The sequence below is a fragment of the Paenibacillus sp. FSL L8-0663 genome, assembly GCF_038008125.1.
In the GTDB taxonomy this organism is placed as follows: Bacteria; Bacillota; Bacilli; order Paenibacillales; family Paenibacillaceae; genus Paenibacillus; species Paenibacillus polymyxa_D.
This window is the reverse complement of sequence record NZ_JBBOYM010000001.1, coordinates 4,048,984-4,106,654: the sequence shown is the minus strand read 5'-3', so window position 1 is coordinate 4,106,654 and position 57,671 is coordinate 4,048,984. Positions and strand designations below refer to the sequence as shown.

At 43.6% G+C, this 57,671-nt stretch carries 53 protein-coding genes and 3 pseudogenes (2 of these 56 only partly in view); 33 read left to right on the top strand and 23 right to left on the bottom strand.

Features of this window, described 5'->3' with window-relative positions:
- Both MKY75_RS18060 and lpdD read left to right on the top strand, forming a co-directional pair.
- Window positions 1-278 carry the 3' end of a S8 family serine peptidase gene (locus MKY75_RS18060; protein WP_340886163.1) on the top strand. The gene continues 5,236 nt to the left of window position 1, outside the view, so the window shows 278 of its 5,514 coding nt (coding positions 5,237-5,514); its start codon lies beyond the left edge, outside the window; the stop codon is at window positions 276-278.
- A gap of 179 nt (window positions 279-457) precedes the next feature.
- Window positions 458-805, top strand: coding sequence for a prenylated flavin chaperone LpdD (lpdD, locus tag MKY75_RS18055; protein WP_029515644.1), 348 nt, complete (start codon window positions 458-460; stop codon window positions 803-805).
- A gap of 11 nt (window positions 806-816) precedes the next feature.
- Here the strand turns inward: lpdD and MKY75_RS18050 are convergent, their stop codons facing one another.
- Window positions 817-1,404, bottom strand: a complete 588-nt coding sequence (locus MKY75_RS18050; RefSeq protein ID WP_029515643.1) for a hypothetical protein — start codon at window positions 1,402-1,404, stop codon at window positions 817-819.
- A gap of 223 nt (window positions 1,405-1,627) precedes the next feature.
- On the opposite strand from MKY75_RS18050, the gene MKY75_RS18045 reads away from it, so the two are divergent.
- Together MKY75_RS18045 and MKY75_RS18040 are read left to right on the top strand one after the other, a co-directional pair.
- Window positions 1,628-1,999 carry a DUF4190 domain-containing protein gene (locus tag MKY75_RS18045; RefSeq protein ID WP_025720792.1) on the top strand — a complete coding sequence of 124 codons (372 nt, stop codon included), beginning with the start codon at window positions 1,628-1,630 and terminating at the stop codon, window positions 1,997-1,999.
- 93 nt (window positions 2,000-2,092) lie between these two features.
- Window positions 2,093-2,332, top strand: a complete 240-nt coding sequence (locus MKY75_RS18040) for a hypothetical protein (RefSeq protein ID WP_340886161.1) — start codon at window positions 2,093-2,095, stop codon at window positions 2,330-2,332.
- 153 nt (window positions 2,333-2,485) lie between these two features.
- Here the strand turns inward: MKY75_RS18040 and MKY75_RS18035 are convergent, their stop codons facing one another.
- Both MKY75_RS18035 and fabV read right to left on the bottom strand, forming a co-directional pair.
- On the bottom strand, window positions 2,486-2,638 hold the full coding sequence (locus tag MKY75_RS18035) for a DUF1540 domain-containing protein (RefSeq protein ID WP_013311427.1): 153 nt from the start codon (window positions 2,636-2,638) through the stop codon (window positions 2,486-2,488).
- A 296-nt stretch (window positions 2,639-2,934) separates the two neighbouring features.
- Window positions 2,935-4,122, bottom strand: a complete 1,188-nt coding sequence (fabV, locus tag MKY75_RS18030) for an enoyl-ACP reductase FabV (RefSeq protein WP_029515641.1) — start codon at window positions 4,120-4,122, stop codon at window positions 2,935-2,937.
- A 189-nt stretch (window positions 4,123-4,311) separates the two neighbouring features.
- Here fabV and MKY75_RS18025 point away from each other — a divergent pair, with 189 nt between their 5' ends.
- The 5 genes from MKY75_RS18025 to MKY75_RS18005 all read left to right on the top strand — a co-directional run bounded on the left by MKY75_RS18025 (window position 4,312) and on the right by MKY75_RS18005 (window position 15,274).
- Window positions 4,312-11,076 (top strand): WIAG-tail domain, encoded by a 6,765-nt coding sequence (locus tag MKY75_RS18025; RefSeq protein ID WP_340886157.1) that lies wholly within the window; start codon window positions 4,312-4,314, stop codon window positions 11,074-11,076.
- A 157-nt stretch (window positions 11,077-11,233) separates the two neighbouring features.
- Window positions 11,234-11,731, top strand: a complete 498-nt coding sequence (locus tag MKY75_RS18020; RefSeq protein ID WP_029515638.1) for a hypothetical protein — start codon at window positions 11,234-11,236, stop codon at window positions 11,729-11,731.
- 168 nt (window positions 11,732-11,899) lie between these two features.
- Window positions 11,900-12,610: a response regulator transcription factor gene (locus MKY75_RS18015; RefSeq protein WP_209949782.1), complete on the top strand. Its 711-nt coding sequence runs from the start codon at window positions 11,900-11,902 to the stop codon at window positions 12,608-12,610.
- A 2-nt stretch (window positions 12,611-12,612) separates the two neighbouring features.
- Complete coding sequence (locus tag MKY75_RS18010) at window positions 12,613-13,992, top strand: HAMP domain-containing sensor histidine kinase (RefSeq protein ID WP_340886154.1); 1,380 nt, start codon at window positions 12,613-12,615, stop codon at window positions 13,990-13,992.
- Between the two features lie 214 nt (window positions 13,993-14,206).
- Window positions 14,207-15,274, top strand: coding sequence for an ABC transporter ATP-binding protein (locus tag MKY75_RS18005; RefSeq protein ID WP_029515635.1), 1,068 nt, complete (start codon window positions 14,207-14,209; stop codon window positions 15,272-15,274).
- A 148-nt stretch (window positions 15,275-15,422) separates the two neighbouring features.
- Here the strand turns inward: MKY75_RS18005 and MKY75_RS18000 are convergent, their stop codons facing one another.
- Window positions 15,423-16,706 (bottom strand): pectate lyase family protein, encoded by a 1,284-nt coding sequence (locus MKY75_RS18000; RefSeq protein WP_029515634.1) that lies wholly within the window; start codon window positions 16,704-16,706, stop codon window positions 15,423-15,425.
- Between the two features lie 380 nt (window positions 16,707-17,086).
- On the opposite strand from MKY75_RS18000, the gene MKY75_RS17995 reads away from it, so the two are divergent.
- Complete coding sequence (locus MKY75_RS17995; protein ID WP_340886152.1) at window positions 17,087-17,824, top strand: cyclase family protein; 738 nt, start codon at window positions 17,087-17,089, stop codon at window positions 17,822-17,824.
- Between the two features lie 161 nt (window positions 17,825-17,985).
- Here MKY75_RS17995 and MKY75_RS17990 read toward each other — a convergent pair whose 3' ends face one another.
- Window positions 17,986-18,399: a DUF4183 domain-containing protein gene (locus MKY75_RS17990; protein ID WP_013311418.1), complete on the bottom strand. Its 414-nt coding sequence runs from the start codon at window positions 18,397-18,399 to the stop codon at window positions 17,986-17,988.
- Window positions 18,400-18,845: 446 nt separating this feature from the next.
- Between MKY75_RS17990 and MKY75_RS17985 the strand changes: the two genes are divergently transcribed.
- On the top strand, window positions 18,846-19,487 hold the full coding sequence (locus MKY75_RS17985) for a DUF4183 domain-containing protein (RefSeq protein ID WP_080658569.1): 642 nt from the start codon (window positions 18,846-18,848) through the stop codon (window positions 19,485-19,487).
- Here the strand turns inward: MKY75_RS17985 and MKY75_RS17980 are convergent.
- A complete protein-coding gene (locus tag MKY75_RS17980; protein WP_238437886.1) occupies window positions 19,465-19,644 on the bottom strand; it encodes an oxidoreductase in 180 nt (59 codons plus the stop codon). The two genes, MKY75_RS17985 and MKY75_RS17980, sit on opposite strands and share 23 nt — an antisense overlap.
- A 282-nt stretch (window positions 19,645-19,926) precedes the next feature.
- Between MKY75_RS17980 and MKY75_RS17975 the strand changes: the two genes are divergently transcribed.
- The gene (locus MKY75_RS17975) at window positions 19,927-20,511 is read left to right on the top strand and encodes a TetR/AcrR family transcriptional regulator (RefSeq protein WP_209949784.1); all 585 of its coding nucleotides are present in this window, start codon (window positions 19,927-19,929) and stop codon (window positions 20,509-20,511) included.
- Between the two features lie 74 nt (window positions 20,512-20,585).
- Window positions 20,586-21,167, top strand: coding sequence for an NAD(P)H-dependent oxidoreductase (locus MKY75_RS17970; protein ID WP_029515630.1), 582 nt, complete (start codon window positions 20,586-20,588; stop codon window positions 21,165-21,167).
- A 145-nt stretch (window positions 21,168-21,312) separates the two neighbouring features.
- On the opposite strand, the gene MKY75_RS17965 is transcribed toward MKY75_RS17970, so the two are convergent.
- Together MKY75_RS17965 and MKY75_RS17960 are read right to left on the bottom strand one after the other, a co-directional pair.
- Window positions 21,313-21,642: a hypothetical protein gene (locus MKY75_RS17965; protein WP_029515629.1), complete on the bottom strand. Its 330-nt coding sequence runs from the start codon at window positions 21,640-21,642 to the stop codon at window positions 21,313-21,315.
- Between the two features lie 214 nt (window positions 21,643-21,856).
- Window positions 21,857-23,050: a glycoside hydrolase family 5 protein gene (locus tag MKY75_RS17960; RefSeq protein ID WP_340886150.1), complete on the bottom strand. Its 1,194-nt coding sequence runs from the start codon at window positions 23,048-23,050 to the stop codon at window positions 21,857-21,859.
- Between the two features lie 378 nt (window positions 23,051-23,428).
- Here MKY75_RS17960 and MKY75_RS17955 point away from each other — a divergent pair, with 378 nt between their 5' ends.
- From MKY75_RS17955 to MKY75_RS17905, 11 genes are all read left to right on the top strand, one after another.
- The gene (locus tag MKY75_RS17955; RefSeq protein ID WP_039272991.1) at window positions 23,429-24,451 is read left to right on the top strand and encodes a substrate-binding domain-containing protein; all 1,023 of its coding nucleotides are present in this window, start codon (window positions 23,429-23,431) and stop codon (window positions 24,449-24,451) included.
- Window positions 24,452-24,536: 85 nt separating this feature from the next.
- A complete protein-coding gene (locus MKY75_RS17950; RefSeq protein ID WP_340886148.1) occupies window positions 24,537-24,734 on the top strand; it encodes a hypothetical protein in 198 nt (65 codons plus the stop codon).
- Window positions 24,735-24,785: 51 nt separating this feature from the next.
- Entirely contained in the window at window positions 24,786-26,024 is a 1,239-nt protein-coding gene (locus MKY75_RS17945) for a PTS ascorbate transporter subunit IIC (RefSeq protein WP_230585126.1), read from the top strand.
- Between the two features lie 75 nt (window positions 26,025-26,099).
- A complete protein-coding gene (locus tag MKY75_RS17940) occupies window positions 26,100-26,441 on the top strand; it encodes a cupin domain-containing protein (protein ID WP_165149587.1) in 342 nt (113 codons plus the stop codon).
- Between the two features lie 118 nt (window positions 26,442-26,559).
- Window positions 26,560-27,003 carry a HEAT repeat domain-containing protein gene (locus MKY75_RS17935; RefSeq protein ID WP_029515623.1) on the top strand — a complete coding sequence of 148 codons (444 nt, stop codon included), beginning with the start codon at window positions 26,560-26,562 and terminating at the stop codon, window positions 27,001-27,003.
- A gap of 168 nt (window positions 27,004-27,171) precedes the next feature.
- Complete coding sequence (locus MKY75_RS17930) at window positions 27,172-28,164, top strand: Gfo/Idh/MocA family protein (RefSeq protein ID WP_069012522.1); 993 nt, start codon at window positions 27,172-27,174, stop codon at window positions 28,162-28,164.
- Between the two features lie 297 nt (window positions 28,165-28,461).
- Complete coding sequence (locus tag MKY75_RS17925) at window positions 28,462-30,222, top strand: cache domain-containing sensor histidine kinase (protein WP_340886147.1); 1,761 nt, start codon at window positions 28,462-28,464, stop codon at window positions 30,220-30,222.
- A gap of 2 nt (window positions 30,223-30,224) precedes the next feature.
- Complete coding sequence (locus MKY75_RS17920) at window positions 30,225-31,025, top strand: response regulator transcription factor (RefSeq protein ID WP_029515620.1); 801 nt, start codon at window positions 30,225-30,227, stop codon at window positions 31,023-31,025.
- Window positions 31,026-31,160: 135 nt separating this feature from the next.
- A complete protein-coding gene (locus MKY75_RS17915; RefSeq protein WP_029515619.1) occupies window positions 31,161-32,504 on the top strand; it encodes an extracellular solute-binding protein in 1,344 nt (447 codons plus the stop codon).
- Window positions 32,505-32,530: 26 nt separating this feature from the next.
- Window positions 32,531-33,412, top strand: coding sequence for a carbohydrate ABC transporter permease (locus tag MKY75_RS17910; protein ID WP_029515618.1), 882 nt, complete (start codon window positions 32,531-32,533; stop codon window positions 33,410-33,412).
- A 55-nt stretch (window positions 33,413-33,467) separates the two neighbouring features.
- Window positions 33,468-34,349, top strand: a complete 882-nt coding sequence (locus MKY75_RS17905; RefSeq protein ID WP_069012544.1) for a carbohydrate ABC transporter permease — start codon at window positions 33,468-33,470, stop codon at window positions 34,347-34,349.
- Between the two features lie 459 nt (window positions 34,350-34,808).
- On the opposite strand, the gene MKY75_RS17900 is transcribed toward MKY75_RS17905, so the two are convergent.
- From MKY75_RS17900 to MKY75_RS17890, 3 genes are all read right to left on the bottom strand, one after another.
- The gene (locus MKY75_RS17900; protein ID WP_340886145.1) at window positions 34,809-35,111 is read right to left on the bottom strand and encodes a hypothetical protein; all 303 of its coding nucleotides are present in this window, start codon (window positions 35,109-35,111) and stop codon (window positions 34,809-34,811) included.
- 482 nt (window positions 35,112-35,593) lie between these two features.
- The gene (cdiI, locus tag MKY75_RS17895; RefSeq protein ID WP_340886143.1) at window positions 35,594-35,977 is read right to left on the bottom strand and encodes a ribonuclease toxin immunity protein CdiI; all 384 of its coding nucleotides are present in this window, start codon (window positions 35,975-35,977) and stop codon (window positions 35,594-35,596) included.
- A 12-nt stretch (window positions 35,978-35,989) separates the two neighbouring features.
- Window positions 35,990-39,265 carry a contractile injection system protein, VgrG/Pvc8 family gene (locus MKY75_RS17890; protein WP_340886140.1) on the bottom strand — a complete coding sequence of 1,092 codons (3,276 nt, stop codon included), beginning with the start codon at window positions 39,263-39,265 and terminating at the stop codon, window positions 35,990-35,992.
- 376 nt (window positions 39,266-39,641) lie between these two features.
- On the opposite strand from MKY75_RS17890, the gene MKY75_RS17885 reads away from it, so the two are divergent.
- The 4 genes from MKY75_RS17885 (at window position 39,642) to MKY75_RS17870 (ending at window position 43,352) form a co-directional block, all read left to right on the top strand.
- Entirely contained in the window at window positions 39,642-40,604 is a 963-nt protein-coding gene (locus MKY75_RS17885; RefSeq protein WP_340886138.1) for a helix-turn-helix transcriptional regulator, read from the top strand.
- A gap of 109 nt (window positions 40,605-40,713) precedes the next feature.
- Window positions 40,714-41,340: a type 1 glutamine amidotransferase family protein gene (locus MKY75_RS17880; protein WP_318627503.1), complete on the top strand. Its 627-nt coding sequence runs from the start codon at window positions 40,714-40,716 to the stop codon at window positions 41,338-41,340.
- A gap of 51 nt (window positions 41,341-41,391) precedes the next feature.
- Window positions 41,392-41,916 (top strand): VOC family protein, encoded by a 525-nt coding sequence (locus MKY75_RS17875; protein WP_340886135.1) that lies wholly within the window; start codon window positions 41,392-41,394, stop codon window positions 41,914-41,916.
- Window positions 41,917-42,227: 311 nt separating this feature from the next.
- The gene (locus tag MKY75_RS17870) at window positions 42,228-43,352 is read left to right on the top strand and encodes a serine hydrolase (RefSeq protein WP_340886134.1); all 1,125 of its coding nucleotides are present in this window, start codon (window positions 42,228-42,230) and stop codon (window positions 43,350-43,352) included.
- 354 nt (window positions 43,353-43,706) lie between these two features.
- Here the strand turns inward: MKY75_RS17870 and MKY75_RS17865 are convergent, their stop codons facing one another.
- The 7 genes and pseudogenes from MKY75_RS17865 to MKY75_RS17840 form a co-directional block, all read right to left on the bottom strand.
- Complete coding sequence (locus tag MKY75_RS17865; protein ID WP_029515604.1) at window positions 43,707-44,066, bottom strand: putative zinc-binding protein; 360 nt, start codon at window positions 44,064-44,066, stop codon at window positions 43,707-43,709.
- Window positions 44,067-44,256: 190 nt separating this feature from the next.
- Window positions 44,257-44,589 carry an Imm8 family immunity protein gene (locus tag MKY75_RS17860; protein ID WP_165149554.1) on the bottom strand — a complete coding sequence of 111 codons (333 nt, stop codon included), beginning with the start codon at window positions 44,587-44,589 and terminating at the stop codon, window positions 44,257-44,259.
- 216 nt (window positions 44,590-44,805) lie between these two features.
- Window positions 44,806-45,597 (bottom strand): hypothetical protein, encoded by a 792-nt coding sequence (locus tag MKY75_RS17855; RefSeq protein ID WP_165149552.1) that lies wholly within the window; start codon window positions 45,595-45,597, stop codon window positions 44,806-44,808.
- A 633-nt stretch (window positions 45,598-46,230) separates the two neighbouring features.
- On the bottom strand, window positions 46,231-46,413 hold the full coding sequence (locus tag MKY75_RS17850) for a hypothetical protein (protein WP_238437884.1): 183 nt from the start codon (window positions 46,411-46,413) through the stop codon (window positions 46,231-46,233).
- A gap of 4 nt (window positions 46,414-46,417) precedes the next feature.
- Window positions 46,418-46,618, bottom strand: coding sequence for a nucleic acid/nucleotide deaminase domain-containing protein (locus tag MKY75_RS25625; RefSeq protein ID WP_412178793.1), 201 nt, complete (start codon window positions 46,616-46,618; stop codon window positions 46,418-46,420).
- 71 nt (window positions 46,619-46,689) lie between these two features.
- Window positions 46,690-47,160, bottom strand: a complete 471-nt coding sequence (locus MKY75_RS17845) for a hypothetical protein (RefSeq protein WP_165149548.1) — start codon at window positions 47,158-47,160, stop codon at window positions 46,690-46,692.
- Window positions 47,161-47,169: 9 nt separating this feature from the next.
- A pseudogene (locus MKY75_RS17840) lies at window positions 47,170-50,129 on the bottom strand (contractile injection system protein, VgrG/Pvc8 family).
- A 419-nt stretch (window positions 50,130-50,548) separates the two neighbouring features.
- Between MKY75_RS17840 and MKY75_RS17835 the strand changes: the two are divergent.
- Both MKY75_RS17835 and MKY75_RS17830 read left to right on the top strand, forming a co-directional pair.
- Window positions 50,549-51,115 carry a GNAT family N-acetyltransferase gene (locus MKY75_RS17835; RefSeq protein WP_340886133.1) on the top strand — a complete coding sequence of 189 codons (567 nt, stop codon included), beginning with the start codon at window positions 50,549-50,551 and terminating at the stop codon, window positions 51,113-51,115.
- A 460-nt stretch (window positions 51,116-51,575) separates the two neighbouring features.
- A complete protein-coding gene (locus MKY75_RS17830) occupies window positions 51,576-51,743 on the top strand; it encodes a hypothetical protein (protein ID WP_017426816.1) in 168 nt (55 codons plus the stop codon).
- A 171-nt stretch (window positions 51,744-51,914) separates the two neighbouring features.
- Here MKY75_RS17830 and MKY75_RS17825 read toward each other — a convergent pair.
- Window positions 51,915-52,166: pseudogene (locus MKY75_RS17825) on the bottom strand (phenolic acid decarboxylase); the annotation flags it as partial.
- Window positions 52,167-52,366: 200 nt separating this feature from the next.
- On the opposite strand from MKY75_RS17825, the gene MKY75_RS17820 reads away from it, so the two are divergent.
- Window positions 52,367-54,607: a right-handed parallel beta-helix repeat-containing protein gene (locus tag MKY75_RS17820; RefSeq protein ID WP_340886132.1), complete on the top strand. Its 2,241-nt coding sequence runs from the start codon at window positions 52,367-52,369 to the stop codon at window positions 54,605-54,607.
- A 256-nt stretch (window positions 54,608-54,863) separates the two neighbouring features.
- Here the strand turns inward: MKY75_RS17820 and MKY75_RS17815 are convergent, their stop codons facing one another.
- Window positions 54,864-55,001 carry a hypothetical protein gene (locus tag MKY75_RS17815; RefSeq protein WP_238437882.1) on the bottom strand — a complete coding sequence of 46 codons (138 nt, stop codon included), beginning with the start codon at window positions 54,999-55,001 and terminating at the stop codon, window positions 54,864-54,866.
- Between the two features lie 246 nt (window positions 55,002-55,247).
- Between MKY75_RS17815 and MKY75_RS17810 the strand changes: the two are divergent.
- A pseudogene (locus MKY75_RS17810) lies at window positions 55,248-55,340 on the top strand (recombinase family protein); the annotation flags it as partial.
- Between the two features lie 33 nt (window positions 55,341-55,373).
- Entirely contained in the window at window positions 55,374-56,045 is a 672-nt protein-coding gene (locus MKY75_RS17805) for a recombinase zinc beta ribbon domain-containing protein (RefSeq protein WP_238437881.1), read from the top strand.
- A 27-nt stretch (window positions 56,046-56,072) separates the two neighbouring features.
- Here the strand turns inward: MKY75_RS17805 and MKY75_RS17800 are convergent, their stop codons facing one another.
- The 3 genes from MKY75_RS17800 to MKY75_RS17790 form a co-directional block, all read right to left on the bottom strand.
- Window positions 56,073-56,360, bottom strand: coding sequence for a hypothetical protein (locus MKY75_RS17800; protein ID WP_185156360.1), 288 nt, complete (start codon window positions 56,358-56,360; stop codon window positions 56,073-56,075).
- Window positions 56,361-56,789: 429 nt separating this feature from the next.
- A complete protein-coding gene (locus MKY75_RS17795) occupies window positions 56,790-57,308 on the bottom strand; it encodes a hypothetical protein (protein WP_165149542.1) in 519 nt (172 codons plus the stop codon).
- A 3-nt stretch (window positions 57,309-57,311) separates the two neighbouring features.
- A protein-coding gene (locus tag MKY75_RS17790) for a polymorphic toxin type 43 domain-containing protein (RefSeq protein WP_165181854.1) crosses the window boundary here: on the bottom strand, window positions 57,312-57,671 show its 3' portion. 2,646 nt of this gene lie beyond the right edge of the window; only the last 360 of its 3,006 coding nucleotides appear in the window; its start codon lies beyond the right edge, outside the window; the stop codon is at window positions 57,312-57,314.

Below are 57,671 nucleotides of genomic sequence, written 5' to 3'. Positions count from 1 at the left end.
ATCCGAATCCACCTACATCCAATGAGAAGCCAGTAGCCATTATTCAGGCTAATGAATCCGCTAAGAAGAACAAAAATGTACAATTTAACGCCAAAGCTTCCCGTGATGTAGACGGTGAGATCGTCAGTTACAGCTGGAATTTTGGGGATGGTGATACGGCGGTCGGTTCCAAGGTGAAGCATAAATTCACCACAGCTGGAACGTATACCGTGGAGCTAACGGTGACGGATAATGACGGCGCAAGCGGTAAGACTGTGCATACGATCACGATCCGTTAACACCCAGTAGGAAATGGAATGCTTGTTTTAGAGTATCAATGAAGGCCCACAGCAAGCCACGGTTTATAGAGGCTGCTGTGGGCCATTTTTAATTGTCGAACCGTTCAGGAAGCGATACAATGAGTAGAACTCTATAAAGTGAATCGTTTCACAATAATATTTTAGCAGGAGAGGATCATATGATTCATTTGCAAAAAGAAAGCGGACGTATCCGTCTTGTACTGGATGCCTATTTTATGGGGGAAGATATCGTTGTACTCATTTCTGGCGGTGATCAGCCCCATTTGGGAACGATTACAGCAGGGGCCAGACTCGAGCCGATTCAAACTGTGCAATTGCAAAATCACAAGGAGTTTTATATTACCGAAGAAATTGCAGTTCGCTTACGAAAAGAGTTTGCGGGCAATTTTGCCATTTGCTGCGGGACACATTTGGACCATGCATCCAAGGACGAAATCCGAGTGCTGACAGATATGGCCATACAACTGGGAAAAGAGCTCATTGGAGAACTCAAGCAAGCACGCTAGTAGCAACCTTTTTAAGTGAACTCTCGAAAGAGCAGATTGCGATAGGGGTATTTACTAAAGGAATACTTAAAAAGCAATGCAAAGCCATCGTCCTCAATTTGTACGGATTTCAGCGCAGAGGATGGAATCAAACTACGGATCATGACATGAACTGCACGCTGGTCTTGTCTGTTGATCGCTTTGGCTAAGGCAGAAGCAAAACATGGATTACGTGCCAATTCGCGATACAGCGGAAAAACGGCTTTTGCGATGGCGCGATGAACTCTCGGCTCAAATGTAAACTGCACAGTCCCCGGTGGAATCGTTGTTCCATTCGTATAATAGAGCATCGGTGGCTGAGCTAAAAAGGAAATAAAGTAGCCGATGCCATTCGTGCCTAAGCCTTGTTTGGCGGCAAATGGAGCTACTGAGCAGAGAAGGGATTTCATCCGATCCAAATTCGCCTGAACGACAGCTCGTGACCATTGAACTGCAAACGCACGGCGAGTTGCTATAGCTTTGTAAAATGGCAGCATGGCAGTGGATATTATCCTAAGTGTGTTTGCATTTAAACGTTTGTGAGGCGAGCGCTTTCTGTGGGATGTTGCACGATATAGCATAGCTCCGACCTCCTTGGCAGGATGCTCTCATGGAGCACAATTGATCTGTAACAGGTAAAATACTGTATGCCCAGTTACCTCAAAAAGTGCTAATATCGCTATGTTTCTTCTTTTTAACGTTCTAATTTAAAAATTCGAAATAAGTACTGTCCTGATTTGTAAGATTGTGGTACCCTAGAACTTATATAATTGCTATTTTTCGTATTGGAGTTGAATTTAACAGATGAGTGATTTGTACAAGGAGCCTCGATCTTCCGATCCTTTTCAGGAGACGAACGATTATAACGCCCCATTTAACCCGCCCCCAGTAGTTCCACCTACCAATAGTAAAGCTGTTGCCTCGATGGTGCTCGGGATTTTATCTGTTGTCATTCCCTATATCGGGTTGATTATCGGAATTGTGGGTATTATTTTGTCCAGTCTTTCCCTGAAGGAAATTAACCGTCATGGCGAGCAAGGCAGAGGTATGGCCATTGCTGGACTGGTATGTAGTATTATCGGTACACTGATTTATACACTGATCATCATTTTTATAGTTATTGTTTTTATTGTAGCGGCCTCCAGTGGCGATCCGGATATTTTTTCAGACATTTAATGAATTGAAGAATGCTTGAGTCAGACAAACCATTCACGATTTGACTATTGGATGCTATGATAAAAGGAGTCCAATGAAGGAGAGTGAAGCCGTATGGCACGTACTCAAACACAAAAAGCGCTAAGCAAGGCAAAACGCGCTGGAATCTATTGCGCGGCACAGAGCCGCAAAACAAATGACCATTATGGCGAGATTTCACAGCACATACGAATGAAGCCGACCAAGCAGGAACAATTACAAAAGGTCAAGCACAAGAAGCGAATCGTTCAGAGCGACGCTTCTTTTTTTGTCTTTAGAGAGAACAGCAGTGTCCTTTTCAGCGTGGATTTATAAAGTAGCAGAGAAATGATTGTATACAAGCGAAAAGCGCTTTTCTGTACCGAAAAAGGACTTGATAATAATTATCATTCTTGTTAGAATATCATAAGAAAGAAGGAACCCGGGCATGGGCTCCTTCATTATAAAGCTAGGCTTGAAATCAAAGATTTACTTGGCTTCGAAGGTTTTGCAGTCTGTTTCTTCAGACTTGTGAGTGTCTTCTGGTCTGTTGCTTACGATGTAAATGGAGCTAGCGCTGCATTTATTCTCTTGGGCCCAGTACGTACAAGAGTTGACTTCACACAGAACGTCTTTTGCCATGTTGTGCACCTCCTTATATGGGTGTGATGGGCTGAGCAAATAGTATCACGGTCAGTCAAGGTAGGACTTGTCCAACTGTGTTTACCCTCTTGTTAGGAAGAGGGATTTTGCTATGCCTACCTGTACAATATCAAATGAAATTTAAAATTGCAATGATAGCATCATTTGCAGTTCAAAGCGGACATAAGTGTCCCTTTTAATTAAAAACAAAAGCTGTCCTCCATGCAGAACGAAATGTTTCTCTGCTGGAGAACAGCTTTTTTTGTTTTTCTAACATAGGGACAGCACTAAAAGACTTAGCGCACGTTAGGAATATTTATGATGGGATCAATATCAGCATCATAGTCCACACCTTCGAACTCAAAGCCGAACAGTTGGAAAAATTCGCGACGATATCCTTCAAGATCTGACAATTCGTAGATATTGTTGGTCGTCAGCGCCTCCCATATCTTCTCAACCTCTGCCTGCACGTCTTCGCGCAGTTCCCAATCATCAATGCGAATACGTCCTTCTTCATCTACAGGAGTTTCTGGTGCGTACAGACGCTCAGCAAACAGGCGGTAGCTCTGTTCTACGCACCCTTCATGCAGCCCTTTTTCCTTCATTACCTTATATAAAGCAGAAATATACAGAGGAACGACAGGGATAGCGGAGCTTGATTGGGTAACGAGTCCTTTGGTGACTGCGACGAAGGCGCGTCCGCCTGTAACTTTCAGCTGATCGTTCAGCTGACGTGCTGTCTCCTCCAGATGATCCTTTGCACTTCCGATACTGCCCTCTCTGTAGATGGCTTGTGTAATATCTGAACCGATGTACGAAAAAGAGAAGGTCGTTGCAGTATCGGCGAGCACGCCGCCAGCACGCAAGGCGTCAATCCACAATTTCCAGTCCTCACCGCCCATAACTTCTACAGTTCCTTGTACCTCTTCTTCTGTTGCGGGTTCGAGCGTCACGCTGCTGACTTCCCCGGTGTGGAAGTTAACGGTCTTGTTTGTGTAAGGCTTACCAATAGGTTTAAGCACGGAATTAAACGTTTCGCCTGTGCGGGGATTTGTACGGCGACCTGAAGCGACACTATAAACCACTAGATCGACTTGTCCCAGTTCTTCGCGAATGGCTTCCACCGTTTTGGCTTTGACCTCATCCGAGAAGGCATCTCCTGTCACGCTTAAGGATTTAAGCCCAGCTTCCTGAGCGGCTTTTTCAAATGCAGCAGAATTGTACCAGCCTGCCGATGCTGTGCGTGTAGCCGTAGCATTGCTAGGACGATACACGCCAATTGTATTGGCACGCGCACCGAAGGCGGCAGTAATGCGAGAAGCCAATCCATATCCGGCAGATGCCCCGATTACAAGTACATTACGGGGGCCTTGGATAGCAGGACGGGCCTGTACATAGTCAATTTGCTCCTGAACATGTTGGGCACAGCCCACCGGATGAGCAGTGGTGCAGATAAAGCCACGTGTTCTTGGTTTGATAATCATGTTATTGTAATTCCTCTCTTCTTGTAGCGATCTTCACCCTTACTATTTTAACTTTTAACTATTTTTTTTCAAACGTGGATTTTAGTAAGTATCCTTTTTACCCAAAAGTGAATCTCTGTACAGGGTGGCAAGTGCCTAAGGGTCTGCATATGATGCTGTAACGATAAACATGAGAAGGGAGAGAGCTGCTTGAAGAACAAGAGCCGAAAAACCAACAGAAACAAAAAGCCGCTCTATCGTGTAATTGACCCGGATATGAATGAGTTAAGTATGATACAACGCTCAAAACCACTGCCTGCGGAGAGGGAGACAGAAGCAAGACTTCATCAAGTTGCTTCTCCGCCTCCCCCAACTACAGAGGAGTCGGAGCTAAAGACAGTTTTCGAGCCTGAAGTCGAGGCTCTGCACGAGAAAGAAATTGAGGTTGCAGATGTAGAGGAGACTCCAGCTTTGATGGAAGAACCCCCACTGCCAGAGCTAGAGCCAGAGCCAGAGATAGAGCTAGAGCTAGAGCCGGAACCAGAACCAGAACCTGATCCAATTGATGTGGAAGAAATTTTGAACAATAAGAAGGCTCCGCATGTAAACAATGCTTTCATCTATACAGACGATTTGAGTGATTTCGCTGTGACAGGTGAAAAGATCGCTCCCGCTTCCATAGATTCCAGCAAGCTGAAACAAGAGAGTATCCAAACGGAATTTCTAGCAGATTATGCTGTTCATACAATTAAAATAGCTGACGGTGCTGTGACTGCTTCGAAGATTGCTCCCGACTCCATTACGGTCGAGCATCTGTCAGACGCATCAGTGGCAGGCAGTAAATTGCAGGATCGCTCTATTAGTGGTGAAAAACTTCGTGATGGCAGCATCACTCCAGAAAAGCTGGCGGATAAAATTATCAGCGGCGATCATATTGCCAATGGCTCGATTGAAAGCCGTCATTTCAAGCAATGGATCGTGTCTTCAGATATGCTTCAAGATCAGTCGGTCACCTCCGATAAAATTCGCAGCGGTACGATTCAATCGAACAATTTGGCGAATGAAGCTGTTGATAGCTCCAAGCTGGGCGATCAGTCTGTGACCACCTCCAAATTGCGGGATGGGGCTGTGGATGGAACTAAAATCCAGGCAGGCAGCATTGAGAGCGCGCACCTGACCGAGCATGCCGTTCATGCAAGGCATTTGGCCCCCGGTTCGATTAATCGCAAGCAGCTATCCGACGGAATTGTGGGCAGGGAACAATTGGAGGAAGGTGTTGTCAGCGGGCGTCATCTGGAGTCTGAGGCAGTCACCAGTACGCACATTCAGGCAGGAGCGATTGAAAGAAAGCATCTGGGTCCTGGCTCCATCGGGGAAGAGCAGCTTGGAACGGGCCAAGTAACAGCCCGGCATATCGCGGATCGGAGTATTCAATCCAATAAACTGGCAGATCAGTCTGTAGGCTCATTGCAGATTGTTGATCAATCCGTCACTTCATCCAAAATATCGGATCAGAGCATTCTCCCACACAAAATTGCCGATGAGGCAGTACTTACCAGACATATTGCAACAGCAGCCATACAAGGACCTCAGATTTCTCCAGAGGCAGTTTCTTCCGTGCATCTTCAATCCGAAATTATTCGGAAAGATCATATTGCACCAGAGGCGGTTACGGAGCAACATTTGCATTCCGGGGCTGTGACAAGCGAGAAAATAGGGAAGGGTGCAGTTCTGGATTACCATGTGGCGAATCAGGCTATCAAGGAAAATCACATCGCTTCGAGCGCTATTAAGTCTGACAAAATCGCTGACGAGGCGGTTATAGAAACTAAAATTGGCACAGGGGCGGTAACCGGAAATAAAGTTGCGTCTCAAGCCATTACCCACGTACACATTGCAACGGGAGTAATCCGTGAAAACCACCTTGCCGACAACAGTGTGGGCGGAAAGGCGTTACAGGCTCAATCGGTGGATTCAACCCATTTGGCCCAGAGCTCTGTACAGAGCAAGCATCTTGGGGAAGAAAGTGTCGGAACCGCGGCGTTGCAAGAACAGTCCGTTACCGCAGACATACTAGGCGAAGGCGCTGTTCATACCGCGCATTTGGCCAGTGGTGCGGTATACTCCCACCATTTACAGGATCATGCCGTTACTTCGTTGAAACTATCGCCGGAAAGTGTGGCTACGGATAAAATTAATGATTTGGCGATTACTGCGCCTAAGCTAGCTGAGGGCAGTGTCACTTCCTCCAAGCTGTCTGCTCGTTCGGTGCAGCCATGGCATATTACGGATAAAGCAGTACTGAGCAACCATCTGGCTGTTGAAGCAGTGGAGGCGAATCATCTGGCGCCGGAATCCGTCACCTCCAACCATTTGCAGTCTGCTTCGGTCCAAACCAAACATCTCGCCCCAGATAGTGTGTCCGGCCATGCACTTCAGTCGGAAAGCGTCACTTCCGAGAAGTTAGCGGCTCGGGCTGTGCAGGCTTCCAACCTGGCGGAAAACAGCGTGGGACCCGGGCATTTGGCTGCACAGGCCGTACAAACCAGACATTTGGCCGCAGGATCAGTAGAGGACACGATATTAGCCCAGAATGCTGTGAAGTCTGAGCATCTTACAGCAGAATCCATCCAATCCGAGCATTTGCAAAGCGGGATCATTCAGGGAGAGCATATTGCATTGCAGGCTATAGCGACTCAAGCCATACAGGATGAAGCGGTTACCTCTGCCAAACTATCAGAGGAAAGTGTAACCTCTACCAAGTTGTCAGCCCATGCAGTGCAGTCCGAGCATATTATGGATGAAGCTGTACAAAGCAACCATTTGGCCGTGGCGGTTGTGGACTCGACCCATCTGGCATCTGGAGCGGTCACCTCGGTGCACCTACAGGCCTCCTCGGTGCTAACGAGACATTTGGCTCCGGATAGTGTGTCCGGTCGTGCACTTCAAGCGGAAAGTGTAACCTCGGAAAAGCTGGCAGCCCGCTCGGTACAAGGATTGAACCTTGCAGAAGGCAGTATCGGCCCTTCACATCTATCTGTGCAGTCCGTACACACGCGGCATTTGGCAGCTGGAGCGGTACAGGATAGAGTGCTGGCAGAGGGAGCGGTGAAGTCCGTGCACATTGCCCCGGAATCGATCCAACCACACCATCTGCATACTGAAATCATTCAGGGCGAGCATATTGCATCCCAGGCCATTTCGACCGATGCTTTACAAGATGAGTCTGTGACATCTGACAAACTGGCAGATGAGGGCGTGACTGCCGCCAAGCTGTCGGCCCACTCCGTACAGTCGTGGCACATTACAGACGAAGCAGTGCAAGGAAATCATTTGGCAGCAGAATCCATCCAGTCGAACCATCTGGCACCGGAAAGTGTCACTTCAGCCCACTTGCAGTCTTCGTCAGTGCTCACGAGCCATCTGGCCCCGGATAGTGTGTCCGGCCGTGCGCTACAAGCGGAAAGCGTCACCTCGGAAAAGCTGGCAGCCCACTCGGTGCAAGGAACGAATCTTGCGGAAGACAGCGTCGGCCCGTCACATTTGTCTGCACAGTCGGTACACGCCCGGCATTTGGCAACTGGCGCAGTACAGGATACAACGCTGGCAAAGGGAGCAGTGAAGTCGGTACACATTACCGCGGGGTCAATCCAGCCACATCACCTGCACACAGGAAGCATTCAGGGCGAGCATATCGCATCCCAGGCCATATCGACCGATGCTTTGCAGGATGCGTCTGTTACCTCCGATAAATTGGTGGATGAGGGTGTGACTTCCGCCAAGCTGGCGGTCAACTCGGTACAGCCGTGGCACATTACAGACGAAGCAGTGCAAGGAAATCATTTGGCAGCAGAATCCATCCAGTCAAGCCATCTGGCTTCCGAATCCGTTACCTCTCGCCATTTGCAGGCTTCCTCAGTGCTTACGAGTCATCTGGCGCCAGATAGTGTATCCGGTCGTGCACTACAGGCGGAAAGCGTCACCTCGGAAAAGCTGGCAGCGCGCTCGGTACAAGGGACGAATCTTGCGGAAGGCAGCATCGGACCGTCACATCTGTCTGCACATTCCGTACACAGCCGGCATCTGGTAGCCGGAGCGGTACAGGATAGAGCGTTGGCAGAGGGAGCAGTGAAATCCGTGCATATCGCTCCAGAATCAATCCAATCACACCATTTGCACCCTGGAACCATTCAGGGCGAGCATCTGGTATCTCAGTCGATATCGACTGATGTTTTACAGGATGAGTCTGTGACATCTGATAAATTGGCCGATGAGGGTGTGACTGCCACTAAGTTGTCGGCTCACTCGGTACAGCCGTGGCACATTACAGATGAAGCAGTGCAAGCTAATCATTTGGCAGAAGAGGCCGTTCAATCAAGTCATCTGGCGCCGGAATCTGTCACCTCAGCCCACTTACAGTCTTCGGTGATACTTGCGAGTCATTTGGCGCCGGATAGTGTATCCGGTCTTGCGCTACAAGCGGAAAGCGTCACTTCGGAAAAGCTGGCAGCACGCTCGGTACAAGGGACGAATCTTGCGGAAGACAGCGTCGGTCCTTCGCATTTATCTGCACAGTCGGTACACACTCAGCATTTGGCAGTCGGCGCTGTGCAGGATACAGCGCTAGCTGAGGGGGCAGTGAAGTCAGTACACATTGCCCCGGAATCCATCCAGCCGCATCACCTGCACCCTGGAACTATTCAGAGCGAGCATCTGGCATCCCTGTCGATATCGACCGATGTATTACAGGATGAATCCGTTACGTCTGATAAATTAGCGAATGAGGGTGTGACTGCTGCCAAACTGTCGGCTCACTCGGTACAACCGTGGCACATTGCGGACGAAGCAGTGCAAGCCAATCATTTGGCAGAAGAGACCATCCAGTCGAGCCATCTGTCACCGGAATCTGTCACTTCAGCCCACTTGCAGTCTTCGGCGGTACTTGCGAGCCATCTGGCCCCGGATAGTGTGTCTAGCCGTGCGTTACAAGCAGAAAGCGTCACCTCGGAAAAGCTGGCGGCACGCTCGGTGCAAGCGACGAATCTCGCGGAAGGAAGCGTCGGCCCTTCACAATTGTCTGAGCATGCCGTACACCCCCGGCATTTGGCACCTGGTGCAGTACAGGACAGAGCGCTGGCAGAAGGGGCAGTGAAATTCGTGCATATCGCACCGGAGTCCGTCCAGTCGCATCATCTGCAAATGGGAACCATTCAGGGTGTGCATATCGCCTCACAAGCAATACCGACCGATGCTTTGCAGAATGAGTCCGTTACGTCCGACAAACTGGCGGATGAGGGCGTGACTGCCGCCAAGCTGTCTGCTCACTCAGTCCAGCCATGGCACATTACAGACGAAGCGGTGCAAGCCAATCATTTGGCAGAAGAGGCCGTCCAGTCGAGCCATCTGGCTCCTGAATCCGTCACCTCTGATCATTTGCAGGCTTCCTCGGTATTTGCGAGACATCTGGCCCAGGACAGTGTGTCAGGTCGTGCGCTTCAAGCAGAAAGCATCACCTCGGAAAAACTGGCGGCACGCTCGGTGCACGCGACGAATCTCGCGGAAGGAAGTGTTGGTCCTTCACAGCTGTCTGAGCATGCCGTACACCCTCGGCATTTGGCACCCGGTGTTGTACAGGACAGAGCGCTGGCAGAGGGGGCGGTGAAGTCCGTGCATATCGCACCGGAGTCTATTCAACCGCACCATCTGCATCTTGGAACTATTCAAGGTGTGCATATCGCCTCACAAGCAATATCGACCGATGCTTTGCAGAATGAGTCCGTTACGTCCGACAAACTAGCGGATGATGGCGTAACTGCCGCTAAAATATCTCCTCATTCGGTCCAGCCGTGGCACATTACAGACGAAGCGGTGCAAGCCAATCATTTGGCAGAAGAGGCCGTCCAGTCGAGCCACCTGGCTCCTGAATCGGTCACCTCTGATCATTTGCAGGCTTCGGCAGTGATGACTCGGCATATTGCGCCGGGGAGTATATCGGTTCACGCGCTCCAGGCAGGCAGCGTGAACGCTGAGAAGCTTGCACTTCGGGCGGTGCGTGCTTCGAATTTGGCAGAAGCCAGCATAAACTCCGTGCATTTAACGGAGCATGCCGTACACGCTCAGCATTTGGCCGAGGGGGCGATCCAAGGGTCCGCACTGGCAGAAGGCGTGGTGCAGTCCAGGCATATCGCGCTGGATTCAGTCCAGTCGGAGCATCTGCAAGCAGGGGCTATTCAACCACAGCATGTAGGCTGGCAGGCGGTGGTTGAGGATGCTATACAAGAAGGAGCGGTAACATCCAGCAAGCTGGCAGATGGAACGGTACAGTCCCGTCATGTGGCTGAGGAGGCTATTGAGAGCCACCACATTGGAGAGGAAGTTATTGATTCGCATCACCTAAAAGCAGGCTCAGTGACACGGGCTCAGCTGTCCACAGATATTCATCTCTCGGGACTTTTGCCAGAGGAAGGTATCAGTGGCGACAGACTTCAGGCAAACAGTATATCTCGAAACCATCTGCAAGCTCAGGCCGTCGACAGCGAGGTGCTGAGCCCGGGAGCTGTGGGAGCAGAGCATCTGCAGGCCGCTGCGGTACAAAGCCATCATGTGGCAGAGCAGAGCATTGAAGGCCATCATCTGGTGGAAGGCACTGTAGGCTCACGTGAGTTGGAGCTGAACGCAGTGAAGCCGGAGCATTTGAGCATCACTCCGGTTCGTACGTGTGCGAATCAGCCCGCATTGCAGCAGTTCGGCAGAGCGCCGTTTCTTTTGAAAGGCAGTGAAGGAGAGACGGAAGTGACCATTGTATTCGGGGAGACTTTTGTAAACCCGGACTACACATTAGTAGCGATGACGAACCACCCTCTCTTTCATGCGACGCTGAAATCTCAGACGCCGAATGGAGCAGTGATCGTCGTAACCAAGTGGAACGAAACCGCGCATAACTACGGTATTATTTCCTGGATCGCCATTGGCTAGTGAAGACGGTTATTGTAATACTCATAGCGTGCAGACTCATGTATTTTCTAAATACAGAGCTGCACGCTTTTTCATATACTTTTCACACATTTGCTCCACAATTATGCCGAATTCTCCTGATAAGCTAAAGATACTTTAAAGGAGAGGTGATTCAATCATGAAAAAATGGACTAAAAATGCAGCAGCCGTATTGACCGTAGTAAGTGTACTGGGAGGAGCAAGCAGCGCATTCGCCGCTACAGCAACAACGACTCCAGCGAGCACTGCACCAGTAACCAAAGCTCCTGCGGTTATGACACCAGCTACCAAAACACCGGCAAAAGCACCTGTGACGAAAGCACCTGTGGTAAAAACACCGGTTAAAAAAGCTGTAACAGCTCATAAAACAACAACCAAAGCAAAGAAAGCCCCTGCCAAAAAATCCGTTGCGAAAAAAGCGGCAAGCCACAAAACAAAAGCAGTGAAAGGGCAGCACCGTACAGTTAAACATCATGCCAAAAAACATAATGTTGTTAAACACAAAGCAACAGCTCATAAAACTCGTACACATCATGTCGTAGCTAAAAAAGTGACCCACAAAACTCCAGTTAAAAAAGCAGTCCCAGCAAAAACAGCTCCAAAAGCAGCAGCCAAAGTAGTAACAACCAAGAAATAAGTTTGATGCGTAGTTAGCACTCAGCTCGCCTGGCATATACAGCAGCGATTCATGATAAGAAAGACGGGACCGGGAACGGTATACCCGTCTTTTGTCTATTCTGCTAGGCTTCTGTTAAGCTTAAAGAGAGGATGGAAGCATCCAGAACAACGGCAAGGGGTTAAGGCCATGACAAAAATAGTAGTAGTGGATGACGATGTGTTCATTCTGCAATTAATATCTGAATATTTGAAAAAAGAATCCTACGAGGTGACTTCCTTTTCCAGCGGTAAAACACTGGTAGAGCATATCCGTACGAACCGTCCGGATTGTCTCGTTCTTGATATTATGATGCCTGGCATTGATGGGCTTTCTCTACTGACTCAGCTTCGTGAGTTTACGGAAATGCCGATCATTATGATCTCTGCCCGTGGAGAAGAAAACGACCGTATTCACGGGCTGGAGCTGGGCTGCAGCGATTTTTTGACCAAGCCTTTTAATCCAAGGGAATTGGTAGGAAGGGTCAAAGCGATGCTGAGACTGAGCAAGGCCGGAATGTCTGCATCGGACGATAGGCAAGCGGCAGAAAACGCAGATCTATGCCATGCGGGCAATCTGTGTATTTTTGCTGACTTTCGTAAAGTCACAGTGGACGGACAAGAGCTGAATTTAACCTCACGTGAATTCGATCTGTTGCTGTTTCTTGCGAATCATCTGGAAAGACCTTTTGGCAGGGAACATCTGATTCAGCAGGTGTGGAGCTATGATTTTATAGGTGATGTAAGAGTCGTGGATGATCTGGTCAAACGGATTCGTAAAAAGTTAGCTGAATATCACTCTACGCTCGTCATTAACACCGTATGGGGTTTCGGATATAAAGCAACGGTTCAGGAGTTGTAATCATGCGTACGATGAGAGCTAAAATACTGCTTTCCCTGTCCATTGCCATGCTTATTACCGTCTGTATTACGGTGGTCTTATTCGTCAGGCTTATCGACGACATTCTGGTGAATCAGGCCAAATCCAAGCTTCATGAGCAGGCACGCAAAGCCGTCCATATTATGAGCGATGGAGGCTTTGATCGACTGGATAATGCTGAATTTAACTATGTTATCAAGGGTGTGCTTTTATCTGCCGATTACTTTATTTTAAGCACGGATAACCACATCATCGACTCAAGTGTCTCTGGAATGGAAGGCAAAAAGATCGAACATTTGCTTTTGATCCGCCAGGGATTTTTTGCATCGGTTCATCCGTCTGCCCAGGATCTGACCGCTACACATGAAGGGGTGGCTGTGCTTCAAGGTAAAAAGGTACTGTTTACGAATGAAGAATTGCCCGGACAACCTTTTCGTATTTTTGTATACTCACCCTTATCTTCTTTGAGAGCCCTGTATGTACCGTTAATGAGAACCACATTACTGTCTATCATCGCAGGTTTTTTAGTGATTCTCGTCATTGGTCTGATGGTGGTCTCGCGTCTGGTGCGTCCGCTCAAACGATTGAAGGAGGCGGTTGGCAACTATGAGCCGAATCAGCCGCAGGATAGTGATTTTCCACAGGCGGATAAAAGTGAGATTGGCGAGCTGATCGGCACCTTTCATTCCATGTCCGCCCGTATTCAGCAGCACCATCACGGTCAAATTGAATTTCTACAAAATGTATCTCACGAGCTAAGGACACCGTTAATGTCGATTCAAGGCTATGTATATGCCATTCAGGATCAAGTGGTATCCCAGGACGAGGGACTGAGTATCATCAAAGTGCAGTCCCAGCGGTTAATTGACATGGTGGAAAAGCTGCTGCAGCTATCGAGGCTGGAGGCGCTGAATGAAGAATGGCCTGTCTCTCTGGTTGATCTTAGAAGCATGGCGGAGGATGCTGTTCATCTATTGATGCCGGTGGCTGCTGAACGTTCTATCTCGCTCCGAGTGGAGGGAGAGGGTCTGCATGTGGCCGTTCCGGCCGAGCAATTGTTCCGCATGATATTGAATTTGCTGCAAAATGCAGTTCGGCATACCTCTACGGAGGTTGTCATTCATTTGGAGACAGGGACAACACCGGAGGTTGTATGGGTTATACATGTGGATGATGATGGGGAAGGGCTGACCGAACAAGAGGCAACCGAGGTGTTCGGAAGATTCTATGCGGGCTCGAATGGTGTCACAGGTCTTGGATTAGCTATTTGTCGTCAAATTGCTACCCGGTTGAATGGAGAACTACTCTGCACACGTTCGCCATTGGGTGGAGCACGCTTCAGCTATATCCAGCGCATGTTATAAATGAGTACAAAAATGGTTAAAAATGATCGTTTTTTCGGAGAAACATTTCATTTATCTAACATCGAATGGAAGTTTTTCGGTGATATTTGAGATATAGCTTGACTGGTAGGTACTAAACTGAGTAAAATTAATCGTATATACCTTGACTCATGGACGTCGTTTTTTTAGATAGTGGTCAATAATAGTGATGAATAATAAATGAAAGAGTGATGAGATGAACCGCCTTTTGGAAGTGAAGGACTTAACGATATCTTTCAAGACCCGCCAGGGACTAGTGCAGGCCATTCGTGGCGTAAACTTTCATGTCAATAAAGGAGAGACGCTGGCGATTGTGGGCGAATCCGGCTCAGGTAAAAGCGTAACCTCACAAGCTGTTATGAAGTTGATTCCGACCCCTCCGGGCATTTATCAAAAGGGTCAAATTATGTTTGACGGACAAGAGCTGATTAATAAAACGGAAAAGCAGATGCAAAAAATTCGTGGTAAGGAAATTGGCCTGATTTCTCAGGACCCAATGACTTCACTTAACCCGACGATGAAAGTGGGCAAGCAGATCACGGAAGTGCTTTTCAAGCATGAAAAAATATCCAAGGATGCTGCTCGCAAGCGGGGTATTGAGTTGCTGAATCTAGTAGGTATCCCACATCCTGAACAGCGTTTTAACCAATATCCGCATGAATTTAGTGGCGGTATGCGTCAACGTGTCGTCATTGCGATGGCATTGGCTGCTAATCCGAAACTTCTGATTGCCGATGAGCCGACGACTGCGTTGGACGTAACGATTCAAGCTCAAATTTTGGAACTGATGAAAGATCTTCAGAAAAAGATTGATACTTCCATCATCTTTATTACTCATGACCTCGGTGTTGTAGCGAAGATGGCTGATCGCGTTGCCGTTATGTACGCAGGACAAATCGTGGAAACAGGTACGGTTAATGAAATTTTCTACAACCCGAAACATCCATATACATGGGGCCTTCTCGCCTCTATGCCAAGTTTGGACAGCCATGGTCAGAAGCTGGCAGCTATTCCGGGAACACCTCCGGATCTGCTTCACCCACCTGTAGGGGATGCTTTTGCAGCTCGCAGTTCTTATGCTATGAAAATTGACTTTGAGAAAGAGCCTCCACTCTTTCAATTATCCGATACGCATTTTGTGAAATCATGGTTGCTGCATCCAGATGCGCCAGCGGTTGAGCCACCAGATGCGGTAAAGGCTAAGCTTCGCAAGCTGGATAACGCATTTGAAAAGCCGGTTTTGGTAGAACAATACGGTAGTTAATGTGCGCTATAATTTGTAATTAAACAAATGAAAAATAAAAAAAAGGGCTGTTCTCTCCGTGTGGAATCATTCTACGGAGAAAACAGCCTTTTTGGTGTAAAATCGCAGGTTGTATGCGTCTGCGGTTATTTGTGTTAACGGGCAGTGTTTACAGCTTACCAGAGCCAGCTTGGGAAGTGACTTCTGCCTTCACACTGGCGGATGGGGAAATTTTATCGTTCAGCGATGGTTTCCAGCCTACAGAGGAGCTAAGACCCGCACTGGAGCCTGCATTAACAGCTTGTCCATTCAGGATTGTGCCCGTATCTGACAGGGCAGTTCCACCAAAGACAGTCACGATTTTAGCTGCAGATAAACCGGCAACGTCAATAACATTGTTTTCGGCGAAGATTTTGGAGGATTTACCTGCGCCCCATATATACAGTGAAGGATATTCGGAGCGTTTTACATCACCTGTATAGTAATTGTTGTACAGATGGACTTGTCCATACCGCACGCGTGGTGTGCGTTGTACCGTGTTTTCATAATAATTGTGATGCAGGGTTACACGTAAAGTCCCTTCATCTGCTGTTTTACTGTCGCTGTTGCCAATAATCGATGATTTATCATGATCGTAAAAATGATTGTAAGAAACCGTAACCAGATCGCCCTGGTTAATCACATCGAGAAGCCCATCATGATGCTGGTATTCTTGACCGTAAAAGGAGCCGTTTTGGCTATCTGGGTGAGATCCATCATTGAAGGTATTGTGGTCTACCCATACATGTGTGGCGCCGTTAATTGTAATGCTGTCATATTCCGAATTCCAATTGCCTGTGCTGCCGTCCGTTGGGTCCCATTGAGGAAAATAATCGTAGGCATCCTGGAACTCAATATTACGGATAATGACATTATCTGTCCCTTTTTTTAGTTGAAGGTTCGCGCCGTTAATGACGGCATTGCTACCCTGACCGACAATCGTTGTATTAGAAGGAATCTCAATGACGACACGACTGGCCTGATTTTTTTGTGAAGCCTCACGTGCCTTTTCCAATGTGCCGGACGGAGCCTTTTTACCCCAAGTGGATGGGTCATAAGCTTTGAGGTAGGCGTCAAAATCATATTTAGAGTCCTTGTAATCGTTCAATCCCAACGGCTTGTTATTGTCATCGACGTTGGCGTTGATCGTGCCTTTGACATAAATGATTTTAGGCGTACTATTGCTGTTTTTGCCCAAAGCATCGACTAATTGCTTGCGATTCGTTACGGTGAAAATATTAGAAGAAGAGGCTGCAGCTCCGCCTGTTGTGCCTGTAGAAAAGGCTGCCCAACCGTTTTTGTTACCAAGCGTTTCTTTACCAATATCGCTGGCTGCATGAGCAGGTGAACCAAGAGGGGACAGGGTAGTGAATAGCAGAGCTGCTGCAATTCCGAGTGAAAATCTCTTTTTCATAAAATACCTCCGTATATTGGATGAATAGAGTAGACAAACGAAGGGAGTCCCGGGTGCTCCTGTGGTTTCTACATTTTCTATCATACTTCGTGTTCCAGTATTTGTTAATATAATAAAAGTTACATACTAAAATTTTTGTCGAATTTTTTATATAATTCAATAGACCCCTACTTTTTCCAATCAAGACGTATATGTAATAATGAAAACGTTAACAATCACACGGAATAGGAAATGTATATATGAATATATGGAATTGTTTTTGTGTTTTTTCTCAAAATGTTAACGATTTCAATTTATACATTCTGGAAGGTCGATTTATAGATTTTTGCAGAATCCTCAGGTAAAATGGCTTGTAATAAAGCTGAGGAGGAATGGGCATCATGACAGAGCATTTAGCAGATATCTTGAAGTTGTTGAAGCAAAAAGAGTGGGTAGATTTGTCCCACGCTTTTTATCCTGAAATCCCTCATTTTCCAGTATTCGATAATGTTCAGGTGGATACCCTGTTTACCCACGACGATGGCTTTTTTGTAAAACAATACTGCTTTCCAGGTCAGTATGGGACTCACATTGATGCACCCGTTCATTTTGTGAAGGGCAAACGTTACTTGCATGAGCTTTCATTGAAGGAGCTGGTTTTGCCGCTCGTTGTCATTGACCGTTCAGCAGCCGTTGCAGCCAATTCTGACTATGAACTTACGGTTGCGGATATTTTGGACTTTGAGAAAGAGCATGGACGCATTGCTGATCAGTCCTTTGTCGCTTTTCGCAGTGATTGGAGCAAACGTTGGCCTGATTCAGATGCCTTCTCGAACAAGGATGACGCCGGAGATGCACACTGTCCGGGCTGGTCGCTAGAGGCGCTACGCTTTTTGGTAGAAGAACGAAATGTGGCTGCCATTGGACATGAAACGCTAGATACGGATTCTTCTGTAGCTTATCGCAAAGCTGGCAAGCTGGTAGGGGAATATTACATATTGGAGCAGGATCGGTATCAAGTTGAGGTGCTGACAAATTTGGACAAGTTGCCCCCGACGGGCGCGGTCATATATAATATCGTTCCGAGCATTCAAGATTCCCCCGGATTTCCAGTGCGCTCCTTTGCTATTTTGCCTTAATCATACAGTACCCAGTCATTTGAAAACGATTGTATATTCATCTTGAGCTTAAAAGACCGATTCAGATATCGACATCTGAATCGGTCTTTTCTAGCTTATACGGGGTAATGTACAGTGTGAATGACCGTTCAGTCCATCTTGAATCAAAAGGATGAAACGTCTTAAGTGATAATTGTTACGGTAGGGGCAGAGATGGTGGGCTGAGTTGATATGGTGGAGGTTGTGCCGCTAAAATCAGATATTTCTATGACAGCGGGGACACCTGGTGTAATATCTACAGAGGCAATGACCAGACTTGCCGTGGTCAGGGTGAATAAGGAGCTCTGCTGAATAACTCCATTAATATAATAATTAGCAGAATCAGTAGCCGTTAATGTTGGTAAAGCAACTACTGGAGCGTCGGCGTCATCTACGAAGCTTGCAGCAGGAATAGTTGTTGTTGTTGCTCCGATCATCCCGGCTGTAATTGTTGCAAAAAAACGAGTCACGGCTGGGGTTACAGTCGTGCTTATGGCACCACCAGTTGCTACGGGAGCAGTAGCTACTGCTGTGTACACAGGTTTTATGATGGGCATAGTTTTCATCTCCTTTCTTTACTGGTATGAGCCATTCGGTGGCTCTTAATCAATAAATGATTTCTCAACCTATTCGGAAACGGCATATTAACCTTTCTATTAATAATAGGGTGAATGGAGAAGGCCTATTTTGCTACAAATACAGATGGAAGCGAATACTTGGAATCGGCATCCTACAAATGCCTAAAACCCTAAAGGGGGATATGCATACAATACATAAATAAGCATGTGAGAAGGAGGTGTATACGACTGGTATGAGGAGACGCGATTCATCACTAAGAAGGCAAGGAAAGAGAACCGTACATTGCAAGATCAACAAACGTAAAAAGTGTAAAACAAGTTATTCACTCAAAGGTAGAACAAAAACGGGGTTCCATACCAAAAAGCATCCAAAGCTAATCATGCAACGGAGATGTAGAAATACTCCTACCAAGCGGAGGCGGAGAATGGGCAAGACGGGAAAGCCGGGTGTTCCAGGTTCGGCAGGAGCACAGGGTATTCCTGGTTTGACAGGGAAGCAAGGCGAAGCCGGGTTAACAGGGGTACAAGGTATTCCAGGTTTAGCAGGAGCACAAGGCATACCGGGAACTGCGGGAACACCGGGAGTCCAAGGAATACCAGGAATACAGGGTCCAGCAGGAACACGGGGAGCGCCAGGTCCGGCTGGCGTCCAAGGTAGTTCAGGTGCAACAGGTGCACCCGGCCCTACTGGAGCACAGGGCATAGCGGGCCCAACCGGAGCCCAAGGAATAACAGGCCCAACCGGTCCGGCAGCTGACATTTCAAATATTGAAATTATACCCATAGCCGAGCGATATTTTTATTTTGCACCTGCTACAATTGAGTCTTCAATCACGATTATGGCGGATCAATTTTCTGTAGATGGTGTACAGGAGCCCTTTCAGCGGTTTAATGTCGGAAGCAACAGTTATGCCAATCTATACATTAATGGAATGATACAAGAAAGCACATTGTATAGACTGACACCTGAATCGCTGACGATTCGCCTTAACGAAGGGGAGGCAATTTCCTCCGGCACACCTATTATTGTGGAAATTGTTCAATTTAGTGTGCGAGCCAGTGGATGATACTGTTCGCGGTGAGGCAACCCAGAGGCAGATACAGCTGTTTTTGGGGCAACGAGCCTTTGCGTCCGACATGCCAAAGCTGAAGACCGGCCTTGGAGCTTTGGTTATGGATGGCGTGCACGACTTTTTGCAGCGGGGAAATGTGCTCGTCGCTCATATGCCAAGACTGCCTGAGTCTTTTCCCTGCTGGGTGACTGCATGCACCTTAAGCATAATGAGTCCCGCCTGCCCGAGCGCCCGTTTTATTCGATTACATATCTATTTTATATGAATAAAATGTGGCGATACACGTATCATTAATTGTATTTATGATCATTCACTTATAAAAACATGGTATTTAGGTTTAATACAATATATTTCAAATGAAAGTATGAAGATAGAATGAGCCTGCATAAAAATATAATTTGCATTTTAGTTAGTTATCACTTACTATAATTTTATGAACAAGAAAACACATATAGACAGCAAAAAGAAAGATATTCTGCAGGCAGCGATGTGCTTATTTGCAACCAAAGGAATTGACGGGATTTCAGTCAAAGAAATTGGAGAGGCTGCCGGTGTGACGGATGCCGCGATTTATAAGCATTTTAAGAGTAAAGATGCGATGGCCTTGGAAGTATTTGGGCAGTATTGCAATAGCTACACCACCTTAATTGACTTCTATCGCAAGCAGAGTGGGAACTTCGTTAGTCGTTTCCATCAACTGGTGGATGAAGTGCTGAATATGCATGATGAGGACCAGTATGGTTTGCTTCTACTATCACAGCATCATGAGCTGTATGTTGAAGCAAGCCAGAGCCAGAATGTGCGTCAGCCGCTGGAGGCGTTGACTGAATTCATCGAACAGGGGATTCAACAAGGTGAACTGCCGAAGCAGGATGCTAAGCTATCCGGTGTGCTCATCATTGGAGCTATTACACGCTTGTCCGTATCCAGCCTGGAAGGTGAACTTCCACAGCAGTTGGTTCCATTTGCAACAGAGGTCAAACAACGTTTAACAGCTTTATTAAGTAAAGGTCAGTAGTGACCTTTTCTTTTTAAATATAAAGTTAGTGTTTTCTAACTAAAATCATAATGTGAAGATAGGAAGTGGCTTATATGTCTAAAAAAATATTGGTGATTCAAGGGAATCCAGTCGCTGGCAGTTATGGAGAAGCGTTGGCTCAATCCTATGTAAAAGGAGCGAAGGCTGCAGGAGCAGAGGTTCGTTTGTTGCAGTTATCCGCGTTGGATTTTAACCCAAATCTATTAGGTGGATATCGTAATAAATTGCCGCTGGAACCTGATTTGATCCAAGCACAGGAGTCGATTAAATGGGCAGAACATCTTGTTTTTGTCTTTCCAATCTGGTGGGGCAGCTTGCCTGCATTAATGAAAGGCTTCATTGACCGTACCATTATGCCGGGGTTTGCGTTTAAGTATCAAAAAGGAAAATCCTTGCCTGACAAGCTTCTAAAAGGAAGAACAGCTCGCCTCATTACAACGATGGACGGTCCGCACTGGTACTACCGATTTTTCCAGGGACAGCCTGGGCATCGGATGATGAAGGATTCCACGCTGCATCTATGTGGTGTCAAACCAGTGCGTTCTACGACCATTGATCTTATGAATAAGTTATCGGATCAGCAGCGCAACGATTGGCTGAGCAAGGTGGAGCAGCTAGGTCGAAGCATGAGCTAGGTGTTCCCCTGACCCAAACCCATTGGCCTACAGGTAAACCATAGCGGTATCTGAGCATAATCGACCTGCGAGAAGGAAAAAGACCGCAATGGGAGCAACTAGCTCGCATTGCGGTGTTCGGAATAGCTTATGTTTGCAATCAACGTTAAATAAATATCGATGCAACGATTAAAATAAATCCGATCGCTAGACCGGCAGGGCCCCAATAATGCATAGGGATAAAAAACAGACTGTGCTGGGTTCCCATTCGATAGCGTTGTCCCGTTTCCATATCAACTAGCACTTTGTCCGAGTCGGAGTTGAGTGCTTTCCCCAAATACCAGATAATAACTCCCGACACAATGAACACAAAAGCCATTGGCAGCCGGGAATCTATGGAGTCAAGCCCTAGAGCGGATACTAAACTACCGACAATAACAAATAAAATCCCTGGAATAATAATATTTAAAATACCAAAACCCTTCCAAATAATCACATGAATACTTCCTTTCTAAATTAAAATCCAACATATGTATTTATCGGTTGAAAGAGAGATTTAGTTTACAAAATGACCCATTCAATGGGGAATTTACAATGTGTAAAACTGGAAGAACAAAAAAAGCCGTTTCTCCACATCTTCATAGCCCAGCATAATCTGGCCTGAAGGAGGAAAATCGGCTTTTTTAATTAAGTGAAGTGAAGGCCTGTGCCTATTCGGCTGCTGCTTCCGCTTGCTGGGCTACGGAAACAACAGGCTTCATAATTCGACCCAGCATATCTTGCTTCGGACGATTCCAGGTAGTCCAGTCATCCAGCAGCAGACCGCCTGTGTCGCCGCTATTCGGATTCAGGGACCAGTACGTAAAGTACAGGTTGTTGGCACCAATATAGTCAACAAGCGCATTTTGCCATTTCCCCTCAGGGGAGGACAAATCAACATTACGGCCGCCGAATTCACCAACCAGCACCGGTGCTATGTTTTGTTTGCTGATGTAGCCCCAGGTTTGATCCCAGATCGCTGGCAGGTTGGACGGGAAGGCCGGGTCGTTGAACCATGGCTGCGAAGACACACCAGGGCCGTAATCATGTGGAGAATATACGACACGGTTCGGTACGTCCAGAACGACAGGATAGTTGGCTACACCTGTCAGGTTGCCACCCCACCAGTATTGGCTATTGTTGCCTTGTACATTGTGGTCTACACCTTCTACGAGAATCAGCCAATTTGGATTCACGGATAGAATCGCATTCCCTGCACGTTGTGCCGCCAGACGCCAATCTGTGGAGGCATTGCCTGTACCCCAGCTTGCTTGACCGTGTGGCTCATTGTGTAAATCCGCACCAATGACGGTAGGGTTATTTTTATAACGATCAGCCAACATTTCCCAGTCACTAATCCAGCGAGACTCAGGGTACTGGGATGTGTACCACAGCTCGGATTGCCCACCTGAGCCTGGACGGTGACGGTCAAGGATAATCTGAATACCGCGTTGTCCAGCTTTTTCGATCAGCTTGTCCATAATTTGAATCGGGTTTAATCCGACCAGATCAGGGTTTTTGTGATAATCAATACTGTCTGGACGGGAACTGGAATCGAACAACTGATTGCTGTAAGGCAGACGAATCAGATTGTAGCCTTCTTTCTTCACCTGATCCAGCATGTCGTCCATTGAGCGGCTCCACAGTCCATGCAAGGTGTAATTAGGAGTTTCCAGACCGAACCAGTTCAGGCCGTTAAATGCCGCTTCTTTCCCGGATTCGTCTACAATCTTGTTTCCTTGGGTGTGATAATATCCTTTCACACTGGCTGCATCTGCAGAAACGGGTGTATAGCCATACAGTGTGAAGCCCATTACGAGGGAGGCAATGACGAAAAATGTTTTTTTTAATCCTTTTTTCTTCATAATTCTGCTTCCTCCTTTATTTAAAAGAATTTGTAACCGATTACATTTTCATTTTATGTTCAAATCTTCCATCAAACAAGTTCATAAAATTCGTATATTTCTAAGATTTCGTTCGAAATCAATAGATTTATAACAACGGATTATCAAGCTAAGTAGGAAAGTTCCTCTTGTAAAAGATTCGTGAAGGAGTTTCCACCCCGTATTTTTGGCCGCGCTTGTATATGAGGTAGAGGCACGCTCTAACTCTTCATTTATTATATTTTCCTGCTGTAAAAGAAGGTATATAATAAAGTGAAATTCACTTTACATACAGGTTGCAGAATATATATATTTGAAAATTAACATGCCTGACATGCAGAAAAAGAAAGGAGGGTAATTATGGTAACAACGATGAAGGAAGTTGCAGAACGTGCCGGGGTGTCGAAGAGTACAGTTTCGCAGTTTCTGCAAAAGAGATACAACTATATGAGTGAAAACACCAAGAAGAAGATCGAGCAAGCGATTGAGGATCTCAGTTATATACCCAATGAGGTGGCACGTAGTCTCAAGCAGAAGAAGACCTTCATTGTGGGGGTTATTTCTTCAACCATTTTATCGAGATTTACAACAGAAGTCGTGCGTGCCATTGAAGATGAATGCCAACTGGAAAATGTCCAGGTCATTGTCTGCAATACCGATGATGATTCGCTAAAAGAGAAAAAGTATGTCCAGTCGATGATTGCTCGGCAAGTGGATGGACTTATCATTTTCCCGACGGAAGAGAACAAGAAATTATATGTTTCCCTTGTCAAAAATGGCTATCCCTTCGTGTTTGTGGACCGAAAAATCGATGAACTCAGCGTAGATACGGTGCTACTGAATAATGAAAAGGCCAGCGAGCTTGCGGTTGAAGCACTCATTGAGCATGGTCATAACAACATTGGGATTATCACGTTCCCCTTAGGCAAAAAAGCGATCACCACACGAAGTGAGCGACTGTCAGGTTACCGAAATACGCTGGGTAAACATGACATACCCGTGAATGAAAACTATATCAAAAGCGGCAGGTTGGATGAAATGCCTAATCTGATTGGACAACTATTTCACATGGAGAATCCGCCCACTGCAATTATTGCTACGAATGACATGATTTTGGAGCAGGTGCTGATTTATGCAAAAAATAATCATCTGACCATACCTAATGACTTTTCCTTGATTGGCATAGATGATGTATCCTTTGCGTCTTTTTATAATCCGCCGATCACAACCGTTTCCCAGCCGAGTTTTGAAATGGGGAAAAGAAGTGCCAGGCTACTGCTGGAGAAAATTGATCAAAAAGAACAGGATCATGAGGAGCTGTCAGAAATCATCCGTATGAATCCGGTCATCAACCACAGAGAATCGGTCCTAAAGCTGAACTGAATGTTTGAATAAGTCCTTTTCATCTTTTTGAAAACGTTTTTATGAATTCTATTGTAAAAAGAAAATAAAGAGCTATAATGATCTTATGATTCGAGTCATGAATACCCTTTCATTTATGGTTGTCCTGAATTTAGTGATGATGGTGATTGAAGAGGGGGGAGGAATAGAGCTCAAACGAATAATGCATGGAGTAATTTGTGATTTAATTCACAAAAAAATGATTCTTCTTCTTTTTACATTCCCGGAAGGGAAATTTTTTTCGAGTATTACTAAATCGATTTAGTAAGAATGGAAAATAAATAAAAGAAAGTCGGAGATCACTATGGAAATGTTTATGAGCATTATCAGGGAGCCATCCATCATTATCGCGATTGTGACATTACTCGGCCTTATATTTCAGAGGAAGAAAGTATCAGAAATCATTACGGGAACTACCCTTTCTTTCATGGGTTTCACCATGATCAAGGTCGGCGGCGGCATTTTAGGAGGCGTTCTCACTAACTTCAGCCAAATTTTTTCTTATGCGTTCAACCTTAAAGGTGTCGTACCCAGCAATGAAGCCATTATGGCACTGACCATTGATCAGATCGGGGCGGATGCTGCGCTCATTCTGCTCTTTTCCATGATCCTTAACATCGTGCTTGCACGTCTGACCAAGTTCAAGTACATTTATTTGTCTCTTCACTTGATTTTGTTTATGAGCTTTGCCGCTACAGCCGTTATGAAAGGTCTAGGTCTCAGTTCGCTGACTACGATCATCGTCGGTTCTTTGGTCATTGGGAGCTATATGGCGGTGTTTCCTTACCTACTCCGAAATGCCAGCAAAAACATTATTAAATCGGATGATTATACGATTGCTCACGCTTCCATGACCTCTTACATTCTGGGCACCTATTTAGGGAAAGTGTTCGGCAACCGTGAAAATGACACCGAAAATGTAAAAATCAATGACCGCATCAGTTTTTTGCGCGACCCCAATGTTGCAACGACCTTGACGATGCTTGTGCTTTTACTGGTATCTGGACTGGTTGCTGGTTCTGACTATGTCAGCAAATTATCGGATGGCAAAGAATACATCGTCTTCATCCTCGAACAGTCAGCTATTTTCGCAGCCGGCTTGTATATCGCAAAAGCGGGTGTTAAGCTGTTCACAACTGAAATTGTACCCGCTTTCAAAGGCTTCTCCCAAGTGTTCGCACCTGGAGCAATCCCTGGTGTGGATGTTCTGGTACTGTTCGACAAATCACCCAATTCCGCGTTGGTAGGCTTCTTGGTCAGCTTCTTCACAGGCGTTGCCTGCGTCTTTCTTTTCCCGTTTGTCGGATTGCCTGTCATTGTGCCAGGGATCATGGCCTGCTTCCTCGCTGGTGGTGCAGCCGCGATATTCGGCAATTCCAGCGGTGGTTTTAGAGGAGCTGTTATTTCCAGTTGTCTTAATGGATTCTTGCTCTGTCTGCTACCAGCTCTCACTTTGCCGCTCTTTTCTTTTTTGGGTGCCGAAGGGGTGACGTTCGCCGATCCCGACTTTACCACCCTTTCTGGAGTACTTTGGCTTATTTTCCGCTGGTTTTAAACTAAATCGATTTATGAATTTTTCAAAAAATAACTTATCTAAATCATTTGTGCTTAAAAAGAGGAGGAATGATCCATGTTTTTTAATGACCAAGATATTCAAATTGATATCGTTGACAGTAATACCACCCGGAAAGTGCTAGCCCACAGCGACCAGCTTATGTATGTCAAAGTGATGTTTGCTAAAGCACAAATAGGGGAAATCCTGTTGCATAAGCATGTCCATGAACAAGTCACCTATGTAGTGAAGGGAAGTTTTAAGTTCATGATTGATGATGGCGAAACCAAGGAAGTCCAGACCGTCAAAGAAGGAGACAGCATCCATTTTCCATCCGATACTCTTCATGGCTGTATCCCACTGGAGGATGGCGGCATTCTGCTAGATGCATTTACACCCGCACGTGCAGATTTCCTGTAACGTCCGATCATTTCATTTTTATCTTTTTTAGAAGAAGACCGGCAAGTATGTTATATTTAACAAACGGCAATCGTGATGAACAGTAATATAGTGATTTTTAGAAAAGGATGAGACAATTTTGGAAAACAACGAAACTCAGCAGGAATTTGCAGAAGTATATGAGCAGCTTAAAGTAGCTGCAAACCGAACCTCCGATTGGAAAACACGCCTAGCTGCGGTAAATGATCTGGGTGCATGGAAGAACCAGCAGACGATTGACTTGCTGACACATCGTTTGAATCATGATACGGTATATGCCGTTCAGGAAGCCGCTTACCGCAGACTTCAGGAATGGGGCGAGAATGTACAGCCGCCTGTGCGCAAAGAGGGTGAGCTTGTTAAGGGCCTGACGAAGATTCTGGTGCGGATTAAAAAAAGCTTGCCAGCCGACCATACCTACAACGATTTTCGCGAGAAGCTGCACAAGATGAGAGTCGATATTTATGACATCTATGAAGGCGACAAGGGCGCTGAATTTGACCAGTGGCTGGAGCAAAAATGGGCTTCATTATCCACAAGGTAATTTCTGAATCCTGTAATTGTATGTATTTTAAGGATGGTTGCAGGTGATACAGACAGAGCCTTAACAAGGATAAGGGATTATCTTTGTTAAGGTTTTTTTGTATATATACTTCGGCAATAGGGTACGATGGGATCGGATTATTTTAGTGTGTACATGGGAGGGACTAACATGAGCAAGGCGAAGCTGTGTTTTATCGGGGCTGGCTTTCACGCTTCAACGAATATATATCCTGCTGTTATTGGGGCAGGTGCTGAAATTCAGGCGATTGCGACTAGAGATTTAAGCAGATCGAAGACAGCACTTCAGCGGTTTGGAAGTAGTGGCACACCTTATGACAATTACAAGGCTATGCTGGAGCAGGAAGACTGTGATGGAGTTGTCGTGATAGCACAAGCGGCAGATCATCCTTCGCTCGTACTAGACTGCATTAAGGCTGGAAAACATGTCTTTGTAGACAAGCCACTGGGTTGGAATGCCGAGGAAGCGGCCCAAATTGCAGATGCGGCAGAAGCAGCAGGCGTTGTGCTGATGGTCGGTTTCATGAAGCGCTACGCACCTGTATACATAAAGTTAAAAGAATGGATTGAGGGTGGCTCGCTTGGAGCCGCACGCTCATTTCAGGCAAAATTTCTCGTGGACAGTACCCAGTTTTGTAAAACTGGCGAAGACTTCATGAAGCTGGCGGCGGTTCATATGGTCGACCTGGTACGTTATTTGTTCGGGGAAGTGGTACAGGTTACCGGATTTGCGAACGATAACGGTGAGTGTATTTCCCATACGATTGCCTTGAAATTTGAAAATGGTGTAGTGGGCAGCCTATACTTCGCAGGTATGACAGCATGGACACGCGAGAGTGAAGGTATTACGGTAACCTTTGACCACGGTTTTGCGAACGCGGATGAGGTGAATACACTGATCATTCACAAGTCGGAGAGTCATACAGAGCTTCCTTGGAAATCCCTTGCGGAAAATGATACGGTTCTGACACCATCAGCTTCCGCGATGTCGGGCGGATACCGTGATTTGTACTTGCGCGGTTTTGTCGGTGAAATCGCACATTTCATAAACTGCTGCCAAGAAGGACGTACGCCTGATTCAAGTGGACGGGACAACGTGAAAACGATGGAGCTGTGCGACCGCATTTTGGCTGCGCTCCAATAGGATACCTATTTTATATACAAGCTTCGGAGCCTGGACGGTACCTTAGTTTGGGTGATTTTAAAGAAGCTTCGGTTTAACTGGTCAGTAGATGGCTCCTGCATGTGTCGGGAGTCATTTTTTTTAATAAGTATCGTTATTACGTGTTATTGTCGAACATAATGATTCCAGAGATTGCTGTCCATTTTGATATAATCTCTGCTGAAAATATGCCAACAAAGGAGAATGATGCGCTAGAATAGAAAATAGAAAGCGTTCTCATTATCTACTTTTCTGCGATGGCTCAGGGGGAGATGGCATATGCGTTTAAGGTACCAACCATTAAACACATTACGTAATCAGATTTTTATCGGATTTATACTGGTGATGCTTATTATGATGAGTGTAGCGGGGGCGTTCATTTATCTCAATGTGTCTCACCTGTTAAAAGACAGTGCCGAGCGACATATTGGTCAAACTGCGGTACAAGCAAGCGGTAGGCTGGATGCATTAATCGGCCAGATGGACAGTTTGACGGAGCAGGTCGCTAATCACCCGTCTGTTCAGCATATTTTGCTGGAGGAGCGCAACGGGGGCAAGGTGAATTTTGGACAGCGTCAATCCCTACTGCAAGTGATGCATAGCTATCAGGCATATATGCCGAGTGTCGGCTCACTGGAACTGTATACTGCTGAAGGGAAGATGTTGTTTCCGATTAGAGAGGGCAGTCTGGAGGAACGTATTGGACAGGCAGACATCCGTGAGGCGAATCAGATGAAAGGAAGACTGGTCTGGATCGGGATTGATCCCGAAGATTCCCGGTCACTGCTGGCAATTCGGCAGGTAAGCCTGGTGGATCGCTGGTTCTCACGTGGAGGGTACCTGATTACCCGTATGGAGCGAAGTTATTTTGGACTGAATGGTGCGTCAGCAGTCAATGAAGAAGCGGATGAAACCATGCTGCTTGTAGATCGTCAAGGCCAGCTGCTGTCGGGTGAACCAATGAACCAGACGGATTTGTCAGGTGTACTGCACAGCAAGACACAGACGGTTCATATTGGGGAGCGGGAATATGTGAAGGCGGTTCAGCAGTCGGAGCGGACGGGCTGGTCGCTGCTGATCCTGATTCCGGTTAGCGTCGTCACAGACGGAATTACGGTTTTACGGACTACACTTATCATTTCCGCGTCTCTTGGTGCCGTGCTTTTCCTGTTTATGTCCTTTATGTTGTCTACGTTGATTACAAGACCGATAGGTCACTTGATTCAGGCGATGCGTCGTTCACGGGAAGGGGCGTTGGCTCTGAATCCAGAACCGGCAGCAGCGGTCGAGCTGCGAGAATTGAACGCAGAGTACAATACGATGATTGTCGATATCAATGAATTGATCCATGTCATTTACGAAAAGGAGGTTTTACAAAGCCAGACCGAGCTTAAAGCTCTGCAGGCGCAGATCAATCCGCATTTCCTTTTTAATACGCTGGATGCTTTCAACTGGTCGCTACAGGAGAAGGGAGAGGAGGAGCTTGCCGGGCTGATGGTGTCCATGTCGCGGCTGTTTCGTTATGTTATCGAACCGGCTCACCATGACTCTTGGGTGACCCTCGGGGAAGAAATGGCGCAAATCCGTCGTTATCTGGAACTGATGGAGATGCGTCTGGGTGAACGTCTGAGCTGGCAAATTCATATGCCTTCAGAGGCAGCCAGAATTCCGCTTCCTAAACTGCTGATCCAGCCTATTCTAGAGAATGCTATTTTGCATGGTGTGGAAAATCGCATCGGCAACGGCCGTGTTGAAATCAGTGTCACTCCTTCGACCAGACCGGGGTGGACCAGGATCGCGGTCATAGATAACGGACCTGGAATGACAATGGAAGAACTTGCAGCTGTGCGTACAGCGTTGATGGGGGGAGCAGCCTGCGAGAGCAAGGGAACCGGTATGGGACTGGTTAATGTGCAGCGCAGGCTCGCTCTCTATTATGACAGCGCATCTTATCCAACGGACGGTGTGCTGATACATAGTGCTGAGCAGGAAGGAACGGTGGTCGCTTTTGAAATTCCTGATGAATATGGAGGGCGGTAGCAATGAGTGTTTCATCCAAAACCATTGTCATTGTAGACGATGAACAGCGAACACGTCAGGGGATACACCAGACACTGGAGCAATGGGCAGCCGGGAAATATCGGATTGTGACATTCGGTAATGGTTTGGAAGCACTAAATATACTGCGTGCAGAGACGGTTCATCTGTTGATTACGGATGTCCGGTTGCCGGAATTCAGTGGGCTGGATTTAATCCGCTCTCTGGAACGGGATTCACGACGACCAGCGACCATTGTCATCTCAGGGTATGCGGAGTTTGATTATGTCCAGCAGGCTCTTCGTCTGGGAGCCGTCAATTATTTGCTCAAACCGATTGATAAACAAGAGCTGCTGAATGCGGTCAATGAAGCGCTTCGGCTTGAAGAGGAGCGGCAGCGATACGAGAAGCTGGACAAGCTGGCTGACCCTGTTCTGCTAGAGCTTGATCTCCAGGCGGCTACCCTTAGTGATCCGGTACGACGTGCCTTCACCTATATGGCGGAGCATCTTCACGAATCCATTACGATGGCGCAGACTGCCGCGCATTCACACCTGAATGCGAGCTATTTTAGTGTTTTATTCAAGGAGCAAAGTGGTTTGTCCTTCAGCGAATATCTGCATCGGCTGCGGATGCAACGGGCCAAGGAGCTACTGCTGCATACCCAATTGACGATTGCCCAAATCGGCGAACGATCAGGCTACCGAACAGATAAATATTTTATTAAAGTATTCAAAGCGACCGAGGGGATAAGTCCCAGCCGCTACAGGCAGCAGATGCGTACAGGGCCGGAGAATATCGACTGACAGTAGGCAGATCAAACCCAATAAAAGTGGAATTATACCCAATGAGCGTACCCTGTTGAAAGCAGGAATAGAGTGCTAAACTTACAGATGATAACGGTTACAAAAAATATAAATACAACAAACGGAGGTCTAACGATGTCCAACGAGTATGGTTTACGTAAGCGCTCACATCAAAAATGGTTTGCTGGGTTGACCCTGCTGCTGTCATTCATGCTGGTGCTATCCGGTTGCGGTGCTGGTAAGGATGGTCAAGGCGGTTCCAGTGGAGACGGGGGAAAGGTTACACTCAAAATGATGCACCTCTGGCCAGAGGGAAGCTCGGCACAGCAGAGCAAGCTAGTGACTCAGATTATAGATCAATACCAAAAGGATCATCCGAATGTCGTCATTCAGCAGGAAGTGCTGGAAAATGAACAATATAAAAACAAACTCAAAGTGCTGTCAGCTTCCAATGAATTGCCGGATATCGGCATCACCTGGGCAGCAGGCTTTATGGAGCCTTACGTTAAAGGTGGATTATTTACGCCGATGGATGACCTGCTGCAAGGTTCCAAGCTGAAGGACAAATTCGTACCGGGAACGACCGAAGCTTATGCGCTGAATGGCAAAACGTATGCGCTTCCGATTGAATTGAATATTACACCTATTTATTACAACAAAGCCATATTCCAAAAATACAACTTGAAGGTACCTACGACTTTTGACGAATTTAAGCAGGTTGTGAAAACACTTACGGATCATGGAGTAGCACCGATTGCATTAGGCAATAAGGACCGCTGGACCGGCTCGCTCTGGTATATGTATTTGGCGGACCGTATAGCAGGTAACGAAACGCTGAAAAAAGCGATTGACGGCTCAGGATCGTTCGATGACCCTGGTTTAATTCAGGCGGCCTCCGAAGTTCAGACGCTTGTGGATATGAATGCATTTAACAAAGGATTTAACGGCTTGTCCAATGATGAGGGAAAATCCGAATTTATGAACAACAAGGCAGCTATGTATTTGATGGCTACTTGGGAATTGCCGAATTTTACGACCAATCCCGCAATCCCGCAAGCATTTAAAGATCAAATTGGCTTCTTTAAATTCCCGATGGTTGCAGGCGGCAAGGGCAACGAGAACAGTTGGGTAGGAGGTCCGGGAGTAGGTTTGTTTGTTTCTGAGAATTCCAAGGTGAAAGAAGAGGCCAAAGCGTTCGTTGAATACTTCGTAGTCAAATGGGGAGAGCAATCGGTCACACAGGCGGGCGTTATTCCGGCGACGAAAGTGGACACCTCCAAAGAAAAATTGCCCAAGCTGTATGTCGATTTGCTGAACGGACTGAATCAAGCCAGCAGTATTACGTTGTTCGCCGATGTACAGATGAAGCCGAATGCAGCACAGGTACATTTGAATATGATTCAGGCGTTGTTTGGTAAAGCGGTGACACCGCAACAATTTGCCGACCAGCATAAGGCTGCCATCGAGAAAGGAAATTGAAATTGACCACCTAAGGAGGTCCAACCGTGGAAAAGGTCATGTCCAATAAGCTTGTCATTGCTCTCTATGTATTGCCTTCTCTGCTGCTGTTATTAGCCGTAATATATGTACCCATCGTACTGACCGGCTATTACGGCCTGAATCAGTGGAATGGAATCGGTTCTATGACTTTTGTGGGGCTGGACAATTATCAACATTTGCTCACAGACAGTGCATTCTGGCAAAGTGCCTGGCATTCGCTGCTGCTGGCCTTGTTTTCAGGCATCAGTCTGATCGGTTATCTGGTCATTGCGATGATTTTGTCAGGAAAAATCAAGGGAGCGAATCTGCTGCGGAAAATTTATCTGATTCCCATGCTGTTGTCATCTGTAGCGATCGCACAGCTGTGGCTCAAAATGTATCATCCAACAAACGGAGTGTTCAATTCCATACTGGCGTCGGTCGGAGTTCACAACCCGCCTGAATGGTTAGCTAATCCGTCCTTGGTGCTGTTTGCTTTGTTCATCCCGATTATTTGGCAATATGCAGGCTTTTATATCCTGATCTATTATGCCGGGCTGAAAAACATTCCCGAAACGCTGATGGAGGCTGCCCGGATTGACGGGGCCAGTGCCTGGCAGATTGCGACTCGTATCAAATTGCCCCTGTTGCGCGAGGTGATTAACGTTACGATCATATTGTCCATTGTCGGCTCGCTCAAATATTTTGACCTCATCTACGTCATGACGGATGGTGGGCCGAATGGAGCCAGTGAAGTGATGGCTTCGTACATGTACCACCAGGCATTCCGCAGCTTTGATTTTGGATACGGTAGCGCTACAGCCTTTGCCCTGTTGCTCATCTGTCTGATCGCTACGTGGCTGATCCGCAAGGTTACGGCTACTAGTGACACCATCCAGTATTCATAATACGGTCATGCAAATAGATGAGGGTAACAAAGGACAGGAAGAGGGAGGAACGGATATGAAAACCCAGGCAGCCGCCAACTATCCGCTTGGAGTCGGTACCCGCGGCAAAATGTTAACTCGGGTCGGTTATGCCGCTTTGTATATCATTTTAATCATCTTGGCGGTGACGCAGCTTTTACCGCTGGTGTGGCTGATGCTTTTCTCACTTAAAAATAATCAGGAAGTGTTTAACCTTCCGCCGTTTGCACTCCCGTCCCAGCCACATTGGGAGAACTATATGAATGTGTGGACCAGCGGCAATATCGGGCGGTATTTCTTCAATAGTGTGTGGATTACGGTCATATCCGTGGCGTTAACGGTGCTGCTCGCCAGCTTTGTAACGTTTGCCATTACGCGTATGCGGTGGAAAGGAAGCCAGCTGGTTCTCGGGCTCTTTATGGTCGGACTGATGATTCCAGTCCATTCCACCTTGATTCCGTTGTTCAGTATGTTTCTCAAACTGCATTTAACAGACACTTCACTCTCTATCATCCTGTCGTATGTTGCTTTTAATCTGCCGACAACGATGATGATCTTGCTGGGATTCTATTACGCCCTGCCCCGTGAAGTGGAAGAAGCGGCTGTTATGGACGGTTGCTCCGTCAACCGAATGTTCTTCCGGATTGTGCTGCCCATGACCACCCCCGTCATGGCAACGACGTCTATTATTAACATGATCTATAACTGGAATGAGTTTATTTTCGTGAATACGTTTATTAGTTCGGACGAAAACAAAACACTGACCGTCGGCGTTCAAAACTTTATTGGACAATATACGACCGACTGGGGAGCTATCGGAGCAACGCTGATGATCAGCATTTTGCCCATTTTGCTCGTGTTCCTCATCATGAGTGACCGGATTGTGGAAGGGATCGCAGCCGGGTCGGTTAAGGGGTAAAATAAATTCCCCTGGTTAGAAGAGCACCCCCTAGTGTAGACATGGGAACAAACTTTTTAGTTTGTCCGATGAATGCTAGGGGGGCTTTTTTGCGTGAGTTTTGTTTAAATAGGGAGGGGTCTAAAGCAATGTTTTTTGTATAAAATTGAATTCAGACTATTTGCTTGAAGAACAAGGAGTTCACTAAATAAAATTTTTTAAGGTGGTTAGTCTTTACTATATTCATTCTGACGGGGATTATCTGTTTAAAAGTAAAGGTGCTGTAGAAAAAGAAGGGCAATTATGGATGGTTTTCTTCTTAATTGACCTATTCTATGTAACAGCTTTCTACTGTTCAAGTGACAATAATTTTGCGGTCGTATGCGTAAAAATACGAAGTGATAGTTGAAGTAGGTATTATATAGTGAAATTTGTTAAGGATTAATTATTGATGTAATTGGTATTGTGAGCTTTAGCTGGTTAATCCATGTAGCTCTCAGCGGTGTGAATATGTCTTATTAAATCTAAGTCTGGATATCTCTTATCTAAAGAATATAATACATCAATATACTTTTTACTCTGTAAATTATACGCCACTTCTTCAAAAACCTCACTTAAATATGAAATCTCTGTTTTATTGCATATCTGCAAGAAATTTAAAGTTGTGTTTTCATCTTCACTCAGTAAATTAATTAATTCATCCCATTTTTGTTCTATTCTTGGATCGTTATCATCAAGTAATGCCCGTGCCCCCAAGATTGCTCTAACTTTTTCTTCAAACATTAAATATCCTCCTTAAAATTATGGTTGTAGCATTTTATCAGGGAAAGTTTCTATCTCTCTATACGTTTAGATAACTTCAACCCTAACTCTATTGGAATAAGTTTTTTATATTATACTCCAGCAAATATGCACTTAGCAGTAAAGTCTAATGCGGATGCTGTTCTGATTGTTGCAGAGCTATTCAAATCCTTGCACTATAGTGGTTGGCCTACATCGCTTGGATGTTGCAGTATTATCCTTCTACTCTCCCTATTGGGGCGATGTACTCTACAGTTGTGAAGGATTTTGAAAAACTATGAGAAAAACGAAGATAAAAAAACAGGTCAATCATGGTGGTATCTGACCATAGTCGACCTGTTCAATGTAATGCTATTGTGTTATTTGGGGTATAAAGTGTACGTACTATCAAAATGGAGAAATCTTTATACATATGGTATTATACAATATAAATACTGATAGTTAATTCTTGTAAAATTTATTTATTAATTTTCCTGCTCTACATTTAGATTACTTCTCATTTCTTTAAGATACTTTTCGATTTCTTGTTCATCTTGCGGATTTTTTTCGATGTATCTCTTTGCTGCTAATTTAAAATAATAATATAGATTTTCATAAGCAATAATTATCGAATCATCTCCGTATTCGATTTCAATACCATTGAACTCTTCATGATATAAACTTTTATCACTTTCATCAAGATCACTCCAAAAGGTAAAACCGCCGAAATCTGTCCCAAAACCTACTTCCCTACTTAAATACTTCATTGCATCTTTAAATGAATTTGATAAGTAGCAAAAATTCATCAGCCCTTCCAATGGCAAGTGTTCAATACTAATCAAATCTTCAGAATTTAAAATATTTTTCATTTTTCATTCCTCCTAAGGTGTGGTTGGGAATAACGATGTTATTCTTCCATCTTCATAATATCCGACCCATGATACTCCTTTTGAATCTACTCCCATCCAAACACGAGGTAAAGTTCCTGACGTCTCCTTTGTTAAAGCATTGTTCGCAGCTTCGATACCTCTCTCAATATATTTTTTATCAGATATAACATTAGGATCATAAATAGTTTTCTTTAGCACCTTCTTGTTATAAGTACCAATCGGTTGTCTTGTTTTAGGATCTAATTCAGGCATGCTATACTCTACTTGTTTAACTCCCCTTACTTCATTACCATTCACGTCATAAACGTTATACTCGTTTACTACTTTTACATCATTTTTATAAAACTCCTCACTATTGTGTGCACCAACGATTCCTTTTTTGTTTGGGTGCTCTTTTCCGTTTTTATCCACAAACTCTCTATGTTTTATATGAGTCTCCAACTCGGGAGTTGCTGTTATTGATGATTTAACAATTTCTTTTTCCTTTTTTAAATATTCTTTTATATTTGAAGCTTTTCTTGTATTTGTACTCTTGGCTACATTATATATGACCTTCTTTTGAATTTGATTATTTTTTTCTCTAGCTGCCTTGGAGGCAGTCTCCCGTAATGTTTTCCTTGCCTGTTGATCCTGTTGTTTATATTGGTTTTTCGTTGTTAACCTTTCATTTGGCTGTGGCTTGTAGCCTTTGGTTTCAAGAGTTTGGTTAATTTTTTGGGAAGCTACGTTTTCTGTAGCTTCTATTTGTTGTCTCGCTAATAATTCCTGGACTCTTACTTTTGCACTTACTCCAGAAGAAATATTAAAGAACCCTTTCCCTCTACCCAGTTTTGAGAGTATCCCCTTCAATTCTTTAGTATTGTCCATACCCCCTCGACCACCAACCATAAGAGGGTTTTCTATGGAAATAGCATAGAACATCCACTTTTTTTCTTCTTCGGTTATACCTTGCTTCCTAGTTTGCATGAAGAAATCATCATCTTCGGGATAATTATGTTTCCATTCACTATAGTATTGGACATCGGGTTTACCGTCACGAGTACGTACAACACCATCTTCTCCTCGATAACTCCCCGGTTTAAGTTTGGGCCTACGGTCTTCGGTATATATGTTCCTTCGATAATCCTGCCAGATCTTTTTGTAGTCTTCTTCTGTAAGCTCTGGTGGCGCAGCTTCTTTTTTCGCTTTAAGGGCTTTAGCTCTAGCTTCTTTTTCTGCTTTAAGAGCAGCTTCAGCCCTAGCTTTTTCTTGTTCTTTATATTCCCTCAGCATTCTATCTTTAACACTTTTAGGTACCTGTTGATAGGCATGAACCATGGTTTTCGATGTTGTCAGCAAGTTTTGGATCAGCTCTAATCGGCTGCCGGAATGTACTATTTGACGTGCGCTTGTGTACACTTTCCCCAGAATCCATTTGCTATAGTAGGCATGTCTCGCTTGCTCATGTTCATACTGAGTAATTAACCCTTGTAATGCTAGACCAGCCAAGTGTTTCAACGGATGAATGCCGTTCCCCTTACTGCCTCCAACGGTAGGGGTTCCTTTGCTCCGAACAGGGATCGCTGCGGTTGCTTTCAGAATCACACCTCCTGCAGGTCCACTTAGCGCTCCTGCAACAACGCCAGCCACTTTTCCCATCACTGGAATGGAGCCTAATAGCTTGGACACCGTACCCATCAATGCATTCGCCTGTTTAAGTTCTGCTGGACTTGTGACTTTTGCTTTAGGGGTAGAGGCTTGGCTGCTAGATGAATCCTTAGCTGCTGACTGGGCTGCTTCATAGGCTTTGATGCTCATGAGTGGCGGCTCAGGCACAGGAGGGAGGTCGGCCACGAAAACAGGAGCTTTCACCGTACCTTCCTGATATATCACCGGAGCCTTGGTATCCGTCTCACCATCCAGAACCATGCTACTGGCTCCGCCTTTTAAATACAGTGCCATTCCAGCTTCAAGTGAAAGCTCCTTCCCAGCATCGAGCTTCACATGACCACCCTGAATCTGCACATTTCCCGGACTGTCGATGGTAATGCCGTTACCTTCATGAAGTGTAATGGAAAATTCACCGGAGGTGGATAGAGTCAGCTCATGCTCAGACATTTCTACGCTGCTACCTTGCACATGTTGCCATACCTTCACATTCGGCTGTCCATTGGTGTGGCGTTGTTGTCGCAGCGAATCCGTTACATAGGCATCCTGTTCGCGGTGTGTTGGCAGATACAATTCCACCAGTTCTCCTACTTCAGGCATATCGTACCAGCCGCTATGTTCTTCGGCAACATAACGGGTGGCTACCGGAAACCAGCACGCTTTGGCAGGATCTTGCTTCGGATCAATTTCCAGTTGAAGCTGTACAAAATCCTGTTGTACCTTCAGCACCGTTCCTGTCAGCGAAATCCCGGTGGTCTGATCGTTTTCATACCGGGCATAGCGAATATTCTGTTCAGCTTGAAGGTCATAACGAGTACGCAGTAAGCCATCTGCTAAGGTTGTCACGGCTCGAACCACGACCAGTTCTTTGCCTTGTCCAATAGGTAACGTGATGAGGTCGCCTAGTGCATAGTATTGAAGGCTTTCAATCATATAGGTGACATACGAGCCAGCACGTTCTCCCGGCTTTTCCGCATTCAACTCATGAAACGTTTTCCGTACTCGATAAAATACATCTCGCTCCACCTTATGCTGCTTGCCTTCTGGCATCCCGAAGAAAACCTTGGGCGAGGCTGCGGTTACCTCTGGCACAAGTACGGAACCAAAGCGAGAAGCGAGGCGTTTTAAAAACGCCCAATCCGTCTCATCATATTGTAAAACAAATGTCTCCAGTTTGGCATAGTTGCTTACCGTATCAATGGCATCTCCGTACTGATATTTTCGAACCAGCGCAGTGACCAGATCATCATAGGTGCGGTGAATATCTTGATAGGAGCGCCTTTTACATTTAATATCCATCTGGTATGAATGGGAAGCGGCCTCCAGTTCAAACGTATACACGCCTCGTACACAGTGTACGGACATACGTGTAACAATCCCATGGTACAATCTTCTCAGCGATTGTACCTGATCATTCAACTGACGAATCACAATAGGCTCTTGCTCCATATTTTGATCAATACAAGCTGCTCCCTGTTCCTCGGAGAGCAACCCACTGATATGTAAATAGGCATGATCGTTAATGGTACGTGTTATTTGAAGCTGATTGATGTGTAGTGGCTGAAAGGGACCATAAAAGCGTAGGCTTTCATATCCGATCCCATCTGATAATACGCTCAAGTGAGTTCATGACTCCTTTCTAGATGCGATGGGTATTTCCAAGTAAAGCACATCAACTTAAATCACCTTGATTATCGAGCAGCAGATGAGTACAACTGTGAGTCAAGATAGATATGTAATGTATTACGGTGGTCGTTTGGATTAAGAAAAGAGAGGTGATATTTAATAAACAACCCAGCATATGTATTTATCGGTTAAAAGAGAGAATTAGTTTACAGAATGACCCATTCATTATGGTATTTACTATGTGTAAATCTGGAATTGGAAGATATGAGAGGGACGTATAAAATGGAAAAAAGCATATAATAGGTGGTAAGAAGAGTACAAAGAGTTATTTATAAAGATTGAGTTTTAATGAGAGAGGAGGGTTCATGTTATGCCAAAAAACGATAATATGCTGGCCATTCTATGGATGTTGAATTCGGGTGTAAAAATGACCGCAAAACAAATATCCGAAAAGTTAGAAATAAATATAAGGACAGTTTATCGGTATATTGATGCTTTATGCGCCAGTGGAGTGCCTATAATATCCGACACGGGCCATAATGGCGGGTATAGCTTGCTGAATAATTTTATTAGAGCACCTTTACTATTTGATATGGAGGAGAAAAAGGCACTCCTTCATGCTGCTGTTTTTGCAAAAGAAGCTGGATACCCTTTGAGTGAGGCATTAAGCAGTGCGACATCAAAATTGAAAATGTATTCGAATCAGGAGCAGGAAAGTATACTTAGCCGTCATTTAGCCGGATTTGAAGTGATAAATCGCATGGGAGAACCTTCTCTTCAGCCGATATTGGCAGAATTGGAGCAGGCTGTAGCCAATGAATTCTCTGTAGAAATGGATTATCGCACAAGCCATGAAGAACAACCCAAGAATAGGGTGATAGACCCCTATGGAATGGTTTACTGGAACAGTAAATGGTATACTGTTGCTTTTTGTCACCTACGGAATGAGATCCGTAGCTTTCGGGCAGATCGGATTTTACAAATCAAGCGTACTCCAATCCTATTTAAGCGTCCTGAGGCTTTTTTGGCTCGTGAATTTTTTATGCAAAATCTGTTGCCTGATTTAGTAGGCAAAGACGGTTTAATTTCTTTAATGATCGAAGGCAGGTCGGAGGCATTGGATGACTTATGTCTGCATTGGTTTTTGGGGCATCATCTGAAAGAGCGCACATCCAATCAAGCCATCTTTTTGCTTGAGGAAAAATCACTTCATACCTATGTCCCTTATTTGCTCCTAACCTACGGGAAATCTATTCAAGTCATCGAACCACAGAGTTTGAAGAAAAAGCTTGTCGCTGTTGCGTCGGAGTTAATGGAATATTATCAGCGCTAAAAGCTTCACTGACAGCAGATGTCAGTGAAGCTTTTTTATAATGAGGATAATCACGGATTACCGAGGGTTGGTATCACTTGATAAATTATAAAATAAGGAGAACCTGTGAATGAATAGTACGGTATATCTGTATGTATTTGACACTATGGCAGACTGGGAGATTGGTTACTTAACTGCCGAACTGAACTCGGGGAGATATTATAAAAAGGGGCTGTCCCCATCCAAAATTGTTACCGTGGGACTGGAAAAGACTCCTGTAACTACCATGGGCGGATTGACAATACTGCCTGACATCAATCTGGATGAGTGCAGTATTGAAAGCACAGATGCATTGATTTTACCCGGTGGAAATACATGGACAGAAACCATTCATCAACCGATTTTAAAAATCGCTGAGAGGTGCTTAGAGGAAGGGATATGGGTTGCTGCGATTTGTGGTGCGACCATGGGACTTGCCCAGGCAGGATTACTGAATTCACGTTGGCATACAAGCAATGATCTGGAATACCTCAAAATGATCTGTCCCACCTACACGGGCGAAAAGTATTACAAAATGGAGTCTGCTGTAACCGATGGAAAACTAATCACTGCATCTGGAACAGCTCCTTTGGAATTTTCCGTACACGTCTTGAAAGCTCTGGGTGTGTTTTCTTCTAAGACATTAGAAGCCTGGTATAGTCTAAATAAGACTCGTGCATCCAAATATTACTATGAGTTGATGAATTCAATCCAATAAAGGAATAAGCATAAAACTGAACTGTTACGATCATTTAAAGGAGGAGTCAAAATGACTGAAAGCAGAGAATATACGGGAGTGTCAGGTAAATATACAAAGAAGGGGATACCCAACGGCTTTACATCTATTACCCCTTTTATTACAGTGAAGAATCCTTCTGAAGCAATAGAGTTTTATAAAAGTGTTTTTAATGCAAGGGTTAAGGATATTACTGAATTTCCTAATGAGAATGGCAATAAAATAATCGTTCATGCGGAATTAGATTTTGGAAATGGTTTTTTGCAGCTGGGAGCAGCGAATCCGGCATATCAATTGGTCTTGCCGCCAGATGGAGACCATGCGTGTTATTCTTTCGGAATTTACGTAATGAATGTGGATCAGGTCATTGAAAATGCGGTAGAAAGAGGAGCAAAAGTAAGGGAACCCGTTACAAACTTTGTATCAGGTGATCGATTCGGAAGTATACTGGACCCTTGTGGAGTAAGATGGTCTATTATGACCAGGATCGAGGATTTGTCAGAAGAAGAAAGCAGTCGTAGGGTTGCTGAATGGGCCAAAAGCTTGAGTGGAGAATAAATGCAATCACATTTTTGGTGAAATTATTAAAAGTGTCTATCTGCTGAAATGATGTTAAGGAAAGATTGAAGATAGAATGCATTGGTAATTTGTTCTTCAATGAGGTTCTAGTTGATAATGACTCTATTGCACAAATTTGTATAGGGATACCGTATCTTTGGTGGGCGGTTCCCTTTATAATTATTTTCAAAAAAATGGTTATATGTGGTTATTTGTATGATTACTAGCTTCTAAAAGAAAAGTGATTCCCGTGGGGAACTGTGACGGCTTATGTGAACTTCAGTCTAAGCGTGTCCATTAAGGAGCAAAGTATGAAAATAATTTTATTAATAGTAGCTATAATTTTAATATTTGTTCTCATATGTATCCTGTTTTTGCTCATTGCGAAGCGCCAAAATAATAAGAAAACAGAAATGGATGTTCTGAACTTTTTAAAGGAAAACCCGAGTAAAGCATCTTTGTATATGGTCAGAAATGGTATGGAGAAAATCAGCTATAACTCAGAAGTTAAAATGCCGCTTGCCAGCACGGTCAAAGTGATCATTGCTATCGAATTTGCTCGCCAAGTTGTGGCGAAAATATTAGACGAGCAGGAACTTGTTCCTTTAGAGGAATTAAATAAATTTTATATCCCTGGTTCCGATGGTAACGCTCATCATAACTGGATTCAATCCATTCGCACAAACCATAAAGAGGTTCAAGGAAAAATTACGTTATTGGATATTACTCAAGGTATGTTAGCATATAGTTCCAATGCCAATACAGAATTTCTGATGGCGAAAATGGGTTTGGATAAGATAAATGAGAATATTATCAAACTCTCACTTTCTTCCCATGATAAAATCTTTCCTTTTTCATCTGCGGGATTCATGTCTCCTTATACCCAAGAGACCGAAAACATAGGCTTTAAAGAGTCGATACAAAAGATAAGTGAGATGAGCTACGAGGAATATATGAAAAAATCTATTGAAATTCATCAGATTTTAAATCGTGATCAGGGGATAGAATGTATTCAGAAATGGAACACCAGGCAGAATTATGTACGAAAGCTTCAAGTGCTGGAATCGCGCAAGCTTCCTCGTTCAACGACTAAAGAATATGCTTACCTCATGAAGCTCATACACAAGGAGGAGTTGGTTCCTTCTACTATAAATCCATATTTAAAAATGCTAATTCAGCGACAAGTAGATAACTCCAAGTTAATAGAGTTTGGAAACAAAGGTGGATCTACCATTTCTGTTCTAACAGAGGCTTTATATTGTACGGATCGGGAAGGAAATGACATTCAACTAGCCATGTTTATTCAAGATGATTCTGGGGTGGATCATATTTGGCTCAAGCAGAAGCTGGATTTGTTTTTTTACAAATTATTAACGGATACTGCATTTCAAGAAGAGGTAAGAAGCAAATTATCATATGATAAGGGAAGAAATTGAATGTTTTTTTATTTTGTAAAAATTCTGCTGATTCCGCTTATACTTTACTGTATCATGGCTTACTTTCCATTTAAAAACCGTATTTCGTGTCTCTTTATGGTTTATTAGCGATATATCAAGTATTTATTTGTATTTTATCTAGTATTTCATACATTATATCCACTCCTTTAGAACGACGGTTTGAGAATTTGTGTACCAGGTATTTTAAATTGTGAGACAAATTCATTTAAACATTCAAAAATTATTCTCCTTATTAAAAAGATGTTGCTGTATAAAAATAATACTGGTGACCCTTAAAGATGTGTTAGGAGCCACCAGTAAAAATTCGATACACACTTTTATTTTGATTAAGAATTATTGTCCAATTTGTTCTAAGATTTGTGTGTAAGCATTCCTATAATGATCGGGGTTAGGATCTTCTCCTATTATCTTGGGTACGTCAAAGTCAGACAGCAGGAAATGGTGTTTGGCTTGAACCTCATGTCTTGCTAAGCAGCTCTTGCAACAGGACAAGGGACAGCCGTCAATTGCAATGATGTCACGTCCCGATTTTGCTGTTCTGACAAGCGGTTTGACATCACCACCAACACCAGCAATACAGGACATTTCAGCAACCTTTTCTCGATCCATTTGTATAGCGATCATGTTAGCGGTTTGTGCTGCAGAGGAACATCCAGAACATGAATAGACAAGAGGTAAATCAGTTCTTTTCATCTTTGTACACTTCCTTGTTTTTTCTTTGTGATCGATCACGGTATCTTTGGTTTCAGCTGAAATAAATTTAAAATTGTTTGTATTTTAACTTAAATTTACAGTCTAAACCGTGATCGTGATCACGACAATATTTTAGTAAAATCTGCTATGGGGCTAACTGTGTGTGTGTATAAATCAGCTAGATCCCCAATTATTTATCCATCTCCCAACGAAAATATGCAGATAGGTTTTTATATGCCTCATTAATATCATTATCTGCGCATTTATTAATGATACGATTTAATGTGGCTTCAAGTGTATTTTCATTAAAGTCCTTTGCTATAAAATGACCATGACCGATAATAATATCACCTTGACCTGCCATTCTATCTAACCTTTTAGGACTTACTAGTTCAAATGAAAACATGTCTGATGCTCCATTTATTTCACTGGGTCCGATATCTATACTATAAGTAATATAGAAGTCGTCTATATCTTCACCCCAATCCTCATACATCTTTGTTAAAGCCTTTATTATAAGCATTTAATTATCCTCCTATTCTTCAATATCAATATGAACGTTACTTATCTGTTTTGGTACCCGTGCTTAACCAGCGCTGTATTCTTCGAACACTTTCTCTTGTAAGTCAAACACGTTAAGATGTGGAGGGATCTCAAGTCATTGTTTTAGGGAAAAGATAGGGGCGTGTTCTATACAAAACGAAACAACTCTCGCAGTGACTTCTTTGGCGCTATGTTTTTATTTTGGTAGAGTGTAAATAACATCAAATGGGTTCTTATCTTCGAAAAACTCGGTGTATAGCTTTGCAACTTCGTTTGAACTCAAGTTCATATTAAGTCGCAATAAGTCCCCTAATTTCACCAATATGTCAGCTTCTCTTGAGGTTACTATTTTCTTTTGTACTATATGTTCTGTATTTTTTGGGGTTACCCATGCCCAATCATTCATGGCCGCTTCAGTAAATGGATATCCAAAAGATAACGAACTAACATGAGCGTATTCTGAACACAGAGGATGAACGATTAATAAAAAGGCTGCAATTATTCCTGAACGATATCTTATCCTTTGTGCTTTTTGAACCTCTTGAGCAAATGATTCTAGGTAATGAGGGATTTCTCCCCAATTAGAACGTCCCATTGAAACTAGTATTTCAACGGCAAATTTATGATTTAATTTATTGGCCAATTGTAAGAATATCTGATTGTTTGTACAGCCAGAGGCGGTAATTGCACCTAAACATCTTGCAGCTTCCTGAACGTTAGTCGCACCTTCTGATATAAGTTTCACATATTCGTCCAACATCGTATCGTAGCTAACGAATTCTGGAGATTCCACAATTGTTTCGATTAAAAGTGCCTTTGTACTCTGTTCTTTAACCAGAGGAATCATACTAACAAGTTGAGCAAAATAGTCACCCACTAATTCTTCTAAATTGCAATCATTTTTTAATAACTTTAGAGCAGCTACTATAACACTATCATCTTTATCTAAAGACGCGTTTATTATTAGGTGCATAATTTTTCCAATCACATATTTCTTCCTCTCAGGCTTAGATTAAAAGTCATCTTAATCTTTTAATTTGTTCTTTTGTTGATCTGACAAAAAAAATCCTGAGTAATTTTTCATTCGACGATAATCTATTCAAGCGGCTAAAGACTTTTTGAGTAACCGCCACTTATACGTTTGTATTGTTTAACTTATTGCGGTGTATAAAAAGAAACCACAACACGCGACTAGCACGTATTATGGCGTTTAATTTTACATACGATATGGAAATTTTCATAGACACTTTTAAATAGTTTCCGTAGTTCTATTTTATATGGTTTTATAATCCTGTTTCATTGTCTTCCATTAAATGTGACCAGTATCCTTAAACGTCTTTCATTGCTACAGGATCAATTTGGTCAAACATCTTTTGGAGTTCATGTGTATATTTTTGTGTACTATATTCATTTTGTTGTTTCATTTTCATTGCTAATTCATTTTTTATTAAAATGGAACAAAAAAATGTCTTCAAGTCTTTATTTATCATATATAAATGAGGTTCATGAAGGGGTGAAGTAGTAAAAAGTTCACTGCTGCTTTCTTTAAAATACAATCCACACGAGTTACGCATACCGAAACTTGTAAAATGACCAATTTTAATATACTGTACGCCTTCAATTAAATTTTTTGAAAAGTATCTAATCCATAGAATATAAAATCATTATATTCCTCTGGCACTCCGATACTGACCATAAACTCAGCATTATCATGACTTACACCGAGTCTTACTAATTCATTGTAATCATAGTCTCTTATTTCAGATTCATAGTAGTCACGAATCTCACTAATATCAATATCCACACTTTCACTTCTCCTTTAACTTTTCAAGCTCACTAAATAGTTCAGCATTTCCTCGATCCCTTGAAGCCTTATCTCCCCCATACTCAACGCTATAGGTTACTTCTGCATGAGGAAGTTCATTAGCAAGTAGTTCTTTACAATTATGACCACCAAGAACACAAGGTTCTCTCTCAGTATAAACACGTTTGACTATATGTCTGCCCATTTTTTTCTGCAGCAATTTTATCCTCAATGAAAGGCACTAAACCAATCAAGGTATTACGGAATTATCACTAACTATTGGGGCAGAGTTGGTAAAAAAGGTCGCTTGTTTTCCAATTCAAACCACACTTCAATATGCTTACATAATGGAGGAATGTCTGCTATTGCTTGTTCACACAAAGTTTCATAACTATCTCCTAAAATCTCTTTTAAGTTATAGTTTACAGCATATTCATCACTTAATTTCGCTTTATAAACTATAACTGGCTCAATTATATAATTCTTATGACGTGTGTTATTGCTGACATTTATACACCATTGAAGTTTACCACTAAAAGCATTGATACAATCTTCTAATTGTGTATATACTTCATTCTTATTATGAAATCTAAAATAAAACCCCGCTGGGCGGTCATAAATATTATTCGGATTATACATTGATGTTCTATGCCATTCAAATGACCCTAGTTTTGAGATAGTATAAGCCATTAACTCAGGATACGCTACCTCTCCATTTTCCGAAAAATAAATACTTTTAGGGGACATTGTTCTCACCTACTCCAAAGATTGTGTACTTACAGACACCTTTCCACCATTTAGCTTATTTATAGTATTCATATAATCTTTAGCATGAATCGGTTGGTCACTTAATCGAGGATCATAGACATACTTACCATCAGAATACACAGTATGGTAGTCAAAACTTTTTGTTTCACCATACTCAGTAACTTTTATTGTCCCATATTTTTCTGATGATGTTATTGTAATAATTTTACCTCTACCTCCTGACGCGTGTGCTAAATCTTCTGCTATTTCTGAACAATCATATTCTAAATTCGATTTGTATCTAGCAGCATTGGAGGACATTTCATTAACGACAGATTTATTACCTACAACTTTACCCGTCCCCTCCGTTTTAGGAGGTTTCTCCTTGGGTTTGCCTGCTTTTGAAGGCATAACTTCTGATGCGTTCTCAATAGGTTCGGATGCATTTTTTGTGGTGATGCTCTTCTGATCTATTCGCTGTTGGATTCTCCTCACATTTTCTCTTGCGAGCCTAGCGTTCTCAGATGCCCCTTCTTTGCTCTTTTTGGAGAATTCATATTTAAGGGCTCTACCTTCACCACCTCGACCGTCAAGTGGCACTGGCTCTGCAAATATGTTTGCATGGCTCATCCATCGTTGTTCTTCTGGTGTGATGCCCTCTTGATTAGATAGAATCAAAAAATCTCCTGGATAGTTTTGTTTCCAGTCATCGTAGTATTTAAAATCTGGATTTCCATTCGCTGTACGAACCACCCCGTCCTCAGCACGGTAGCTTCCTAGCGGAATTTCAGGTCTGCGATTTTCTAATGAAGACCAATAGACATAATCTCTTAGAATTTTCTCATATTCTTCATCTGTAAGCTCTGGTGGTGCAGCTTCTTTTTTCGCTTTAAGGGCTTTAGCTCTAGCTTCTTTTTCTGCTTTAAGAGCAGCTTCAGCCCTAGCTTTTTCTTGTTCTTTATATTCCCTCAGCATTCTATCTTTAACACTTTTAGGTACCTGTTGATAGGCATGAACCATGGTTTTCGATGTTGTCAGCAAGTTTTGGATCAGCTCTAATCGGCTGCCGGAATGTACTATTTGACGTGCGCTCGTATACACTTTCCCCAGAATCCATTTGCTATAGTAGGCATGTCTCGCTTGCTCATGTTCATACTGAGTAATTAACCCTTGTAATGCTAGACCAGCCAAGTGTTTCAACGGATGAATGCCGTTCCCCTTACTGCCTCCAACGGTAGGGGTTCCTTTGCTCCGAACAGGGATCGCTGCGGTTGCCCTCAGAATCACACCCGCCGCAGGTCCACTTAGCGCTCCCACAACAACGCCAGCCACTTTCCCCATCACTGGAATGGAGCCTAATAGCTTGGATACTGTCCCCATCATGGCATTCGCCTGTTGAAGCTCTGCTGGACTGGTGACTTTTGCTTTAGGGGTGGAGGCTTGGCTGCTAGATGAATCCTTGGCTGCTGACTGGGCTGCTTCATAGGCTTTGATGCTCATCAATGGTGGCTCAGGCACAGGAGGGAGGTCGGCTACGAAAACAGGTGCCTTCACCGTTCCTTCCTGATAAATCACTGGAGCTTTGGTATCCGTCTCACCATCCAGTACCATGCTACTGGCTCCGCCTTTTAAATACAGTGCCATTCCAGCTTCAAGTGAAAGCTCCTTCCCAGCATCGAGCTTCACGTGACCACCCTGAATCTGCACATTCCCCGGACTGCCGATCGTAATGCCGCTACCTTCATGTAGTGTAATGGAAAATTCACCGGAGGTGGATAGGGTCAGCTCCTGCTCAGACATTTCTACGCCACTACCTTGCACATGTCGCCATACCTTCACATTCGGCTGTCCATTCGCGTGGCGTTGTTGTTGAAGCGAATCCGTGACATAGGCATCCTGTTCGCGGTGGGTAGGCAGATACAATTCCACCTGTTCCCCGATTTCGGGCATATCGTACCAGCCGCTATGTTCTTCGGCAACATAACGGGTGGCTACGGGAAACCAGCACGCTTTGGCAGGATCTTGCTTCGGATCAATCTCTAGTTGAAGCTGTACAAAATCCTTCTGTACCTTGAGCACTGTTCCTGTCAGCGAAATTCCGGTGGCCTGATTGTTTTCATACCGGGCATAGCGGATATCTTGTTCGGCTTGAAGATCGTAACGGGTACGCAGCAAGCCATCCGCTAGTGCGGTCACTGCCCGAACGACGACCAGTTCTTTACCTTGTCCAATCGGTAACGTGATGAGGTCGCCCAGCGCATAGTATTGCAGGCTTCGATCATATAGGTGACATATGAGTCAGCACGTTCGCCTGGTTTTTCCGCATCCAACTCATGAAACGTTTTCCGAACTCGATAAAATACATCCCGCTCTACCTTATGCTGCTTGCCTTCGGGCATCCCGAAGAAAACCTTGGGCGAAGCTGCGGTTACCTCTGGCACAAGTACGGAACCAAAGCGAGAAGCGAGGCGTTTTAAAAACGCCCAATCCGGCTCATCATATTGTAAAACAAATGTCTCTAGTTTGGCATAGTTGCTTACTGTATCAATGGCATCTCCATATTGAAATTTTCGAACCAGCGCAGTGATCAGATCATCATAGGTGCGGTGAATATCTTGATAGGAGCGTCTTTTACGTTTAATATCCATCTGGTATGAATGGGAAGCGGCCTCCAATTCAAACGTATACACGCCTCGCACGCAGTGTACGGACATATGCGTAACAATCCCATGGAACAGCCTTCTCAGCGATTGTCCCTGATCATTCAACTGACGAATCGCAATCGGCTCTTGCTCTATATTATGACCGATACAAGCTGCTCCCTGTTCTTCGGAGAGCATGCCACTGATATGTAAATAGGCATGATCGTTAATGGTACGTGTTATTTGAAGTTGTTCGATGTGTAGGGGCTGAAAGGGACCATAAAAGCGTAGGCTTTCATATCCGATCCCATCTGATAATACGCTCAAGTGAGTTCATGTCTCCTTTCTAGATGCGATGGGTATTTCCAAGTAAAGCACGCAATCTTAAATTCGCTTCTGATTATAGAAGCCGCAGATAGGTGCAAATTTAAGTCAAGATAGATATGTATTACAAGGTTCGTATAAAGGTACGAGAGGTGATATTTAATAAACAACCCAGCATATGTATTTATCGGTTAAAAGAGAGATTTAGTTTACAGAATGACCCATTGGTTGGGAGATTTACTATGTTTATTTTTAGAAGTAGGAGTATGAGAGGGAAGTGTAACAGGAGTTAATATAAGAATATAGTGATACGCCACATGGTTTGCCATTATGATGCATTTTCGTGTTGGCAAATCAGTTACCTAAAACCTAAATGGTAGCCTGTCCAAACGATCTAAATTTAAAAATAATGGAGTGATAGAATGATAAGAGGACTTGTACTTTTAACTGGTGGGAATATTGAAGATTACTTACCAGACTTATATGATTGGAGTCTTACTAAAACCGAAAAAGAGCAACATACTTGCCGACCCATAATCGAACTTCCTCCATATAACAATTATAAAGAGAATGTACTGAAAAGGCTTGCAAATGGGCAATTAATATATATCTTGGTTGATAAAAGTAACAGTAATAAGCGGATAGGAAAGATACAGCTTTTTGACTATAATTCTCGAAATAAAAGTGCAGAGATCGGATACTATTTGCCTCTAAAACATAGAAAACAAGGATATGCGAATGTATTGTTAGAGCTATTTATAGATACCATTTTTGAACGTAAGGATTTGGAGTTGAACAAAATTTATGCAACGGTTGCAGCATGTAATCAAGCTTCTATAAAATTATTAGAAAAATTCCATTTTAAGCTGGAGGGAACTTATCGAGAGCATTATTGGTTTAGTGATGGTTCGATATGCGATCAATACCATTATTCTTTGTTAAAAAGAGAGTATGCTAGCTTAGCTGAAAAAGAAATAGAAGGAAATTAAACTATTATTTTTAAAATGGAACGAGTTAATTTCAAGTAAATCCGTTCCATCCTCTCGACACACGTTGAGGCCGTAGTAAAGCTATGTCGAGTCGATATATAGAGGTGCTTAATTGTAGCTTCCTATGTCCTTTACGAGCTGGGGAAAAGTTTATAGAAATAAGGTATGGCACAACAAAATAAATGTTTCGATTTTTTTGGATTTAAAGTGGTTGGACACATCCGATGTATTTAACTGAAAATGTGAGTATTCAAGAGAGCGTCCTTAGTTTGGCGTTCTTTTCTTTGTACGCTACCTGTAAGAATTCCTCAAGCAATAAGGTTATTCCCTTCTGTGACGTGCAATCAACTTGCTGTGGTACAATTACTTTAAATAAATACGAATGCAGGGAAGGTGAACCCCTTGGATAAATTTAAAGATCTGGAGAAATTGATTAAACTTACCGAAGAGACTTTCTGAGATGGATATTGTGAACAGACCTGAATTCTCGGAATGGGAGGATAAGCATCATTACAAGCAAGCATTGGAGAATGAAGCTTTGTACTGGCAGGGCATGAAGGACGGAGCACAGTTTGTATATGTTGTATTAGAGATGATGCTTCATGATGAAAAAGAGAAAGAAGAATAGCCAATGGAGATTAGATGGTTATAGAGAACATTAAAAAAGATGCTGGGCACCTACCAACCTGGTCATACCCCTGTCAAGTAGACAGGGTATGACCAGGTTGGTAGGTGTTTTAATTTGTCTTACGTTATGAGACACAGGCTCAGGCTTTTTAGTTCAATTCGTCTTGATTGACTATGCTTGCACCTTACCCGCACGAATATCATCTGTCATGCCCGCGTAAGGTGCCTGGGCAATCAACTTCTCGTTGTTCACACCTGCATTTTCAATGAAAGTAATATATGCGAATTCAGGAACTACATGCTTCGGATAAGTCTGATATTTTTCACGCGATTCTTCCATCAGAGGGATGAAATCATTTTGATAGCGTACTTTAATCTCTGGATGCTCATGCACCCATTTCGGAAAGAAAATAATACCATGCATGGTCAATGAAATGGCTGGATGGGTTCAGTATCGGAGAAGCTTCGCCGAAAGAATAATAAACTTTAAGTCGGTATAAGTCGATTAAATAATTAAGGGCTTATATATACACAAATTTCTATATTAGAACATACCTAGCAGTGAACTTAGGCCCAAGCGTAGAAGCCGTATCTAAAAATAGAATTCATTCCAGGAGGTAAGCTATGAATAAGAGAACAGGCTTTAGATTTTTAGTTGTAATTATGATGATTTATGTATTTACTTTTAATCTGGGTGTGGAAACTGTAAAGGCAAATTCCGTATATTATGTTTCTACAACGGGGAATGACATCACTGGAACCGGTACACTATCAAATCCATGGAAAACCATACAAAAGGCAGCAGATACCATGAAAGCCGGAGATACCTGCATCATACGAGGTGGTACATACCGGGAAACAGTAACACTTCATACTTCCGGAAGTTCTGCAAAACCCATAAACTTTGAGGCTTATACAGGAGAGAACGTAACGGTATCCGGTGCCGATCCGGTTACTGGCTGGAAAAATTACTCCGGATCCATCTATTATGCGGAAATGAAGGGTTCCCTTGGAACAAAAAATCAGATATTTGTTAATAAGCAAATGCAATTTGAAGCCAGATGGCCCAATTCACCAACACTTGATCCCTTAAATTCAAAATATGCAACAGTTGATTCCGGTTCCACTACAACCATCAAGGATGGAAACTTAACTCAGGCACCTGGATACTGGGTTGGCAAAACGGTTTGGAGTGTTCCGGGAACAGGCTACAAATCTTATAAAAGTACCATTACCAGCTCAAGTGACGGCTCCATTACCTTTGATCAAATAGATACTGCAGCGACAGGCGGTAACAGCTATTATATTACTGGTAATCTTAAAGATCTTGACAGTGCGGGAGAATGGTATTATGACAGCATTACTGGCAGACTTTATTTATGGGCACCTGGTGGAGTTGATCCGAATACTTTGACAGTAGAAGCAAAGAAGCGGACTTATGCATTTGATTTAAGTTCCCGATCTTACATAAATATTACCGGAATTAATATCTTTGCCTCCAGCATTAAAATGTCGAATTCTAATTACTGTAAAGTTTCTAATATGATTGCGGAATATGTCAGTCATGATTCGGATGTTACCAGACAATACAGTACAGGGATATTTATGTCCGGTACCAATAATGAGCTTAGAGACAGTACTTTGACCTACAGTTCCGGTAATCTGGTGAGTATAGAGGGAACAGGAAATAAGGTAATTAATAATCTTATTCATGAAGCAAATTATTCGGCAGCGGATATTCCGGCAATCTATCTATTGGGGGCAAACCATCTAATCAGTCATAATACGGTATATAACGCTGGGCGTCATCTGATATTTATGCCTACCCAAAACAGCCAGATACAATATAATAATCTGTACAATGCAGGAAAGCTGACAAAAGACTGCGGAATACTCTATGAATTTGCCTGGGATGGGCAAGGGACGGTAATTCATCATAATTACATCCATGATAATCTGGCAAAGAATTATTCCGGCACTGGTATCTATCTGGATAACGGTAGCAAGGGCTATATTGTGCATCATAATGTTGTATGGGGAAACTATACAGGGATAAGATTGAATACACCCAGTAATTTTAACCTGATTTATAACAATACCACCTACAGTAACGGAAATGTAGGATATTGGGGAAGTAATTTTCAGTCAGATATGTACGGCGACAGAATTTTCAACAATATCTTTACTACAGCCTTTACACTGCCTGGTACTCATATAGAGGGAAATAATATTACCTCAGAAACTAATCCGTTATTTGTGAATCCCACAGCATATGATTTCAGGTTGCAGTCTACTTCTCCAGCTATTAATGCAGGGGTTGTAATATCTGGAATCACGAATGATTATGTTGGTGCGGCACCGGATATTGGAGCATATGAGTTCGGTGGAACTGACTGGACTGCCGGGCATGATTTTTCTTCACCTCCGGACCCGGTTTTTGAGAGTGTCAGCTTACTTTATGTTAATAACGTAAGGCAATCTGATTTCGAAAAAGGGATAATCTCACCATGGGCAGCAACATATTCAGATACTGCTGCAAGTGTATCGGTACCAAGAAGCGGCTCTAAGAGTGTTAGATTGGGACCCGGAGAAGATGGTATCGAGCAGGTACTTACGGGGCTAAGTCCTAATACCAGCTATATGTGTACCGCCTGGGTTAAGGCAGACATAGGCGAGCGGATTCAGATTGGCGTTAATGGCTTTGAAGGAACGGATGCATCCGCAACATCTGACAGTACATCCTGGACAATGGTAAACATTCCTTTTACAACCGGAGCAGGCGCTACCAGGGCAACAGTGTATGCTTACAAGAATCCTGGTACAGCATATGTTTATGTGGATGATTTTGGGGTAGTTGAGCAATAAATTATTTTACTGGTTTTATGTTTGACAGAATTGTCAGAAAGTCAGAAAAACCAAGACTGCCTTGGGGCAGATGGATCAGGAGGGACACTTTCAGTAGAAAATACTTCCAGTGGACAGAAAGCTCGATATGTTGTCTCTAGTATGTAACCATCTTCAAATGAAAAGCTTTTGCGATAAGGTTGTACATCTGCCATCATCGGCAGAACAGGTGTGAAATTGGCGTTATCCAAAATTTCCAGCTTCGTATCAAAGAACATTAATCTGTCCCGACCTTGATTTTAGGTAAAGGAAGAGCAAGCCGGATACTTGTCGGAATGCCTGTTTCATAGGTAGCTGAGCGTTCACCTTCCTGCTTATCTATTAGACCAACCGAAGCGAGCATAACTTTGCTCAAGATTGGTAAGTTCCCGCACATGTAATTGAAGTTCGTCCAGACGGTCAGTAATTTGGTCCATTAACAACGGCAGAGAATCAAAAAGATCTTTTCCCACCCAAGCGAAACCATAGGGAGGAAGGTCAATCGACAGATGTAAATGCCTTTCTATAGGTCGCTTGTTCGGGCGCTCCATGGCAGGTTAATGGACCTCTACCCGAATTAGGAACTGATCATAAAACTTCAGACTCTTGACCGACTGTAACAATTGAACATAAGGGACAAGAGCAGCAATATCTTATAGAGGATAACCACGAACCAATTGTATCCAAAGAAATATTTGAAGCGGTGCAAAAGGAGAAGAAACGGAGAGCCCAGCTGAAAGGGAGTGTGATGGGGGAGAGTAAAAGATACTCCAGCAAATATGCACTGAGCAGTAAAGTATATTGTGGATGCTGTGGAGCCATTTTTAAACGCCGAACCTGGAATAGCAATAACCCATCCAAAAAAGTGGTATGGCAGTGCAAAACGTATGTCAATGAGGGTAAAACAGCATGTGATGCCAAATCGGTTGATGAGCAAGTTTTACATTCCGCGTTTGTACGATTGTTCAACCGGATGTATGAGAACAAGGAAAGATTGATTAAAACGCTGAAAGGAAATATTGTATCGGTACTTTCCAGCAGAGTAGAGCAAGAAACACTATTGGACATTGAAGGAAAGATGCAACAATTGAAATCCGACTTGAAGGAATTAGTGAATCTTAAGCTACGGAATCAGATTGATGAGATTGTATATGATGAAGAAACGAACAGACTTTCCAGCGAGCTAAACGAGCTACGGCAACAGATGCTGATATTAGAGGAGGAAGAGGATCAGAAGGAGAAAACCAAGGAACGAGTCGATGAGATTATTCAACTTTTGAGCTCACGGCAAGATATACTGGAACAATTTGATGATAACCTATTTAATGCGTTGGTGGAGAAGATAACCGTTCTCTCACCAGCGCATTTTGTTTTTACCTTGAAAAGTGGAATGAACATAGATGAAATTATTGGGGATTAATATTACATTGTTAGATGAATTGATGGGCTAACGAATATTTGTGGGTTGTATGACGGGAAGGATCAATCGAATCCCGTCTTTAACTCCTTCTATATAGATGGATTGCTTGTCCTGACTTAGCTGATAGCCTATAGCTTCTTCCCATTCGGATAGCAGACGTTGAATATCCCCGTTTTGGTTGGTTTTGAATCGATCCATTTTGGTAAATAGATTTTTATCCTCTGATGAAAATGAAGCCTGTTGTTCACTAGCGAGTTCTAACTCATAAAATCGTTGGCGTAACGCTTCTTGAAACCATTCTGGCCAATCTGACATAGCATATTTTCCCTCCCGTAGTTGAAGTGCGTGTATGTTAACTCTGATGGGGAGGGATGGCAAGTCATTTTTTTGCGTAGGGATGTTGAATTATCTTTAAAAGTATATTTTTCATTAAGAGAATTTTTGGTTTATACATAGATTTGAATATTGAAAAAATCCCCATTTAAGTAATGAGTATAACAAAAAATAGGTCAATCATGGTAGTATGTGACCATAATCGACCTGTCAATGTAACGGATTAGCGTTATTTGGGTTATAAAAATAAAGCATCTAATGTTCGTACAACCGAAATGTAGGAATCTTTATACGGGTATTACAAGGGTTAGATGTATTATTGGTTGAAAGATGGGTTCATTCGGCACTGGGTAGCCCCTACCAAAGAAAAAACCTTGAAAGGCATAAAGCCAATCAAGGTTTGAAAAATAACTACTTCTGTTCAATGTTCCTTAGTATCTTTCTTACTCTGTGACGTAACTTTTGTGAAGCCCACCGTGCATTCACAATTTTAGATAAGTAATCCACTAGTTCACTTTGTTTAATTAGAGACAATTCTTCAAACCAATTTAATGCTAGCTCTACCCAATAATCTGATTTTTGTTCAAAACCAATTTTAACAATTTCGGCAAAAGGGAAGACGTCCTCTAAATTAACAAATATCTTATAATTTGCTAAGGCTTCCCTTAACGAGTTATGGACTGTTTTTCTTTGTTGTTCTAATAGTACTAACAGGCGAAGATATTTCCAAGGTTCGTCTAGTATTCTTATTCCTTGGTTCTCGTTAATAACCCATTGAGCATCAGTGGATAATCCAATAGTTGGATTATGTTCCCCAATTGTCATAAGTGGAATCCACTTTACCGTTATTTCAGAGTCTACTAGATGGGTAATTATTAATTTGTCGGATGGTACTTGACTTTCAATTAGTGCTTTCAATTGATTGTTCATGTTTTATCTACCCCAAATCTCATGTTTTACAGGCAATCCATAGTTCCCCACTACCTCTTCAAATTGTTTTCTCACCTCAGGAGTCCAGTTCTGACCATAGTGACCACTATTCTCAGTAGTTAATATTTCTCCATTCGGCCCTCTACTAAATGTACCACCCACTACAGTTTTACCATCAGCATTTATTGTTTGAGCTAACTTTTGGTGTGGTGAACCAGTAAAGGAACTATTGTTCGGTTTGCCAACAACGAAAGTATTCGTTTTAGGGTCAAACACAAACTCAATTCCTTCTTTTGGATAATAATTTTTTATGGCCTCTACAGATTTAGAAGAGGAGTTTACCCCAAGTACACCAGAAGTCGG

Bases quoted from the DNA above. Each gene is read 5' to 3' on its own strand.
- MKY75_RS17990 (WP_013311418.1), bottom strand. From the start codon at position 18,399: ATGCCCATCATAAAACCTGTGTACACAGCAGTAGCTACTGCTCCCGTA.
- MKY75_RS17835 (WP_340886133.1), top strand. From the start codon at position 50,549: ATGATAAGAGGACTTGTACTTTTAACTGGTGGGAATATTGAAGATTAC.
- MKY75_RS18020 (WP_029515638.1), top strand. From the start codon at position 11,234: ATGAAAAAATGGACTAAAAATGCAGCAGCCGTATTGACCGTAGTAAGT.
- MKY75_RS18050 (WP_029515643.1), bottom strand. From the start codon at position 1,404: ATGCTATATCGTGCAACATCCCACAGAAAGCGCTCGCCTCACAAACGT.
- MKY75_RS17960 (WP_340886150.1), bottom strand. From the start codon at position 23,050: ATGAAGAAAAAAGGATTAAAAAAAACATTTTTCGTCATTGCCTCCCTC.
- fabV (WP_029515641.1), bottom strand. From the start codon at position 4,122: ATGATTATCAAACCAAGAACACGTGGCTTTATCTGCACCACTGCTCAT.
- MKY75_RS18035 (WP_013311427.1), bottom strand. From the start codon at position 2,638: ATGGCAAAAGACGTTCTGTGTGAAGTCAACTCTTGTACGTACTGGGCC.
- MKY75_RS17955 (WP_039272991.1), top strand. From the start codon at position 23,429: ATGGTAACAACGATGAAGGAAGTTGCAGAACGTGCCGGGGTGTCGAAG.
- MKY75_RS17800 (WP_185156360.1), bottom strand. From the start codon at position 56,360: ATGTCAGATTGGCCAGAATGGTTTCAAGAAGCGTTACGCCAACGATTT.
- MKY75_RS18040 (WP_340886161.1), top strand. From the start codon at position 2,093: ATGGCACGTACTCAAACACAAAAAGCGCTAAGCAAGGCAAAACGCGCT.
- MKY75_RS17995 (WP_340886152.1), top strand. From the start codon at position 17,087: ATGACAGAGCATTTAGCAGATATCTTGAAGTTGTTGAAGCAAAAAGAG.
- MKY75_RS17865 (WP_029515604.1), bottom strand. From the start codon at position 44,066: ATGAAAAGAACTGATTTACCTCTTGTCTATTCATGTTCTGGATGTTCC.
- MKY75_RS18010 (WP_340886154.1), top strand. From the start codon at position 12,613: ATGCGTACGATGAGAGCTAAAATACTGCTTTCCCTGTCCATTGCCATG.
- MKY75_RS17820 (WP_340886132.1), top strand. From the start codon at position 52,367: ATGAATAAGAGAACAGGCTTTAGATTTTTAGTTGTAATTATGATGATT.
- MKY75_RS17920 (WP_029515620.1), top strand. From the start codon at position 30,225: ATGAGTGTTTCATCCAAAACCATTGTCATTGTAGACGATGAACAGCGA.
- MKY75_RS17950 (WP_340886148.1), top strand. From the start codon at position 24,537: ATGATTCGAGTCATGAATACCCTTTCATTTATGGTTGTCCTGAATTTA.
- lpdD (WP_029515644.1), top strand. From the start codon at position 458: ATGATTCATTTGCAAAAAGAAAGCGGACGTATCCGTCTTGTACTGGAT.
- MKY75_RS17830 (WP_017426816.1), top strand. From the start codon at position 51,576: ATGGATATTGTGAACAGACCTGAATTCTCGGAATGGGAGGATAAGCAT.
- MKY75_RS17875 (WP_340886135.1), top strand. From the start codon at position 41,392: ATGACTGAAAGCAGAGAATATACGGGAGTGTCAGGTAAATATACAAAG.
- MKY75_RS18005 (WP_029515635.1), top strand. From the start codon at position 14,207: ATGAACCGCCTTTTGGAAGTGAAGGACTTAACGATATCTTTCAAGACC.
- MKY75_RS17940 (WP_165149587.1), top strand. From the start codon at position 26,100: ATGTTTTTTAATGACCAAGATATTCAAATTGATATCGTTGACAGTAAT.
- MKY75_RS17870 (WP_340886134.1), top strand. From the start codon at position 42,228: ATGAAAATAATTTTATTAATAGTAGCTATAATTTTAATATTTGTTCTC.
- MKY75_RS17945 (WP_230585126.1), top strand. From the start codon at position 24,786: ATGAGCATTATCAGGGAGCCATCCATCATTATCGCGATTGTGACATTA.
- MKY75_RS17930 (WP_069012522.1), top strand. From the start codon at position 27,172: ATGAGCAAGGCGAAGCTGTGTTTTATCGGGGCTGGCTTTCACGCTTCA.
- MKY75_RS17885 (WP_340886138.1), top strand. From the start codon at position 39,642: ATGCCAAAAAACGATAATATGCTGGCCATTCTATGGATGTTGAATTCG.
- MKY75_RS17970 (WP_029515630.1), top strand. From the start codon at position 20,586: ATGTCTAAAAAAATATTGGTGATTCAAGGGAATCCAGTCGCTGGCAGT.
- MKY75_RS17900 (WP_340886145.1), bottom strand. From the start codon at position 35,111: ATGTTTGAAGAAAAAGTTAGAGCAATCTTGGGGGCACGGGCATTACTT.
- MKY75_RS17925 (WP_340886147.1), top strand. From the start codon at position 28,462: ATGCGTTTAAGGTACCAACCATTAAACACATTACGTAATCAGATTTTT.
- MKY75_RS17795 (WP_165149542.1), bottom strand. From the start codon at position 57,308: ATGAACAATCAATTGAAAGCACTAATTGAAAGTCAAGTACCATCCGAC.
- MKY75_RS17980 (WP_238437886.1), bottom strand. From the start codon at position 19,644: ATGAGCGACGAGCACATTTCCCCGCTGCAAAAAGTCGTGCACGCCATC.
- MKY75_RS18015 (WP_209949782.1), top strand. From the start codon at position 11,900: ATGACAAAAATAGTAGTAGTGGATGACGATGTGTTCATTCTGCAATTA.
- MKY75_RS17880 (WP_318627503.1), top strand. From the start codon at position 40,714: ATGAATAGTACGGTATATCTGTATGTATTTGACACTATGGCAGACTGG.
- MKY75_RS17985 (WP_080658569.1), top strand. From the start codon at position 18,846: ATGGGCAAGACGGGAAAGCCGGGTGTTCCAGGTTCGGCAGGAGCACAG.
- MKY75_RS25625 (WP_412178793.1), bottom strand. From the start codon at position 46,618: ATGGGCAGACATATAGTCAAACGTGTTTATACTGAGAGAGAACCTTGT.
- cdiI (WP_340886143.1), bottom strand. From the start codon at position 35,977: ATGAAAAATATTTTAAATTCTGAAGATTTGATTAGTATTGAACACTTG.
- MKY75_RS17975 (WP_209949784.1), top strand. From the start codon at position 19,927: ATGAACAAGAAAACACATATAGACAGCAAAAAGAAAGATATTCTGCAG.
- MKY75_RS18000 (WP_029515634.1), bottom strand. From the start codon at position 16,706: ATGAAAAAGAGATTTTCACTCGGAATTGCAGCAGCTCTGCTATTCACT.
- MKY75_RS17915 (WP_029515619.1), top strand. From the start codon at position 31,161: ATGTCCAACGAGTATGGTTTACGTAAGCGCTCACATCAAAAATGGTTT.
- MKY75_RS17845 (WP_165149548.1), bottom strand. From the start codon at position 47,160: ATGTCCCCTAAAAGTATTTATTTTTCGGAAAATGGAGAGGTAGCGTAT.
- MKY75_RS17905 (WP_069012544.1), top strand. From the start codon at position 33,468: ATGAAAACCCAGGCAGCCGCCAACTATCCGCTTGGAGTCGGTACCCGC.
- MKY75_RS18045 (WP_025720792.1), top strand. From the start codon at position 1,628: ATGAGTGATTTGTACAAGGAGCCTCGATCTTCCGATCCTTTTCAGGAG.
- MKY75_RS17860 (WP_165149554.1), bottom strand. From the start codon at position 44,589: ATGCTTATAATAAAGGCTTTAACAAAGATGTATGAGGATTGGGGTGAA.
- MKY75_RS17805 (WP_238437881.1), top strand. From the start codon at position 55,374: ATGGGGGAGAGTAAAAGATACTCCAGCAAATATGCACTGAGCAGTAAA.